This window comes from Enterococcus sp. 22-H-5-01, from assembly GCF_050310005.1.
Taxonomy (GTDB): domain Bacteria; phylum Bacillota; class Bacilli; order Lactobacillales; family Enterococcaceae; genus Enterococcus_A; species Enterococcus_A hailinensis.
In genome coordinates this window covers 115,343-172,192 of the sequence record NZ_CP189993.1, presented here as the reverse complement: position 1 = coordinate 172,192, position 56,850 = coordinate 115,343, and the positions used below count along the sequence as shown (strand labels likewise).

The 56,850-nt window shown below is 38.1% G+C and carries 65 protein-coding genes and 1 pseudogene (2 of these 66 only partly in view); 10 read left to right on the top strand and 56 right to left on the bottom strand.

The annotated features are described in order from the left end of the window. The 17 genes from ileS to ACQKTA_RS00830 all read right to left on the bottom strand — a co-directional run. Positions 1 to 864, bottom strand: the 5' end (the start) of a protein-coding gene (gene ileS, locus ACQKTA_RS00910; RefSeq protein WP_427813853.1) for an isoleucine--tRNA ligase. The gene continues 1,923 nt to the left of window position 1, outside the view; only the first 864 of its 2,787 coding nucleotides appear in the window; its start codon is at positions 862 to 864; the stop codon falls past the left edge of the window. 332 nt (positions 865 to 1,196) lie between these two features. Then, positions 1,197 to 1,901, bottom strand: coding sequence for a DivIVA domain-containing protein (locus ACQKTA_RS00905; RefSeq protein WP_332580572.1), 705 nt, complete (start codon positions 1,899 to 1,901; stop codon positions 1,197 to 1,199). Between the two features lie 20 nt (positions 1,902 to 1,921). Further along, positions 1,922 to 2,704 (bottom strand): RNA-binding protein, encoded by a 783-nt coding sequence (locus tag ACQKTA_RS00900; RefSeq protein ID WP_427813852.1) that lies wholly within the window; start codon positions 2,702 to 2,704, stop codon positions 1,922 to 1,924. A gap of 11 nt (positions 2,705 to 2,715) precedes the next feature. Continuing rightward, positions 2,716 to 2,991 carry a YggT family protein gene (locus tag ACQKTA_RS00895; RefSeq protein ID WP_407854774.1) on the bottom strand — a complete coding sequence of 92 codons (276 nt, stop codon included), beginning with the start codon at positions 2,989 to 2,991 and terminating at the stop codon, positions 2,716 to 2,718. 12 nt (positions 2,992 to 3,003) lie between these two features. After that, positions 3,004 to 3,666, bottom strand: coding sequence for a cell division protein SepF (locus ACQKTA_RS00890; RefSeq protein ID WP_427813851.1), 663 nt, complete (start codon positions 3,664 to 3,666; stop codon positions 3,004 to 3,006). A gap of 9 nt (positions 3,667 to 3,675) precedes the next feature. Further along, positions 3,676 to 4,353, bottom strand: a complete 678-nt coding sequence (locus tag ACQKTA_RS00885) for a YggS family pyridoxal phosphate-dependent enzyme (RefSeq protein ID WP_427813850.1) — start codon at positions 4,351 to 4,353, stop codon at positions 3,676 to 3,678. 14 nt (positions 4,354 to 4,367) lie between these two features. Further along, entirely contained in the window at positions 4,368 to 5,606 is a 1,239-nt protein-coding gene (ftsZ, locus tag ACQKTA_RS00880) for a cell division protein FtsZ (RefSeq protein ID WP_332580577.1), read from the bottom strand. A 21-nt stretch (positions 5,607 to 5,627) separates the two neighbouring features. Beyond that, positions 5,628 to 6,956: a cell division protein FtsA gene (gene ftsA, locus ACQKTA_RS00875; RefSeq protein WP_427813849.1), complete on the bottom strand. Its 1,329-nt coding sequence runs from the start codon at positions 6,954 to 6,956 to the stop codon at positions 5,628 to 5,630. 170 nt (positions 6,957 to 7,126) lie between these two features. Then, positions 7,127 to 8,257, bottom strand: a complete 1,131-nt coding sequence (locus ACQKTA_RS00870; RefSeq protein ID WP_427813848.1) for a cell division protein FtsQ/DivIB — start codon at positions 8,255 to 8,257, stop codon at positions 7,127 to 7,129. Positions 8,258 to 8,260: 3 nt separating this feature from the next. Continuing rightward, positions 8,261 to 9,352 carry an undecaprenyldiphospho-muramoylpentapeptide beta-N-acetylglucosaminyltransferase gene (gene murG / locus ACQKTA_RS00865; RefSeq protein WP_427813847.1) on the bottom strand — a complete coding sequence of 364 codons (1,092 nt, stop codon included), beginning with the start codon at positions 9,350 to 9,352 and terminating at the stop codon, positions 8,261 to 8,263. A 13-nt stretch (positions 9,353 to 9,365) separates the two neighbouring features. Then, complete coding sequence (murD, locus tag ACQKTA_RS00860) at positions 9,366 to 10,730, bottom strand: UDP-N-acetylmuramoyl-L-alanine--D-glutamate ligase (RefSeq protein WP_427813846.1); 1,365 nt, start codon at positions 10,728 to 10,730, stop codon at positions 9,366 to 9,368. A 14-nt stretch (positions 10,731 to 10,744) separates the two neighbouring features. After that, positions 10,745 to 11,707 (bottom strand): phospho-N-acetylmuramoyl-pentapeptide-transferase, encoded by a 963-nt coding sequence (gene mraY / locus ACQKTA_RS00855; RefSeq protein WP_407856635.1) that lies wholly within the window; start codon positions 11,705 to 11,707, stop codon positions 10,745 to 10,747. Positions 11,708 to 11,723: 16 nt separating this feature from the next. Continuing rightward, positions 11,724 to 13,925: a penicillin-binding transpeptidase domain-containing protein gene (locus ACQKTA_RS00850; protein ID WP_427813845.1), complete on the bottom strand. Its 2,202-nt coding sequence runs from the start codon at positions 13,923 to 13,925 to the stop codon at positions 11,724 to 11,726. Then, entirely contained in the window at positions 13,926 to 14,315 is a 390-nt protein-coding gene (ftsL, locus tag ACQKTA_RS00845; RefSeq protein WP_407854779.1) for a cell division protein FtsL, read from the bottom strand. Then, positions 14,315 to 15,274: a 16S rRNA (cytosine(1402)-N(4))-methyltransferase RsmH gene (rsmH, locus tag ACQKTA_RS00840; protein ID WP_407856632.1), complete on the bottom strand. Its 960-nt coding sequence runs from the start codon at positions 15,272 to 15,274 to the stop codon at positions 14,315 to 14,317. Before rsmH ends, ftsL begins: the two co-directional genes overlap by 1 nt. A 15-nt stretch (positions 15,275 to 15,289) precedes the next feature. Continuing rightward, positions 15,290 to 15,721, bottom strand: a complete 432-nt coding sequence (gene mraZ / locus ACQKTA_RS00835; protein WP_332580586.1) for a division/cell wall cluster transcriptional repressor MraZ — start codon at positions 15,719 to 15,721, stop codon at positions 15,290 to 15,292. Between the two features lie 166 nt (positions 15,722 to 15,887). After that, the gene (locus ACQKTA_RS00830; RefSeq protein WP_332580587.1) at positions 15,888 to 16,256 is read right to left on the bottom strand and encodes a DUF3397 domain-containing protein; all 369 of its coding nucleotides are present in this window, start codon (positions 16,254 to 16,256) and stop codon (positions 15,888 to 15,890) included. A 231-nt stretch (positions 16,257 to 16,487) separates the two neighbouring features. Here ACQKTA_RS00830 and ACQKTA_RS00825 point away from each other — a divergent pair, with 231 nt between their 5' ends. Continuing rightward, on the top strand, positions 16,488 to 16,604 hold the full coding sequence (locus ACQKTA_RS00825) for a DUF4044 domain-containing protein (RefSeq protein ID WP_332580588.1): 117 nt from the start codon (positions 16,488 to 16,490) through the stop codon (positions 16,602 to 16,604). A gap of 116 nt (positions 16,605 to 16,720) precedes the next feature. On the opposite strand, the gene recN is transcribed toward ACQKTA_RS00825, so the two are convergent. The 12 genes from recN to ACQKTA_RS00765 all read right to left on the bottom strand — a co-directional run bounded on the left by recN (position 16,721) and on the right by ACQKTA_RS00765 (position 27,126). Beyond that, on the bottom strand, positions 16,721 to 18,391 hold the full coding sequence (recN, locus tag ACQKTA_RS00820) for a DNA repair protein RecN (RefSeq protein WP_427813844.1): 1,671 nt from the start codon (positions 18,389 to 18,391) through the stop codon (positions 16,721 to 16,723). A gap of 70 nt (positions 18,392 to 18,461) precedes the next feature. Beyond that, a complete protein-coding gene (locus ACQKTA_RS00815) occupies positions 18,462 to 18,920 on the bottom strand; it encodes an arginine repressor (protein ID WP_332580590.1) in 459 nt (152 codons plus the stop codon). A 20-nt stretch (positions 18,921 to 18,940) separates the two neighbouring features. Next, complete coding sequence (locus tag ACQKTA_RS00810; RefSeq protein WP_332580591.1) at positions 18,941 to 19,756, bottom strand: TlyA family RNA methyltransferase; 816 nt, start codon at positions 19,754 to 19,756, stop codon at positions 18,941 to 18,943. Positions 19,757 to 19,819: 63 nt separating this feature from the next. Beyond that, a complete protein-coding gene (locus ACQKTA_RS00805) occupies positions 19,820 to 20,698 on the bottom strand; it encodes a polyprenyl synthetase family protein (protein ID WP_427813843.1) in 879 nt (292 codons plus the stop codon). Next, positions 20,699 to 20,923: an exodeoxyribonuclease VII small subunit gene (locus tag ACQKTA_RS00800; RefSeq protein ID WP_332580593.1), complete on the bottom strand. Its 225-nt coding sequence runs from the start codon at positions 20,921 to 20,923 to the stop codon at positions 20,699 to 20,701. Further along, a complete protein-coding gene (xseA, locus tag ACQKTA_RS00795) occupies positions 20,923 to 22,257 on the bottom strand; it encodes an exodeoxyribonuclease VII large subunit (RefSeq protein ID WP_427813842.1) in 1,335 nt (444 codons plus the stop codon). The genes ACQKTA_RS00800 and xseA overlap by 1 nt, the downstream gene beginning before the upstream one ends. 15 nt (positions 22,258 to 22,272) lie before the next feature. Beyond that, a complete protein-coding gene (locus ACQKTA_RS00790) occupies positions 22,273 to 23,130 on the bottom strand; it encodes a bifunctional methylenetetrahydrofolate dehydrogenase/methenyltetrahydrofolate cyclohydrolase (protein WP_427813841.1) in 858 nt (285 codons plus the stop codon). 59 nt (positions 23,131 to 23,189) lie between these two features. After that, positions 23,190 to 23,648, bottom strand: a complete 459-nt coding sequence (nusB, locus tag ACQKTA_RS00785; RefSeq protein ID WP_071856478.1) for a transcription antitermination factor NusB — start codon at positions 23,646 to 23,648, stop codon at positions 23,190 to 23,192. Beyond that, positions 23,641 to 24,066 (bottom strand): Asp23/Gls24 family envelope stress response protein, encoded by a 426-nt coding sequence (locus ACQKTA_RS00780; protein WP_427813840.1) that lies wholly within the window; start codon positions 24,064 to 24,066, stop codon positions 23,641 to 23,643. Before ACQKTA_RS00780 ends, nusB begins: the two co-directional genes overlap by 8 nt. A 278-nt stretch (positions 24,067 to 24,344) precedes the next feature. After that, the gene (efp, locus tag ACQKTA_RS00775; RefSeq protein WP_332580598.1) at positions 24,345 to 24,902 is read right to left on the bottom strand and encodes an elongation factor P; all 558 of its coding nucleotides are present in this window, start codon (positions 24,900 to 24,902) and stop codon (positions 24,345 to 24,347) included. Between the two features lie 169 nt (positions 24,903 to 25,071). Next, positions 25,072 to 26,136 (bottom strand): M24 family metallopeptidase, encoded by a 1,065-nt coding sequence (locus ACQKTA_RS00770; protein WP_427813839.1) that lies wholly within the window; start codon positions 26,134 to 26,136, stop codon positions 25,072 to 25,074. A 288-nt stretch (positions 26,137 to 26,424) separates the two neighbouring features. Continuing rightward, positions 26,425 to 27,126 carry a hypothetical protein gene (locus ACQKTA_RS00765; RefSeq protein ID WP_427814488.1) on the bottom strand — a complete coding sequence of 234 codons (702 nt, stop codon included), beginning with the start codon at positions 27,124 to 27,126 and terminating at the stop codon, positions 26,425 to 26,427. 180 nt (positions 27,127 to 27,306) lie between these two features. On the opposite strand from ACQKTA_RS00765, the gene ACQKTA_RS00760 reads away from it, so the two are divergent. Both ACQKTA_RS00760 and ACQKTA_RS00755 read left to right on the top strand, forming a co-directional pair. After that, on the top strand, positions 27,307 to 27,834 hold the full coding sequence (locus ACQKTA_RS00760) for a PadR family transcriptional regulator (protein ID WP_407854785.1): 528 nt from the start codon (positions 27,307 to 27,309) through the stop codon (positions 27,832 to 27,834). 126 nt (positions 27,835 to 27,960) lie between these two features. Beyond that, a pseudogene (locus ACQKTA_RS00755) lies at positions 27,961 to 29,139 on the top strand (MFS transporter); the annotation flags it as partial. Here ACQKTA_RS00755 and ACQKTA_RS00750 read toward each other — a convergent pair. Beyond that, positions 29,109 to 30,164, bottom strand: a complete 1,056-nt coding sequence (locus ACQKTA_RS00750) for an adhesive domain-containing protein (protein WP_427813838.1) — start codon at positions 30,162 to 30,164, stop codon at positions 29,109 to 29,111. The pseudogene ACQKTA_RS00755 and the gene ACQKTA_RS00750 overlap by 31 nt on opposite strands. Positions 30,165 to 30,535: 371 nt before the next feature. Between ACQKTA_RS00750 and ACQKTA_RS00745 the strand changes: the two genes are divergently transcribed. From ACQKTA_RS00745 to ACQKTA_RS00735, 3 genes are all read left to right on the top strand, one after another. Further along, the gene (locus tag ACQKTA_RS00745) at positions 30,536 to 30,922 is read left to right on the top strand and encodes an LPXTG cell wall anchor domain-containing protein (protein ID WP_427813837.1); all 387 of its coding nucleotides are present in this window, start codon (positions 30,536 to 30,538) and stop codon (positions 30,920 to 30,922) included. Then, positions 30,906 to 31,586, top strand: coding sequence for a WxL domain-containing protein (locus ACQKTA_RS00740; protein ID WP_427813836.1), 681 nt, complete (start codon positions 30,906 to 30,908; stop codon positions 31,584 to 31,586). The genes ACQKTA_RS00745 and ACQKTA_RS00740 overlap by 17 nt, the downstream gene beginning before the upstream one ends. A gap of 117 nt (positions 31,587 to 31,703) precedes the next feature. Then, on the top strand, positions 31,704 to 32,720 hold the full coding sequence (locus ACQKTA_RS00735; RefSeq protein WP_427813835.1) for a DUF916 and DUF3324 domain-containing protein: 1,017 nt from the start codon (positions 31,704 to 31,706) through the stop codon (positions 32,718 to 32,720). Between the two features lie 38 nt (positions 32,721 to 32,758). On the opposite strand, the gene ACQKTA_RS00730 is transcribed toward ACQKTA_RS00735, so the two are convergent. From ACQKTA_RS00730 to ACQKTA_RS00640, 19 genes are all read right to left on the bottom strand, one after another. Then, positions 32,759 to 33,133 carry a hypothetical protein gene (locus ACQKTA_RS00730; protein ID WP_427813834.1) on the bottom strand — a complete coding sequence of 125 codons (375 nt, stop codon included), beginning with the start codon at positions 33,131 to 33,133 and terminating at the stop codon, positions 32,759 to 32,761. Positions 33,134 to 33,264: 131 nt separating this feature from the next. Continuing rightward, positions 33,265 to 33,897 carry a hypothetical protein gene (locus ACQKTA_RS00725; RefSeq protein ID WP_427813833.1) on the bottom strand — a complete coding sequence of 211 codons (633 nt, stop codon included), beginning with the start codon at positions 33,895 to 33,897 and terminating at the stop codon, positions 33,265 to 33,267. Positions 33,898 to 34,226: 329 nt separating this feature from the next. Further along, positions 34,227 to 35,255 carry an amidohydrolase family protein gene (locus tag ACQKTA_RS00720; protein WP_427813832.1) on the bottom strand — a complete coding sequence of 343 codons (1,029 nt, stop codon included), beginning with the start codon at positions 35,253 to 35,255 and terminating at the stop codon, positions 34,227 to 34,229. A gap of 104 nt (positions 35,256 to 35,359) precedes the next feature. Next, on the bottom strand, positions 35,360 to 35,896 hold the full coding sequence (locus ACQKTA_RS00715) for a TetR/AcrR family transcriptional regulator (protein ID WP_427813831.1): 537 nt from the start codon (positions 35,894 to 35,896) through the stop codon (positions 35,360 to 35,362). Between the two features lie 144 nt (positions 35,897 to 36,040). After that, positions 36,041 to 36,268, bottom strand: coding sequence for a hypothetical protein (locus tag ACQKTA_RS00710; RefSeq protein WP_332580606.1), 228 nt, complete (start codon positions 36,266 to 36,268; stop codon positions 36,041 to 36,043). A 1-nt stretch (position 36,269) separates the two neighbouring features. Beyond that, complete coding sequence (locus tag ACQKTA_RS00705) at positions 36,270 to 36,461, bottom strand: hypothetical protein (protein WP_427813830.1); 192 nt, start codon at positions 36,459 to 36,461, stop codon at positions 36,270 to 36,272. 41 nt (positions 36,462 to 36,502) lie between these two features. Beyond that, positions 36,503 to 36,763 carry a SemiSWEET family transporter gene (locus ACQKTA_RS00700; protein WP_427813829.1) on the bottom strand — a complete coding sequence of 87 codons (261 nt, stop codon included), beginning with the start codon at positions 36,761 to 36,763 and terminating at the stop codon, positions 36,503 to 36,505. Positions 36,764 to 37,225: 462 nt separating this feature from the next. Next, complete coding sequence (locus ACQKTA_RS00695) at positions 37,226 to 37,813, bottom strand: hypothetical protein (RefSeq protein WP_427813828.1); 588 nt, start codon at positions 37,811 to 37,813, stop codon at positions 37,226 to 37,228. 132 nt (positions 37,814 to 37,945) lie between these two features. Continuing rightward, entirely contained in the window at positions 37,946 to 38,596 is a 651-nt protein-coding gene (locus ACQKTA_RS00690; protein ID WP_427813827.1) for a hypothetical protein, read from the bottom strand. Positions 38,597 to 39,054: 458 nt separating this feature from the next. Beyond that, the gene (locus ACQKTA_RS00685; protein WP_427813826.1) at positions 39,055 to 39,249 is read right to left on the bottom strand and encodes a DNA helicase UvrB; all 195 of its coding nucleotides are present in this window, start codon (positions 39,247 to 39,249) and stop codon (positions 39,055 to 39,057) included. Positions 39,250 to 39,377: 128 nt separating this feature from the next. Continuing rightward, positions 39,378 to 39,965 (bottom strand): hypothetical protein, encoded by a 588-nt coding sequence (locus ACQKTA_RS00680; protein ID WP_427813825.1) that lies wholly within the window; start codon positions 39,963 to 39,965, stop codon positions 39,378 to 39,380. A gap of 513 nt (positions 39,966 to 40,478) precedes the next feature. After that, positions 40,479 to 40,673, bottom strand: a complete 195-nt coding sequence (locus ACQKTA_RS00675) for a cold-shock protein (protein WP_427814487.1) — start codon at positions 40,671 to 40,673, stop codon at positions 40,479 to 40,481. Between the two features lie 623 nt (positions 40,674 to 41,296). Continuing rightward, a complete protein-coding gene (locus ACQKTA_RS00670; RefSeq protein WP_427813824.1) occupies positions 41,297 to 41,596 on the bottom strand; it encodes a hypothetical protein in 300 nt (99 codons plus the stop codon). A gap of 191 nt (positions 41,597 to 41,787) precedes the next feature. Then, positions 41,788 to 42,234 carry a hypothetical protein gene (locus tag ACQKTA_RS00665; RefSeq protein ID WP_427813823.1) on the bottom strand — a complete coding sequence of 149 codons (447 nt, stop codon included), beginning with the start codon at positions 42,232 to 42,234 and terminating at the stop codon, positions 41,788 to 41,790. A 408-nt stretch (positions 42,235 to 42,642) separates the two neighbouring features. Continuing rightward, entirely contained in the window at positions 42,643 to 43,893 is a 1,251-nt protein-coding gene (locus ACQKTA_RS00660) for a hypothetical protein (protein WP_136137602.1), read from the bottom strand. 343 nt (positions 43,894 to 44,236) lie between these two features. After that, positions 44,237 to 45,184, bottom strand: coding sequence for a DUF4767 domain-containing protein (locus tag ACQKTA_RS00655; RefSeq protein ID WP_332277449.1), 948 nt, complete (start codon positions 45,182 to 45,184; stop codon positions 44,237 to 44,239). Positions 45,185 to 45,188: 4 nt separating this feature from the next. Further along, positions 45,189 to 45,689 (bottom strand): hypothetical protein, encoded by a 501-nt coding sequence (locus ACQKTA_RS00650; protein WP_075492178.1) that lies wholly within the window; start codon positions 45,687 to 45,689, stop codon positions 45,189 to 45,191. Positions 45,690 to 45,701: 12 nt separating this feature from the next. Beyond that, positions 45,702 to 46,064: a zinc-ribbon domain-containing protein gene (locus tag ACQKTA_RS00645; RefSeq protein ID WP_332277447.1), complete on the bottom strand. Its 363-nt coding sequence runs from the start codon at positions 46,062 to 46,064 to the stop codon at positions 45,702 to 45,704. Continuing rightward, complete coding sequence (locus tag ACQKTA_RS00640) at positions 46,054 to 46,287, bottom strand: helix-turn-helix transcriptional regulator (protein ID WP_332277445.1); 234 nt, start codon at positions 46,285 to 46,287, stop codon at positions 46,054 to 46,056. Before ACQKTA_RS00640 ends, ACQKTA_RS00645 begins: the two co-directional genes overlap by 11 nt. A 134-nt stretch (positions 46,288 to 46,421) precedes the next feature. Between ACQKTA_RS00640 and ACQKTA_RS00635 the strand changes: the two genes are divergently transcribed. Further along, positions 46,422 to 46,745 (top strand): helix-turn-helix domain-containing protein, encoded by a 324-nt coding sequence (locus ACQKTA_RS00635; RefSeq protein ID WP_332277444.1) that lies wholly within the window; start codon positions 46,422 to 46,424, stop codon positions 46,743 to 46,745. Positions 46,746 to 46,759: 14 nt separating this feature from the next. Here ACQKTA_RS00635 and ACQKTA_RS00630 read toward each other — a convergent pair whose 3' ends face one another. After that, the gene (locus ACQKTA_RS00630) at positions 46,760 to 48,232 is read right to left on the bottom strand and encodes a TOTE conflict system archaeo-eukaryotic primase domain-containing protein (protein WP_427813822.1); all 1,473 of its coding nucleotides are present in this window, start codon (positions 48,230 to 48,232) and stop codon (positions 46,760 to 46,762) included. Positions 48,233 to 48,311: 79 nt separating this feature from the next. Continuing rightward, positions 48,312 to 48,602, bottom strand: coding sequence for a helix-turn-helix domain-containing protein (locus tag ACQKTA_RS00625; protein WP_172702565.1), 291 nt, complete (start codon positions 48,600 to 48,602; stop codon positions 48,312 to 48,314). Between the two features lie 184 nt (positions 48,603 to 48,786). On the opposite strand from ACQKTA_RS00625, the gene ACQKTA_RS00620 reads away from it, so the two are divergent. The 3 genes from ACQKTA_RS00620 (at position 48,787) to ACQKTA_RS00610 (ending at position 51,984) form a co-directional block, all read left to right on the top strand. After that, entirely contained in the window at positions 48,787 to 49,389 is a 603-nt protein-coding gene (locus tag ACQKTA_RS00620) for a helix-turn-helix domain-containing protein (RefSeq protein ID WP_270326548.1), read from the top strand. A 143-nt stretch (positions 49,390 to 49,532) separates the two neighbouring features. Then, positions 49,533 to 50,617, top strand: a protein-coding gene (locus tag ACQKTA_RS00615; protein WP_427813514.1) for an IS3 family transposase whose coding sequence is annotated in 2 segments (ribosomal slippage) — positions 49,533 to 49,770 and positions 49,770 to 50,617 — 1,086 coding nt in all. Because the reading frame shifts where the segments join, the coding sequence is not laid out codon by codon here. A gap of 224 nt (positions 50,618 to 50,841) precedes the next feature. Next, positions 50,842 to 51,984: a tyrosine-type recombinase/integrase gene (locus ACQKTA_RS00610; RefSeq protein ID WP_172702081.1), complete on the top strand. Its 1,143-nt coding sequence runs from the start codon at positions 50,842 to 50,844 to the stop codon at positions 51,982 to 51,984. 94 nt (positions 51,985 to 52,078) lie between these two features. Here ACQKTA_RS00610 and sufB read toward each other — a convergent pair whose 3' ends face one another. From sufB to sufC, 5 genes are all read right to left on the bottom strand, one after another. Beyond that, positions 52,079 to 53,473: a Fe-S cluster assembly protein SufB gene (sufB, locus tag ACQKTA_RS00605; protein ID WP_427813821.1), complete on the bottom strand. Its 1,395-nt coding sequence runs from the start codon at positions 53,471 to 53,473 to the stop codon at positions 52,079 to 52,081. Positions 53,474 to 53,657: 184 nt separating this feature from the next. After that, complete coding sequence (gene sufU, locus ACQKTA_RS00600) at positions 53,658 to 54,131, bottom strand: Fe-S cluster assembly sulfur transfer protein SufU (protein WP_427813820.1); 474 nt, start codon at positions 54,129 to 54,131, stop codon at positions 53,658 to 53,660. Further along, positions 54,118 to 55,353: a cysteine desulfurase gene (locus ACQKTA_RS00595; RefSeq protein ID WP_427813819.1), complete on the bottom strand. Its 1,236-nt coding sequence runs from the start codon at positions 55,351 to 55,353 to the stop codon at positions 54,118 to 54,120. The genes sufU and ACQKTA_RS00595 overlap by 14 nt, the downstream gene beginning before the upstream one ends. Continuing rightward, complete coding sequence (gene sufD, locus ACQKTA_RS00590) at positions 55,353 to 56,627, bottom strand: Fe-S cluster assembly protein SufD (protein WP_332580784.1); 1,275 nt, start codon at positions 56,625 to 56,627, stop codon at positions 55,353 to 55,355. Before sufD ends, ACQKTA_RS00595 begins: the two co-directional genes overlap by 1 nt. Before the next feature lie 13 nt (positions 56,628 to 56,640). After that, a protein-coding gene (gene sufC, locus ACQKTA_RS00585) for a Fe-S cluster assembly ATPase SufC (protein WP_427813818.1) crosses the window boundary here: on the bottom strand, positions 56,641 to 56,850 show its final stretch. It continues 561 nt past the right edge of the window; 210 of the gene's 771 nt are visible here — the last part of the coding sequence; the start codon falls outside the window, past its right edge; its stop codon occupies positions 56,641 to 56,643.

The window sequence follows — 56,850 nt, the reverse complement described above, 5'->3', positions numbered from 1 at the left end:
TCCAGCAATTTCTTTCAAGACTTGTGGCTCTGACCATTCTAATTCAGTTGCAACAGTGTCTAATAAATCTTTTGCTACTACAAATTTTCTACCATTTGCTTCTACCACTACATAAGTGTAAGCAGGATTGACAGAGATCCCTTGGTTTGCTGGCAATGTCCAAGGTGTCGTTGTCCAAATGATAAATGATGTATCTGTATCTAATAGACCCTTGCCATCTTTTACTTGGAAAGCGACATAGATCGATGGTGATTTCACATCTTTATATTCGATTTCAGCTTCAGCTAATGAAGATTCACTTGATGGCGACCAATAGATTGGTTTTAATCCTTTATAGATGTAGCCTTTTTCTGCCATTTTTCCGAAAACACGGATTTCAGCTGCTTCATAATCAGGAGTCAATGTCACGTATGGGTTATTCCATTCGCCAGCGATCCCTAAACGTTTGAAGTCTTCTCGTTGTTTATCGACTTGTGACAACGCATATTCTTCACACTTTTTACGGTATTCAGACATTGTCATTTCTTTACGTTTGATTCCTTTATTCGCTAATACTTGTTCGATCGGTAGTCCGTGTGTATCCCAACCAGGAACGTAAGGTGCACGGAAACCTGACATTGATTTTGAACGAACAATAATATCTTTACTGATTTTATTCAAAGCATGACCTAAATGGATGTTCCCATTTGCATATGGAGGGCCATCATGTAAAACGAAAGTTGGTTTGCCTTCGTTTAATTTTTGGCGTTTTTCATAAATTTTATTTTCTTCCCACTCTTTTTCCCATTGACCTTCACGATTAGGCAAGTTACCGCGCATCGGGAAACCAGTTTTCCCTAATTGAAGGGTTTCTTTTGTTTTCATTACCGATCGTCTCCTTTATTTCTTTTTCATTACTGCTTTAGACTGTTTTGATCATTCTTAAAAAGAGTTACGCTATTTTTACCAGGTAGTTTTGCAAAAAAACGACAAAAAAACAAGCGCATCCGCAAAGGGACGAGCTTGTCGTGGTACCACCCAAAATTTGAAACATGAAAGTTTCCTCTAATCATCTTTAACGCAATGATGCGTCAACTGCTACTGAATGTTCGCAATTGATCGATACTAGAGGATCTTTCTAATTAGAGGGTCTTGCCGAACTTTCACTCTCATCGGCTCGCTTAAAAGAATCTAATCAGCTTTTCTGTTCTAGCTGTTTACTCTTCGTCTGATTTAATCAATTCAGGAATATCAATCGTCAAACCCATATCTTCTTGTGGTTCGTCGATAATGATTGGTTCACTTGAGTCTACTGCATTCACAGTATCATTGTCAAGTTCGTTCGCTAAAACTTCTTGCAAGACTTCGTGGCTATCGCCAATGTATGTAGACATCGGTTTTAGGACTTCATCCCAATCCCCACTGCGTGCTTGATCTAATTGTGTTTCTAACAATAATAATAATTGTTGATGGAAAACACGAGTTGATTTCTTCAAATCATTTGTTTCTGTTGCTAATTGACGAGCTTTTTCAGTAGCATCGGTTAAGATTTCTTTCGCTTTGTCTTCAGCTGTTGTTGTTAACAGATGGGCTTTTTGCATCGCATTAGAAATCAATTCATCCGCACGGTTTTGAGCAGAAGTAACGATCACTTCTGATTCTTTGCTGGCAGAAGATTTTACTTTGTCGGCGGTATCTTGTGCAACAACGATTGATTGATTCAAAGCTTCTTTTAATTCGTTGAAATATTCTAGTTTTTCTTCTGAATGTTTCAATGCTTTTTCTAATTCACGATTTTTCGCGATACTGTCTTCATAATCGCGTACGATCATATCTAAGAAATCATCGACTTCATCTTGATTATATCCACGCATTTTAGTGGAGAAACTCTTATTTTGGATATCTAATGGAGTTAATGCCATTTTTTGTTCACCTCATAAATTTATTTTCGTAATACGCCTAAACGTAAACGAAATTTCTCTTTTTTTGTTTTTCCTTCTAATCCTTGGATCTGGATTCGACCAAAACCACGGACTGAAACGACATCTAATAAATCAAGGACATAATCAGGCCGCTCATTGACTGCCCAATTAACTTTGACTTTACTTGCTTCAACTAATTGTTTGGAGCGCTGACGTGAGATATTATAGACTGTCGAAATGATCGCATCTAAACGTAGCGATGTCGCAGTCATACTTTCTTCTTGCCAACTATCCTTTGGTACGATGATCTCTGTGTATGGCCGTTCTTCTAGATGAACCGTTACTCGACCGATTTTGGTGACTTGATTGATGATATAACTAGCAGAATCTTTGGCTAAAAAGATTTGCCAGCGGTCACCATCTGAGATGATATCTCCAAAGTAATCCCGTTTGATTCCGGCACTCATCAATGTACCTAAAATTTTCCCATGAGAAAGCTCCACGAATTTTTGTGGATACTTGACTTCGATCATGACTAATTCATAATCTTCGATCGTGGGCTCGTAATACTCTGGATAGATCATGCAGCGGCAACGTTCAGCATGTTCATAGCCGCCATAAAAAGAAAACTTCAGATCACTATTTTCTTGAACTAAGATTTCTAAAATATAGGCTTGTCGAGGATCTAAAAAATTCGTCAAATAAGGTGCGTACTGGCTTTCGACTTGTTCTAGCCAATCACCAACACTATCAACAAATGGATGCTCTTCGGGCCTAAAATGTTGATAGACATTTGCGTTCATGTGGCACCTCCTTAATAAATAAGACTAATCAGAATTTTTTGCAGAACCTCCAACGCAATATTTAAGGCTATGATCGCTGCCATGACAGAAAAATCGATACCGCCAAATTGGAGCGGTAAACGCCGAAATAAATCTAAAAATGGTTCACAGATCTTACCTAACAACTGACCAAGTTTTGATTGATACGCCCCAGGAAACCAAGACATCAATGCATAAACGACCAAAAGGATCGTATAGAAATAAACTAGTCGGCTCAATACATTAAATAGTGTAATTAGTAAACTCAATAAATTTCTCCTTTACATTCCTAACCCATAGATATCTTCATCAACCATCGTGCTCAATGAAGAATTGTTGATTTCATAATTTGTTGGTGTGCACAAAAACATTTCATTGCCAACCCGTTTGATATCTCCGTCGATCATGAATACGACACCGGTCAAAAAATCGACCATCCGACGCGCTTTCATTTCGTCTAAGGATTCAAAGTTGATCAACACAACTTCCCCTTGTCCAACTCGTTTTGCAATCGAGGTAGCTTCAGAGTATGACTTGGGTTCAATAACAGAAATACGATCTTTGTTTTTTGTTTCTGTCTTCGGTGTAAACCGTTGTGAACGATTATTGTTAGGCATTGCCACAACTTTTTCATTCTTAGTAACAGGTGTTGTTTCAACTTTTTGTTTGATCACATCAGACCGACGATTTGTCAGCTGAGGCTCAACAACGGATTGTGCTTGCCTTTGTGGCATCACTGGTTGTTGCTTTTGTGGCGCAACTTGTTTTTGATATGTAGGACGTACTTTCATCCGTTCTTTTTTAGCTGGCGCACTCTGTTTTGGGCGGCTGACCTGCTTCTTTTTTTGTGCAGGGGCTGCTGGTGCGGCAACTTCATGGTGGTACATATCATCATCATCAGCTAAACCAAAAAAATCAGTGATTTTCGCTAAATTAATTCCCATTAACTTTACCTAGCCTTTCTTGAATAGTGCTGTTCCAACCCGAACAAAAGTAGCACCTTCTTCAATTGCTAAACTGAAATCTTGGCTCATTCCCATGCTTAACTCCGTACATGGCGCGTATGGCAAGTTTAGTTCTTTCATTTGTACTTGAAGCTGTTTCAAATTTGCAAAAATAGCTCGGATATCCGCTTGCGTTGCTTCATAAGGCGCCATCGTCATCAAGCCTACGATGTTGAGCTTATCTAGCTCTGCTAATCCTTCGATAAACGTTTGTAGCTCAGCAGGGGCAATCCCTTGTTTGGATTCTTCACCTGAAACATTGACTTCAATAAAACAATTTATCTTGTGTTCTGCACGCTTTTGGATCTCTTGTGCTAAACGTAAACTGTCTAACGCATGAAAGTAATCAATTTCATTTATAATCAATTTTACCTTGCGACGCTGCAAATTGCCAATAAGATGCCATCTTACTTGTGGATAATCCGTCAGAGCTTGCTTCTTTTCTAGTAATTTATCTACTCGATTTTCTGCGATATCTCTGACACCCAATTTAATAAGTTCTTCTGCTGCATTGGAATCGACACTCTTGGTTACCGCAACCAACGTTACTTCCTCTGGTTTACGAGAAACAAGAGCACACGACTCCTGAATCTCTTGCTCGATTCTATGCAAGTTTTCAGCGATCATGTGCTCTCCCCCTTTTATTTTCTACGGCGAAAGAATGGTGGTGTATCTAATTCCTCATCTTTGTCAGTTTTAACTTCTTCACGATTAAAGGTTTCAAATTCTTTCTTTTCGATATTATCAAATTGTGTTTCTTCTACGCGAGGACGCACATTTTCTTCTTTACGAATATCCCATTCACCAAAAGCAGATTGGCTTTCAGTATTACGTGCAGGTTCGATATCTAAATTTTGTTTTTGTGGAACGGATTGGACTTGACTAGCTCGTTGTGTATTGCGAGTAGTCTTACGCTCCTTTTTTGTTGGGTCAATCCCTGTCGCGATAACTGTCACACGGATTTCGTCGCCCAATTCTTCATTGATTGATGTACCTAAGATGATGTTTACATCACCTGTTGCAGCATTTGCAACGATATCAGACGCATCTTGTGCTTCGAACAATGTCATGTCTAAGCCACCAGTGATGTTTAACAATACTTGTTCAGCACCATCGATAGAAGTTTCTAGCAATGGAGAAGAAATAGCTTTCTTCGTTGCTTCAACAACACGTTCTTCACCGCTGGCAACACCGATACCCATCAAGGCTGTTCCTTGATTAGCCATTACGGTTTTCACATCAGCGAAGTCCAAGTTTACGTAACCAGGAGCAGTGATCAAATCAGAGATACCTTGAACACCTTGACGTAAAACATTATCTGCTTCACGGAATGCTTCAAGCATTGGCGTCTTCTTGTCAACAACTTCTAGTAAACGGTTGTTTGAGATGATCAATAATGTATCAACGTTTTCTTTCAATAAAGCAATACCTTCTGCCGCGAAACGACCACGTTTTGGTCCTTCAAAGCTGAATGGACGTGTAACAACGCCGACTGTTAAAGCGCCTAAGTCTTTAGCGATTTTCGCTACGACCGGAGCAGCACCAGTACCAGTTCCGCCGCCCATGCCGGCAGTGATGAAGACCATATCTGCGCCTTCTAATGCATCACTGATAAATTGTTCGCTTTCTTCTGCTGATTTTTGACCAACTTCTGGTTGAGAACCAGCACCTAGACCACGCGTATATTTAGGGCCTAATTGAATAACTGTTTCGGCTTTTGAATTTTTTAATGCTTGCACATCAGTATTGGCAGCGATGAATTCCACGCCTTTAACGTTTTCTTCGATCATACGGTTGATGGCATTTCCGCCTCCGCCACCTACACCGATAACTTTAATAACTGCACCTTCGTTAATATTGTTATCTATTGAGAATTCCATATTTTGTATTCCTCCTACGAATTAGTCAAAAATATTAGAGAAGAAGTCTTTGATCTTCCCAGTAACTTTTTCTTCATTTTTTGGTTTTGGTTCTTCTTCATATTCAGTTGTTGCTTCATAATCATCGTATACCGGTGTTTTTGAAACAGAAGTCACTTGTTGTGGTGAAGAAGATAACGTAACTTTTTCGCCAGTTACTGCTGATTTGGCTAAGTGGTAAACATCACTTAGATCAGCAGAGTAGTTCACGATGCTGATCACATTTGTGAAGACCGGATTTCTTAGACCCATTTGATTTGGTACGTGTAATTTCACTGTCGTACCAAAAATTTCTTCTGCTAAATCAACAACGCCTGGTAAACTAGCTGCTCCACCAGTTAAAACGATTCCGCCTGGTAAGTCAAGCGCTTCGATATCATCTAGAGCATCTTTCGCTTTACGGAAGATTTGTTCTAAACGAGCTTCGATGATTTCTGATAAATAGCGTTCATCCACTTTGACTGGTTCTGACTTGCCGATCACATCGACTGGGAACTCTTCTTCTGCAGATGTACGACTAGGATACGCATCGCCATAATTGATTTTCAATGCTTCGGCATTATTGAATGATGTATTCAACACGATCGAGATGTCTTTTGTGACAAACTCGCCGCCTTCTTGATCTACATGTGTATATTTCAATTGTTGATCGTGCATCACAGCAGTGGTCGTTTGACCGCCACCCATGTCGATCACGATCGTGCCAAAATCTTTTTCGCCATCAGACAATGTTGATTCTGTTAGAGCTAATGAAGTGATCACTGTTTCTGCAACAGTCAGACCCGCTTTTTCAACACATTTTGTGATGTTGTGGATGATCGTCTTAGGTCCAGTAAATACCAAACCGAACATTTCTAGACGAACACCGATCATTCCGCGAGGATCTTTGATGCCTTCAAAGCCATCAACCGTAAATTCCTGCGGCAATAAAGCAACGATTTGTCTTTCAGGAGGAAATGAACGAACCATTGCGGCTGAAGCGACATTACGAACGTCATCATCCATGATCTCTTTTGAATCATTGTTGACAGCGATCATTCCTTGACAAGGCTCAACTTCTAATAAATTAGCAGGTAGTCCTACGCTGACACTTTTGATTTGAATCCCAGCTTTTTCCTCAGCTTGTCTTACTGCTCGTTGAATCGCGTTGACTGTTTTATCGATATCGACGATAATCCCACGATTGATTCCTTCTGATTTTGCGTTTCCAACACCAATGATATTCATTTGGCTGTCGATATATTCGGCAACAACAACTTTGATCGATGTTGTCCCGATATCAAGACCTACATACATTCCTGCTTTTGCCATGAATGGGATTCCCTCCTATTTTCAGATAAATGCTTTTTTTCAAGATTTCACGTTCTTCTTGATATCAAGCATGAAATATTATTTTTTGCAAGTAATTCACTGCCTCCAATTTTAACACATATTCCCTAGAATGAAAAAGAAGAATCAACACTTTCTTGCAATAAATTTAATCATTGTGCTTCGGTTGTTTCTGATTGATTTGTTGTACTTTGAGTCGTATCTGCTTCTGAAGAATTGTCCTCATAAGGATAGCTGTAAATTCCAGCTTCCATATCTACGACACCTTTTATTTCTTTTTCATTCATTTGTTCAACGACTTGTGGATAATAATTCATTTTTTTACCTAGATCATCGATGCTGACTAATACCTTGTTCCCATCGTTCATCAGGATTTCTAATAGCTCTTTGTTCTCACTAGTCGGTGCGTATTTGATTTGAGAGATTCCTTGCTTGACCTCTTCTGACAGTTTTTTGTACTGATCCAATACATGTAAGATCCGTTTGGAGCTGGTAAAACTTTCTAGAATTGGCAAACTGCCATCGCTTTTTTCAACCTCGATCGGGATCACTTTACCACTTGAAATGACCGGCGAATATTTACCATTGCTTTCTAAGTAAGCAACTTCCGCATATTCTTTGATCGTCACTGCAAAGTGATTAAAGCCGTCGATCCGCACAGTTGCGTCTTCAATCTGCAATTCTTGTTTCTTTAACTGCTTCACATTATCGTTGCGGCCAAAGAATTGACTCCATAGATTGCCGCCGATATTGAAATCAAGTTCTTGTTTGATCGTTTCAGTTGCGACATGTTCATTTCCCTTGATCGTGACCGCCCCTAAATCAGCTAACGGTGAAATATAATACAGTAAAAACAGTGCAGGGATCGCAAACAAACCAATCAAGATTGATGAGCGGCGAACCAACAAACGGTTGCGCTCATGACGGATATTAGGCAAACGATCCAAAAATGATCCGTTTCTAGGTCCACTTGGCAGCTTAACTTCTTCTGATGGTATTTCTTCAGGTTCTGGATCTTCAGAAGCCGTATTTTTTTCTTTTATAGCGGCTACATTCTCTGATTCTTTTTCAGGTTCTGTCGGAAGATCATCAGCAGCTGCTTCAGCCTCTTCAGATTCTGAAAGTGACTCTTCCGGTTGCGCTTCTTTGTTCTCAAGTGCTTTTTGTTTCATATACTCCATATTAGCTAATTGCCAAGGCGTAAGTATTTCAGGTTCTGCCGGTTTTTGGCTTTCATTTGGTTCTTCTGGAAATTCTTTGCGACTAATGATCTTCACCCCCAAAAGTTATTTAACAATATCATTAACTAATGACCACAGACGTTCAGCTGCATCAGGAATGCCTTCTTGGCGTGATGCTTTAGCCATCGCTTCACGTTTTTCTGCATCATTCATGATCGCATCGACGGCAGCTACTAAGTTTTCACCTGTGAGCTCTGCGTCAGCTATCATTTCGACTGCTCCAGCGTTGACTAGACTTTGAGCATTTTTCGTTTGATGATCGTTCGTCACATAGGGACTCGGGATCAAAATTGCTGGTAGTCCTAAAGCTGTAAACTCCGCAATCGAAGTAGCACCCGCACGCCCAATCAATAGATTAACATTCGCCATAACGTCCGTCATGTTTTTTATGTACGGTTGCAGGGACAAATTAGGACTTATTTTATCGATATCAAATTTTTCTGTGATTTCATTGAAATAACGATCACCAGAAGCGTATAAGACTTGATAGTCTTTTTGCGCAAATTTAGGTAACGCTTGAATCACTGCTTGATTGATTTTGAGCGCACCTTGGCTCCCGCCGAAGATCAAGACAGTCGGAACTTCTGATTTCAGTCCATATTCTGCCAGAACATCAGATTTTCCGCTGGCAACAACTTCTTGAGCACGAGGATTCCCGACTAAAACCGTTTTCTCAGCAGCAAAGTACTGTGCAGCATCGGGAAAACAAATCGCTACTCGATCAGCAAAACGGCTCAAGAATTTATTTGTGATTCCAGGGACACTATTTTGTTCATGTACGATCGTCGGGATCTTCATTCTCGTCGCCGCATAAACCACCGATCCAGAAACATAACCGCCTGTTCCGATCACGACATCGGGTTTGAATTCTCGTAAAATTTCTTTTGAACGTTTGATACTTTCAATGAATAACTTGACTGTCTTCACATTGTCTAAAGAAAGACTGCGTTTGAAGCCTTGGATTTTAATTGTTTTAAACGAAATGCCTGTTTCAGGCACGATCTTATTTTCCAAACCGCGATGTGTCCCAACATATAGGAACTCAGAGTCCGGTTGGATTTTTTGTACGTAGCGGATAAATGCTAAGGCTGGATAGATGTGTCCGCCCGTGCCGCCGCCTGTAACGAGTATTCTCATTTTATTATTTTCCCTACTTTTCTAATTGCTTGACTGCTTGCATGAATTTATCTCCACGGATCTCAAAGTTCGGGTATTGATCCCAACTTGCATTGGCGGGAGAAAGTAAAATACTATCGCCTGCTTCACTTTGTTCATAGGCTAATGGTACTGCTGTTTCAACATTTGACGTTAAAATGATCGTTTCAATACCGGCACGTTCAGCAGTCTCAGCCAGCTTATCTTTGGTTTCGCCGAAAAGAATAATTGCTTTAATTCCTTCTAATGAAGGGATCAATTCATCAAAGCCATTGCCGCGATCCAAACCGCCCGCTAATAAGATCAATTTGTCATTGTCAAAACCACTCAACGCCATTTCAGTTGCTAAACTGTTTGTCGCTTTAGAGTCATTATAAAACTTGCGGCCTTCGATCGTATCGACATATTGTGTCCGATGAGGCACGCCATGGAATGTACTCAATGCTTGGCGGATCGCTTCGGTTGAAACACCTTTTAATTTGGCTACGACGATCGCAGCCAAAGCATTTTCAATATTATGTGCACCTGGCACACCTAACTCATCAGCGGCCATGATTTTTTCTTCTTTATAATAAAGGTTGCCGTCTAACAAGTACGCCCCGTCAGCAACTTTTTCTTTTGTCGAAAAAGGAACGACTTGTGCGCCCGTATTTTTGCTCATGGCTTGTAATTCTTCGGAATTCCAATTTAAAACTAAATAATTTTCTTCTGTCATATTTTCTTGGATCGACCATTTGGCAGCCACATAATTTTTACGGGTCTTATGATAATCCAAATGTGCTTCGTAGATATTCGTGATTACTGCGATCTGAGGTTTGAAAGCTTCGACGCCCATCAATTGGAAACTCGACAATTCCATCACGATATCATCTTCTGCTTGCGCTTTTGAAGCAACAACACTCGCAGGAAAACCGATATTTCCGGCAAGATGCGCTTTACCTGCTTGACGTTCTTGATTCAATAATAGACCGATCATGGTCGTTGTTGTCGTTTTGCCATTCGTTCCGGTAATACCAACGATTGGGCATTCAGCGACTTGGTAAGCCAACTCCACTTCGGTCAAGATTGGGATATGTAATTCTTCTGCTTTAGCCACCAAAGGATTGTCATACGGAATCCCAGGATTTTTGACCATCAAAGAAAAATCTTCATCGAGTAATTCGATTGGATGGCTACCGGTGATCACACGGATCCCTTGTTCCAATAAGCCTTGTGCTTCAGGATTTTCTTCAAAAGGTTTTCCGTCGTTTACCGTAATAAGTGCGCCTAAGTCATTTAATAACTCAGCCGCACTATATCCGCTTTTCGCTAATCCTAATACTAATACTTTTTCATTTTCATATGTTTTGATCTGTTTCATCTTCTAGTCATCTCCTACAATACGATCAATAAAACAATAATAGAGGCGATTAAGCCAACTAACCAAAAAACGGTATCTACTTTCCATTCAGACCAACCAGACATCTCAAAATGATGATGCAATGGCGACATCTTGAAAACACGTTTACCTGTCATTTTAAATGAAGTTACTTGAATAATCACACTTGCTGTTTCAAAAATATAGACCAAGCCGACTAATAGCAATGTCCATTCTTGATGAAGGACGATCGATACAGCCGCTAACAACCCGCCTAATGCTAAAGAACCGACATCACCCATAAAGATTTTAGCTGGTTTTTTATTGTAAGGGAAGAAGCCGACAAGTCCGCCCATAACTGCTAGACAGACGATCAACACTTCATATTGTTGTTGCTTCCATGCGATGATCGCATAGGTTGCAAAAGAGATCGTTCCCAGTCCGGAAACTAAACCATCGATACCATCAGTCAAATTGACTGCGTTAGAGAAACCGACCAACCAAAAGATCACGAATAAGCCATAGAAGATGCTCAAAGGCAATTCCATTCCAAAGAAATTCAATGTGTTTGGATAACCTTCCATGTGATATACGACATAAAAGATGATTGCAACAACGACTTGAGCAATGAATTTTTGACGCGAAGTCAAGCCTTCATTTTGTTTTTTCGCTAGCTTGATGAAATCATCTAAGAAACCGATGATTCCATACAGCAACAAGACGAAAACTAAAATCAATAACGACGTTGACATTTGATGTGTCCAAACACTATACCAAAGTGATGTGATCACCGCAGCTGCTAAAAAGCTCAAGCCACCCATTGTTGGTGTCCCTGCTTTTGAATTGTGCCACTTCGGTCCTTCATCACGAATCTCTTGTCCTTGTTTCTTCATTCTAAAATAGCCAATGACAAATGGCATACTTACGACAGTAATTGCAAAACTACTGGCAAAAGCGATAAATAATTGTGCCGGTTCCATTTTTTTCTCTCCAGTCCTAACCTAAGGTGATTTTCAATTTTTTCTTCCCTATTTCTGCATAAGGAGCAATACTTTGTTTCGTACAATAGCCGTCACCCTTGAACGTGACATCGATATCCAATAGATTGGTCAATTTTAAGATATCGGCTTTTGACCACCCGCGAACATCCGGCATTTCTTTCGTACCGTCAGTCATCAAGATCAAATGTTCGTTAGCCATGACTTTCTCGCCTGGTTTCGCAGATTGTTTGACGACTTTGTCGCCATCACCGACTACGACAGCAGTCAAGCCACGTTTATTCGCATCAGCAGCTGCTTTGGCCGTCGAAAGATTGCGATAATCTTCGACGGTTACTTTAGTGTTGCTCTCAGTATCGGTCGAATCCGTTTCACTACTTGTGCTATCACTTTGGAAATCCATCGCCCGAGTCAATAATGGGTTGGCGATTTCACCTAGGATCCCTGCTGAGTAATGTTGCGGTTGTTTCATTGTTAAATACAAAATATATTCAGGATCCTCAGAAGGAACCATCAACGCGATCGAATAAATATAATTCGTGTCCCCAGTCAAATACGCCCCATTTTCAGCGATTTGGGCGGTCCCGGTTTTGGCCGAAATATGATACCCCGGTACACTGTACTGGTCATAAGCCGAACCATAATTTTCACTTTCAATCGTACCACGCATATACTCCCGTACTTTTTGTGCCGTTTCAGCTGTGATCGGCTCACCGACGACTTCTGGTTCCGTGACGATTTCTTTATTCGTGTTAGGGTTGGATACTTTAGAAATATAATGCGGCTGCAACATTTTTCCGTCATTCGCTACAGCTGTAAAGCCGCGCATCATTTGGAAATTAGTTACCCCGATCGCTTGACCATAAGAACTCATCGCTTGGTCGACGATATTGGAGGTTGGTAATGATCCGGAAGCTTCTCCGGGCAATCCAGAGTAGGTACTCTTACCAAAGCCGAAGCGATTGACATATTCAGGCCATTTATCTCCCAGTTTTTCTTCTAATTTCACCATACCGACGTTACTAGACCATGATAAAGCTTGACGCATCGTTAAGACACCTTTTTTACCAAAGTCCCAGTCATTGATCGTCGCATCTCCGACTTGGATTTTACCAGAGACATAACTTTCATTTTCATTAAAAACGCCCTCGTTGACTGCGGCTGACGTCGTGAAGACTTTCATTGTTGAACCTGGTTCGTACGTATCTTCAACTAAGAAGTTTCGCCAAGCATCCGATTCGCCCAAGCCTTCTTTTGTTTCAGGATTAAAGGTTGGCCGTTGAGACATCGCCAAGATATCCCCGGTTTTGGCTTGCATCAATGTTGCCGTCAATTCAGCTGGTTCAGCTTCAGAATTGACTTTGTCCATTAAGGTTTCAAGATAACTTTGCAACCCTGAATCTAAGGTCGTATAAATATCTTCCCCATCAACGGCTTTTTTCTCTTCAGCAACACTTCCTGGGATTGGACGTTGATTTTTGTCTTTTTGGTAAACGACTTTCCCGTCTGTTCCTTTCAAGACATCATCATAAGCTGCTTCGACACCCATCATTCCGACAAGCTCTTCGTTTTTATCTGATTGCGTATAACCAATAAAATGCGAAGCAAAATTGCCATTTGGATACATACGAGAAGTATGCTCTTTGAAGTACAGTCCTTTGATTTTAGCTTTTTTCATCGCTTCATCGATATTTTGTTTCGTATCTTCAGAAATATTTTGGCCTTTATTGCCAAACTCTACTTGATAATATTTACTTGTACCGTCACTGTTAAGCCCCCCTTTTAGGGTTTTAAGTGCCGTTTTCTTTTTGATACCTAAATATTGATTTAAAATAGAAGCTAATTCATTAAAATGTTTTTCTTGCGCATATAGTTTCGTATCACCAGAAACAAAACTTTCTGATAGCACCGCATAGATAGAGTATGAGGTCGAATCTTCAGCGATCACTTCGCCGTTACGATCATAGATCGTACCGCGTTTAGCTTTGACGACTTCTCCACCTTTATACAATTCTTGCGTTTTTTCTTTTAACGAAGTGCCTGCTACCTGTCCGCCCGCCACGACATAGATCATTCGGACGGCAAACAAAAAGAACAACCCAATACTCGTAGCAAACAAAATAACGCCTACTTTTTTGCGATTGTTCATCGGAGTCAAATTCATTTTACGGATTTTTCTTTTTAGCTTTTTAAAGCTCATTTACTTCACTTTCCTTAAATTAGCGTCATTGATCGAAAGCCCCGCTTTTTCAGCAACTTCCTTCAAACGATCAGAACGAGACAACTCGCTTTTTTCTTGTTGCAGTTGAGTGGCTGTTTTTCCTTTTGCATCAATGTCCGTTTGGATACTCGTAATTTCATTTTGCGTTTTGCTGATGGCATTACGATAATTGACCATCGTAATCGACAGTACCAGCACCATTACCAAAAAGGCAGCGACTGCCAATTTTTCGACTTTTGAAATACGTTTTAGTCGATCTCCTGGAGAAACGAAGACTTCAAAAGAATCCGGTGTTTGTTGGATTTCTTCTAATTTAGGATCAAATTTAGGATCAAATTGATAATTTTGCTCGTTCTTTAGTTCTGCCATTAATCTGATCCTTTCTTCACTTTCTCGGCGATCCGTAATTTCGCGCTGCGAGCACGATTATTTGCTTCTAATTCTTCTTCGGAAGCTGTGATTGGCTTACGATTGACTAATTTCAAAATGGGCTGGAATTCTTCAGGTACGATCGGTAAGCCTGGCGGCATATCCTTCGGCGTACTGAATTCCTTGAACATTGTTTTGACGATCCGATCTTCCAATGAATGGAACGTGATCACACTGACTCTGCCGCCGACTGAAATCAGCTCGATGGCTTGTTCTAATGAGCTTTCGATCGCACCTAATTCATCGTTGACAGCGATTCGGATCGCTTGGAAAACACGTTTTGCCGGATGACCACCTTTGCGACGGGCCGGAGCCGGGATCGCTTCTTTGATGATTTCTACTAATTCACCAGTTGTTTCAATTGGCTTGTCTGCTCGATGACGTTCGATCAAACGAGCGATTTGTTTAGAGAATTTTTCTTCCCCATAACGGAAGAAGATCTTTACTAGGTCATGATAAGAATAATCATTGACGACTTGGTACGCACTTAAAGGTGCTGATTGATCCATACGCATATCCAGCGGTGCATCTTGATGATAACTAAACCCACGCTCAGCTTCATCGAGTTGGGGTGATGAAACACCCAAATCATATAAAATCCCATCGACCTCAGTCACACCTAATTGATTCAAGGCATGCTTAAGTTCTCTAAAATTTGCTTTAACAAATGTTACTTGCCCTTTGGCAACATAATCTGCTAAACGAATCTTTGCATTATCGATTGCTTTTTGATCTTGATCAAAAGCATATAAGTGTCCTTCTGTCTCCAACTGGCTCAACAAGTATTCACTGTGTCCAGCGCCGCCTAATGTACAATCAACATAAATTCCGTTTGGTTTGATTGCTAGACCATCAACTGTCTCGTGGAGCAAAACAGTTGTATGTTGAAAGTCTGTCATGATTAATCCTCTTCTCTAAAATCCAAAATCGATCATTGTCTCTGCAATGTCATCAAAGCTTGCTTCTGTTTCTTTCGTAAAGTCATTCCAGCGGACTTGATCCCAGATCTCGATCCGGTTGGCCACACCGATAATGACACATTCTTTTTCTAAAGATGCGTGGGTGCGTAACGATGCAGGGATATTGATCCGTCCTTGCTTATCGATCTCACACTCAGTAGCAGCGGAATAAAAGAAACGAACAAAGGCACGCGCATCCTTCTTAGAAAGCGGCATCTCATTCAACTTGGTTTCTAATTGATTCCATTCAGTTAAAGGGTATCCAAACAAGCAGCCATCCATACCGCGGGTAACCACAAACTTTTCACCTAGTTGTTCACGTAATTTTGATGGCACGATCAAACGCCCTTTTGCGTCGATATTGTGCTGGAACTCGCCCATGAACATCTAGACTACACCCCTTCCCCACTACATGAGTTTAGTCTACCACAATCACCCACAATCTACCACACTTTGTAAAAAACAAAAATAACACTTTATTGACCTTTACTAACCATATTGTAATTTCAGTCACTATAAAAGTAATTCGCAGTTTTTAAAAAGTTTTTATTGTTTAAAAAAAGCTTAAAATACTAACGATTATCAACAGAAAATACATCAAGATCGACAATAAGAATGTCATACGCCAGAACATCTTGAAAAAGCGTCCGTACATGATTTCACGATAACGATATGCTTGAAAAACAACAACACCGATACCTAATAATAAAATCGTTAACAAAAAATAAGGTAAAATAGAAAACGTGCTGAAACTTTTTGAGATCTCGTGCATCCCAACGATCAAAAACGGCACGGTGATATCGGGGGTTTTTATGTTGAAGCGTTGTTTCAATTTAAATAAATTGACGATATAATCAGATGCAAAAAAAACGATGACTGGAAAAATGTACCATAAAATTAAAATAGGTGAAAAAGTTGCCAAAAGAAACAGTCCTTCCTCTTCAAATTACTACTGTTCACTATACTGTATTCGCATTACATTCGTGTTGCATTTCATTTAAAAATATATAGGATTTAGCAAGTTTTAACAATTGAAATTTGCAGATTAGCCAAAAAAAATTGTTTAGTATTTTTAAAAGTTTTTCGCTCTAATTTGCGGAGTGCAGAAAAATAGAGTATGATAAACTTGAAATTTTTTGAGGATGGTGACACCATGAGTGAGAAAAAATCCACGAGTACTTTTTCTAAAGTAACGAAGATCGTTATTTGGACGATGTTGATATTGACCATCGGTTCATTGATCTTAAGCAGCATCATCAGTATTATGTAATCAACGAGGTTGAAATCCGGTCTATGCGTTCTCAGCAAACGCAGCTGACTTTTCAGCACCTTTTTTCGTAAAAAAAGAATCTGAGACAAAAGTATTAGCTACTTTTGTTCCAGATTCTATTTTTTTGCTAATTGTAAGAGTTCTTTAGCGTGTTGGACCGTCAGTTCGGTGATCTCTGTCCCTGCCAACATCCGTGCAATTTCTTTTGTACGTTCACCTTCAGACAATTCTTCGACCTTAGTGGTCGTCCGACCATCGCTCACTTCTTTACGGATAAAGAGTTGATGATCTGCTTTGGCTGCTACTTGCGGTAGATGGGTGATACATAGGGCTTGTGAATTTTCACCGATTTGATAGATCTTATCTGCGATTGCTTGGGCTACCCGACCGCTGACACCTGTATCGACCTCATCAAAAACGATACTAGTCAAATCTTGTGTTTTTGAAAAAATCGTCTTCAAGGCCAACATCACTCGAGAGATCTCCCCGCCCGAAGCTACTTTTACTAAGGGTTTCAACGGCTCTCCAGGATTCGTAGTGATATAGAATTCGACTTCATCGATTCCGTCGGCCGAAAAACGAATCGGTTTGAACGTGACCTCAAAACGGGCGTTTTCCATATAGAGATCTTTTAATTCATGTTGGATCGCTGTCTCTAGTTTTTTAGCCATTGCCATTCTGGCTGCTTGCAGCTTTTCAGCTAGCTGTTGCAAAACGGCTGCTTTTTCCGCTAATTCTTTTTCTAACTTTTCTAATTTATCGCCTGAAAAATCAGAATCTAACAATTCTTGGCTGATCTGATCGTAATACCGCAAGATTTTTTCGATTGAATCACCGTACTTGCGTTTCAACTGATGGATCAATTCTAGCCGTTCATTGACTTGATCCAAACGTTCTTCATCCAATTCAAGCAAATCTAATTGCCGGCCGATTTCACTGACTGCATCTTGCAATAAATAATAAGCGCTATGAACATTATCTGAAATCGTCTCAAAATCTTTATCTAAAGAAGCGATCGTCTGAAGTTCTTGGCTAGCAGAACCAATCGCATCTAAGGCACTCGTCTCTTCATTCGTCATCGCTTGATAACTGTAAGAAAAACTATCAACGATTTTTTGATAATTCGTCAATTTGTCCCGTTCCTCGATCAAACGATCTTCTTCGCCGAGCATAAGTTCAGCATTACCGATTTCCTCTTGTTGAAATTTCAGCATATCGATACGTTGGACAAATGTTTGTTCATTTTGTTTGAACTTTTTCACTTGGTTCGCCAATGTTTGATAGGACTGGTAAGCTAGCTTATAAGTATTTTTGACCGTTTGAAATTTTGCATCGCCAAAGCTATCCAATAACCGTAGATGTGATTCCGGATGCATCAATTCTTGATGGTCGTTTTGTCCTTGGATATCGACCAAGTATTGACCGATTCGACGTAAATTCGCTAACGTGACGATTCGTCCATTGACCCGCGAAACGCTTTTTCCAGATAGATTCAAATCTCTTTGGACGATCAAGCCAGCTTCATCGACTTCGATCCCTAACTCTTCTAATAATACTTTGAATTCAGCTTGTTCTGGTTGATCGAACAAACCTTCCACGAGACATTTTTCACTGCCTTGACGGATGTATTCCATGGAAGAACGTGCGCCTGCAAGGAGACTGACCGCATCGATAATAATCGATTTGCCGGCACCTGTTTCTCCCGTCAAAGCAGTCATCCCATCAGTAAAACCTAAATGCAAGGAAGAAATGATCGCAAAATTTTTGATGGTCAGTTCTTGTAACATGTTTCGTTCCCCTTATCTTACTAATGTATTTGCTGACTGAAATGCCGGATAATACTGTTATTCCAGCAAGCTAATTATTTTGACTTTTCGCCAAGATCTCATGATGGATCCAGACCGCATCCTCTTGTGTTCGTGCGATCATCAATACGCCGTCGTCATCATTCATAGTGGTGAACAAGACTTTAAAAAATTGTTTTTCTAATAGATTTGCACACGCCGAAGCGTTCCCCGGCAGTGTCTTTACAGAGATGAACTTCTCCATTTGATCAACCGAGATCACGGCATCTTTTAATAAATCGCCTAATTTTTCATTCACATCTTCTGGTTCTTTACGCGGCATACTGTAACGATAGCCACCGTTTTGTGCCGGTACTTTGATTAACTTCATCTCTTTGATATCGCGCGAGATCGTTGCTTGTGTGACGATCACACCTTGTTGCGCCAAAATCTCAACAAAATCTTCTTGTTTTTTTACATCGAACTCACTCAGTAATTGTGTGATCAGTTGATGCCGGTCTTTTTTTCTCATCCCTTGTTCTCCTTTACTCGCTACTTGTCTAAACGTTGATGAGCTTGCGCGACTACATCTTCTAAATCGATCGTTGGATTCAATTGACCTGTTTCAGGCACCTTTTTAAGATGAGCAAGAAACTCGATATTTCCTTCGCCACCGGTTATCGGTGAGAATGTCAATTCTTGGACGTCAAATCCATGAGCAGTCGCAAAATCAGTGATTTCTTTTAAAACCATCAAATGGGTCTTCGGATCTTTGATGATCCCTTTTTTCCCAACGTATTCTTTACCTGCTTCGAACTGCGGTTTGATCAATGCGACAACATCGCCATCATCCGTCAAGATCTCATGTAACGGCGGTAAAATCAATTTCAAGGAAATAAATGACACATCGATCGTCGCAAAGTTTGGTTGGCCATGTTCAAAGTCTGCTAATTTTGAATAGCGGAAATTTGTCCGTTCCATTACGATGACCCGTTCGTCTTGTCGTAATTTCCAAGCCAATTGATTGTAGCCAACATCTAGGGCATAACTTAGTGTTGCACCATTTTGTAAAGCGACATCGGTAAAACCGCCGGTGGAAGATCCAATATCTAATAAGATTTTTTGATCGATCGAAACATCAAAATCTTTCAACGCTTTTTCTAACTTCAAACCGCCGCGAGATACATAAGCCAAACTTTGACCTTTGATTTGTAAAACCGTTTCGATCGAGATTTTTTCACCTGGTTTGTCTAAACGTTCATTCTTGGCATCGTAAACTAGCCCAGCCATCACAGCTCGTTTGGCTTTTTCTCGTGTTTCGAATAATCCTTGATTAAACGCTAAAACATCGACACGTTCTTTTTTCATCGTCTTCTCCTAATCGATAGATTCAATTCTATCTGACTCTTTTTCTTCCAGCATCATGAATGATCATAACGTAAATAATGCTAATAATTCTTGAAATACTTGCGGTTGGAATTCAGCTACTTCAGTCAATTGTTCGACCGTTGCTTCGGCTTGCGCCAATTCTTTCTCCAACGCTTCTTTGGCACCATCCAGGCTCAGTAAAGCTGGATACGTACTTTTTTCTGATTTTTCGTCTTGACCAACTTGTTTGCCTAAGTCTTCGGTCGTTCCGACAACGTCTAATAAATCATCGCGAATTTGAAAAGCCAAGCCAATATGTCCGCCTAACTTTTCCAATAAGTTAAGGACATATTCTGGTTGTTGCGCTAAAATGCCTCCAGCCACAAACGCATAGGTCAATAAAGCCCCTGTTTTGCCTCGGTGGATAGCTTTTAATTCTTCCAACGATACTTGCTGATGTTCGGCAGCCATATCACCAGCTTGTCCTGCGACCATTCCGCCGATCCCAGCTGCTTTAGCTAATAGTTGAATCAATAAAACATTTTCCGTTGGCTCCAAAGTCGTTTCACTGATCAATTGAAAAGCCCCGGTCAACAAGCCATCGCCAGCTAAAATCGCTAACGCTTCGCCAAAAATTTTATGATTTGTTGGCTTGCCGCGTCGTAGATCATCATCATCCATCGCCGGTAGATCGTCATGGATCAGTGAATATGTATGGATCATCTCCAAGGCCCCTGCCGTTTGATAAACAGGTGCGTTCAATGCTTTTTGAAAGGCTCTGACTGTCGCTAACACGATCAACGGACGAATCCGCTTGCCGCCAGCTTCGATTGAATACAGCATACTCTTTTGCAAGTCTTCATGTGTAGTATATTGTATGATGAAATCGATCATCTCTTGTTCGACTTTTGGCAATTCTTGAGCTGAAAGCTGCTGCAACATCTAGGCTTCCTCCTCACCAGCGAACGGTACTTCTTCGTCTTCACTCATCATCTTCGTCAAGGTCTTTTCAGCTTTAGTCAAAGTATCTTGGCACTGTTTGCTCAAGACCATGCCCTTTTGAAAAGCATCCAAAGCTTCTTCTAACGGGACATCGCCACGTTCTAATTGGGTCACGATCGCTTCTAATTGAGCAATCGATTCTTCAAAGGTCGTCTTATTTTCCATTATTCTTTCACCTCGTCAATTTCTAAAATGGCTGCTTTCACGGTCCCATCCACAAAATGGATCGTTACATCCGCTTCTTTCAAATCTTTGACCGTCCGGATCACTTGATCCTCTTGGGTCGTATAAGTAAAGCCGCGTCCCATCGTTTTCAGCGGACTCAATAGATCCAAAGAAGTGATGGCTTGTTGAACTCTACGCTGTTGCATCTCTAGATAGGCTTGCATTTGTTGTTGCAAACGTTCTTGCAGATACGTCTGTTGCTGTTGTGCTTGTTTGACCCGGCTGACAGGATTCGCTTGGGCCAATCGGGTATGATACTGCGCCAATTCACGCTCCCGTTGATTGACTAAAACAGTCATATTTTGCTGCAAGCGTTGCGTCAAACGATCTAATTGCACACTTTGTGCTTCATACAAGCGATTCGGCTGCCTAAAAATATAGGATTTTTGCAAGCGTTCAAAACGTTCTTTTTTACGTTGTAATTGATGCAAGAAAGCCTGTTCCAATCGTGCTTGTTTTTCTTTGATCCGTAAAATTTCTTCTGATAAGACCGGAACGGCCAATTCAGCCGCCGCCGTTGGTGTAGCTGCTCGCATATCCGCAACTAAGTCGGCGATCGTCGTGTCTGTCTCATGGCCGACAGATGAAATGATCGGAAGCGGTGATGCTGCGATCGCTCGTGCAACCACTTCTTCATTGAAGGGCCATAGATCCTCGATCGAACCGCCACCCCGGCCAATAATCATTGTGTCAAAGTCCATCGTTTCAGCTTTTTTGATATTTTTAACGATATCAGCGGCTGCTTTATCCCCTTGAACTAAGGTCGGAAACAACACCAATTGCGCAATCGGGTAACGACGTTTGACCGTCGTAATGATATCTCGGATCACGGCACCGCTGGGACTCGTGATCACCGCAATTCTTTTTGGATAGCGAGGCAAAGCTTTTTTCGGTTGCGAGAACAGGCCTTCTTTTTCCAGCTTTTCACGCAACTCAGCTAACGCTTGATACAAAGCGCCGACGCCATCAGGTTCCATGTGATCGATATAGATTTGATACATCCCGCTAGCTTCGTATAACGCCACGCGGCCAACGACCAACACTTTCATCCCTTCTTTAGGGGTGAATTTTAATTTTTGAAATGCTCCTTTGAACATGATCGCATTGATTTTAGAACGTTCATCTTTCAAACTAAAATATTGATGATTGTTGGGACGCATCCGAAAGTTGGAGATTTCTCCGGTCAAATAGACCCGCTCCAAATACGGGTCTACATCGAATTTTCGTTTGATATATTTATTCAATGCACTGACTGTTAAGTACTCTTGTGTCATCTGAACACCTCTTTGCTATTCGTGATCCAGTACTTGTCGTTCACAACATTCGACCGTTTGCTGCATCAGCATCGTGATCGTCATTGGACCGACACCGCCAGGAACTGGCGTGATATAACTTGCGATCGGTTCAACCTCGTCGAATTTCACATCGCCGATCAATTTGCCTTCATCATTGCGATTCATTCCGACATCGATCACGACTGCACCTGGTTTGACAAATTCTTTTGTTACAAAATGCCCTCTGCCAATCGCCACGACTAAAATATCCGCTTCCCTTGCCACAGCTGGCAAGTCAACTGTTCTTGAATGGGTCATCGTAACGGTTGCATCTGCCGCTAAAAGCAACATTCCCATTGGTTTGCCAACGATATTGCTTCGACCGATCACTACGGCTTTTTTACCCGCTAGCGGAATATCATAGGCTTCAAACATTTTCATGATGCCATACGGCGTACACGGAATCGTTTGCGGCATCCCGGCGAAAAGACGACCGATATTCATTGGATGGAAACCATCGACATCTTTGGCTGGATCGATTGCTAATAAGATATTGTCTTCATTGATATGATCTGGTAATGGTAATTGGACTAAAATACCGTGAAATTCTGTTGATTGATTAAAAAATTCGATTTCTTTGATCAATTCGGCTTCTGTGATCGTTGCTGGATAGCGTTTGACTTCAGAATGGATACCGATTTTTTTAGCCACACGTTCTTTATTGCGAACGTAGATCTGGCTGGCGGGGTTCTCACCGACTAATAACACGACTAATCCTGGATGGATGCCTCGTTTTGCTAGTTCTTCAATTCGAGTAGCCGTTTTTTGCTGCAATTTTTCTGCTAATTCTTTACCATTAATAAGTTGTGCCACGTTCAAGCCCCGCTTCTTTTTTATATAGTTGAAAATAAAGCTGGGAAAAATAGCTAAAATTAGCTATTTGCCCCAGCTTCATCGATCTCTTTCATTACATTCGATAAGATCCCATTGACGAACTTTCTTGATTGGTCATCACTAAAAGTTTTCGCTAATTCGATTGCTTCATTCAAAACAACGCGATTGGGTACTTGTTGATTGTATAACATTTCGTAGATACCTAAACGCAATAAGATCAAATCCATTTTTGCGATCCGTTTGATCGACCAGTTCGAACGCAAATGGTTTTGGATGATTTCATCTAATTCCGCTTGATGTTCGACAACGCCGCCGACTAATTCATCTAGATAGACTGGAACAAACTCTTCTTCGTCTTCACTGACAAACTCTTGTTGATCAATGCTCAACGCATGGTTGATCGCATCTTTTTTTGTTAATTCTTGGTTGAAATCTAACGGGAATAAAGCTTGTAATGCTTTTTCGCGGATTTCATGACGTGATAATTCTTTACTCATTATTTTCCTCTTCATCATTAAATAGTTCTTGTATGGTCGGTTGCTCTAATTTTTCAGCGACTACACCAACAACATGGATATTTACTTCGCTCAATGCGACGTCTGTCATGAATAAAACTTGTTGTTTGACACGTTCTTGCATTGCCATGGCTACTTTCGGCACCGAAATACCATAGTCAAAGTAAGAATAGATATCGACTTTCAAGCCGTCTTCATCATTTTTAAGATATACACCTTTACCGTGAGCAGCTTTTCCTAGCAATTTGCTAACGTTGCTTGCTAACGTTCCGCGCATTCCATAGACACCGTCAACTTTTGAAGCTGCGATCCCGATAATAACTTCGATCACTTCTGGTGCAATGATAATCTCGCCAAGTTCAGGAGTCGCACCTAAAACCAAATTATTTTCATCTGCCATCTTATTCTCTCCTTATTCCTTCAAGTGTAATTATTTTTTCTTACCGAAAAAATAAGTCTGATAGTCATGCCGTATATCATCCAACTATACTTCGCCAGCTATAACGTACTTGCTTCAATTGATTCTAGTGCTTGCTCATTATACCCTGTAAAAAGTTGGACTGACATCCTTATTCCTTCAAGTGTAATTATTTTTTCTTACTGAAAAAATAAGTCTGGTATTCTTAACGCATTATGTTGGATTGACACAACACGGATTATAACATGAACCGAGGTTCTTTATGCGCGTGAAACGTAACTTCCGTCTTGAGTACTTACGATCAATTTATCGCCTTGGTTAACGAAAAACGGTACGTTAACGGTGATTCCTGTTTCCATCACTGCTGGTTTAGAACCGCCAGAAGAAGTATCGCCTTTGATATTCGGATCGGTTTCAGCTACTTCTAAAACCACTGTGTTTGGCAGATCGACGCCTAATACTTCTGAACCATACATGATCACGGTCAATTCTGTATTTTCTAACACATAACGCATCTCATCTGCCACTTGTTCTTTCGGCATTTCGATTTGTTCGTAGCTGTTCATGTCCATATAGACGTAGTTGTCGCCTTCATCATACAGATATTGCATTTTTTTATTATCGATTTGCGCTTTCGCCACTTTTTCACCAGCGCGGAACGTTTTTTCTTGAACCGCTCCAGTACGCAAATTTTTCAGTTTTGAACGTACGAAGGCTGCACCTTTTCCTGGTTTTACATGTTGGAACTCAACGACACGCCAGATGCCGCCATCAAATTCAATTGTTAAACCAGTTTTAAAATCGTTTACTGAAATCATGATACTTCCTCCTCTATTACTTTAAAAGGATCTATTTAAAATAGATGCTGCCGCCATAATTTTTCCACTTATTCTTCATATAAAATAAGTCAGACTTATGCCAATCTTTACAGATTTGGTTCTAGTTTATCATTTCTTCTTTACTTACGCTACCACTACTCTGCGTGAACTATAAAATGATGAGTTCCTTTGGCGATTGGGTTAAAATTCGATTGCCTTCTGCTAAAATCAGCAGATCATCTTCGATTCGAACGCCGCCAAGTCCAGCGATGTAGATTCCTGGTTCATCCGTGATCACATTTCCGATCATCAGCTCAGCTTCATTACTGCGGCTGATATTCGGACCTTCATGGATTTCCATTCCGATACCATGGCCAGTCGAATGACCAAAGGCTTCTCCGTAACCGGCTTGTGTAATAAAATCGCGGGCGATCGCATCAAGTTGAGCGCCAGTCACGCCAGCTTTCGCTGCATCAATCACTTTTTGCTGTGCTCCTAAGACGATTTGATAAATATCCTTCAATTCTTGTCCTGGATCACCAATGGCAAAGGTCCGCGTGATGTCAGAAACATACCCTTGATAAACACAACCAAAGTCTAATGTCACCATATCCCCTTGTTCGATCATTTTTTCGCTAGCCACACCATGCGGCAACGCTGAACGAGCACCACTAGCAACGATCGTTTCAAACGAAGTACCTGAAGCACCTAACGAACGCATAAAGAAATCCAATTGGTTTGCTACTTCGATTTCGGTGATCCCAGGTCGAATCATTTTTAATACATGTTGGAATCCTTCGTCTGCGATCGCGCAAGCTTTTTCAATGATGGCGATCTCAGCATCATCCTTTTGTTCCCGTAGTGATTCGATCAATCCGCTGGCAGGTGCCAACTCGGCATCGATCACTTCTTCAAATACAGAATACTCAGCCACGGTTAAAAACGCATCCTCAAAACCAAATACACTAATCTGCTGTGATTCGACTAAGCGAATGATTTCGCCAACGATATCTCCCTGATGCTGTAAGATCGTCAGACCTTGCGTTTGGTTATTAGCTTGTTCCATGTAACGGAAATCCGTAATAAAATATGCCTGTTCTTGTGTAATGAACGCTACTCCGGCTGTTCCAGTAAAATTCGTCAAGTAACGTAAATTCGCTGGACTAGTCACCAAGTAGCCGTCGATCATATCTTCTGTCATTAATGCACGTAATTTTTCAATTCGTCTTATCATTCTTATCACCCACTGTTTATTATAGCAAAGACTTGGAAAAAGCAGAACGAACAAGACTAGAAAAATCCTATTCACAGCAAAAAAATAGAAGCCGAATCCTCGACTTCTTAAAAAACAAACCACTTTCAAATGCTAATAACAAATGTCAAGCTAGATAAAACAGTTTCATCAAAAAGTTTCGCAATTGTGAAACGTAGATAAACCTTGATATAACAACGTTTATCTAATTGAAAGCGGGTAAATTATTTTTTAAAACCGTTTTCTTAGGTATCCCTGTTAATAACTTTCTTACTTTTGTAGATCTGAACGTAATTTTATTTCATTTTTAGTCCAGTCAACGCTTACTAAATGATACGGCACACTCTCGCTTACTGTGAACGTCTGATTGGCAGGCACATTGATTTTATTCATTCGTGCATTTCCTTTAGCCAGATAACCAGTCCCCATCTTCAGCATGTCTTTCAAATTCAAGTTGCTGCCTGCATATTCTTTGACTGTGCCAAAATTATTTGTAATAGAAGATAAGCGCGGTTTGACTGTTTTTCGTTTCATCAAACGGATGATATCTTCTTGCCGTTCAAAGACATCTAGTTGCCCATCTTCATCGATCTGATAGCTGATATAGGCATCCACCTCAGCTAGCGACAGACGATGCTCGCCTTTGGTAAAATACTGCTTATTTTTTTGGGCAACGAAATCTTTATAGATCGTAACAGCAAACTTACCATCTGCTTCTAACCCCGCCTCTTTGATTGCCAATAAACTATCGGCTTTTTTCAACACTAGATATTTTTTTACTTCTATAGAAAAAGCAACCGAAAAATAAGCCAAAAATTTTTCGATCGGCACTTGCGTATAAAGTTCTCCTAGCGTCACATTTTTGATCTTTATTTCAGGAGAAACCCGCAGTAAAGTATTTACACCACTGGTCAAGTCGTAAACAAAAAAGCTGGAGTTTTTTTGATCATCAAATACGAATAGTACTTTCATCCTCATCTTCTCCTCTCCTTCCTATCATAACGTATCATCAAGACAGAAACATCCGGCAAAAGACTGAGCCGATAAATAGTTCTCCCAAAATAAAAACAGTGATACAATAGGTGGGCAGATATTTAGAAAACATACTTTCTTAGCAAGTCTACTTAGTTAAAATCAAGAAAGGATCTTAGAATGAATACGATTAGTTACGTTGTCTTGGCGATGCTGGTTCGTTCGCCGCTGACTGGTTACGAATTAAAACGCTTTTTGAATCTATTTTGGGAAGCGCACCACAGCCAGATTTATCCAACTTTAAAAGAATTACGCAAACAGGAATTGATCGAGATCGTCGATATTCCTGATGGCAAAAGAAAAATCTATGACATCACGCCAGCGGGAAAAAAAATCGTCAAAGAATGGGTCTTCTCTCCTAGCCACGCCCCTTCGCAAAAAGATGAATTTTTAGCCAAAGTCTTTACGATGTCCGCGCTTGATCGCGATACGGCTAAATTTTTAATCATGGAAAGACAACAATACTTTCATGAACAATTAAATGAATACTCTGGTGTCCTAAAAACACTTGATGCGCTATCGGATATTGAACGACGAAAAAATTTCGGCCGCGAATTGATCTTAGAACGGAAAATTCGCTTATGTAAAGAAGAGCTTGAATGGTGCACCTGGGCTGAAGAGAAAATCGAGCAATATTTTGCAGAATAATTAGTTTGAAGTAAGTCTTTTGAGGCTTGCTTCTTTTTTTCTGAAATTTTTATGTAAAAAATTTTATGTAAATATTGACATAAAATAGTTTTATCAGTAGACTATAGAACGGAAAGTGGTGACATAATGGAAAATTTAAATGAAAACTCAGTTACAGAAAAAGAAAATGGCAAGGCCGCTTACGTTGTCGCCTTTGCCTGCATGATCGCCTTTATGGGGATCGGTTTAGTGGATCCAATTTTAAATTCGATCGCTAAATCATTACAAGCAACACCGGCACAAACAACTTTATTATTTACAAGCTATATGATGGTTACTGGTATTGTTATGTTGTTTACTGGTTTTGTGTCAAGTCGTATCGGAACAAAGAAAACGTTGATGTTAGGTCTAGTAATTATTATTTTATTTGCTCTATTTGCTGGTTTATCAAACACGATCAGCGCTTTGATTTATTTCCGCGCAGGCTGGGGTCTTGGAAATGCGTTGTTTATCTCAACTGCTCTTTCAGCGATCGTCAGTGTTTTAGTAGGACAAACAGAAAAATCAATTATGCTTTATGAAGCAGCAATGGGTCTTGGGATGTCAATTGGACCGCTAGTTGGCGGCTCACTTGGTTCAATCTCTTGGCACTTACCTTTTGCAGGCGTGTCCGTTTTGATGTTTATTTCATTCTTATCAATCTTTATCATGTTCAAAGAACCAAAAGGCAAAACAGAAAAAGTTGCGTTCTTCGCTGGAGCGAAAGCGTTGAAAAACCATAAATTGCGTTCTGTTGGATTGATCGCCTTACTTTATAATTTTGGCTTCTTTACACTATTAGCTTACGCACCATTCTTGATGCCGAACTTCTCAGAAATGTAAATCGGTTTGACTTTCTTTGGTTGGGGTATTTTATTAGCGATCTCATCGATCTTCTTAGCAACACGTTTTGAACGTGCGATCGGTACTTTTTATACCTTGATGATCGGCTTTGTCGGTTTTGTGATCTGTCTAGTATTAATGGGGATCAATGCTGATCAACCAACTTTAGTTGCCGCTGCGTTGATCGTTGCTGGTTTCTTCCAAGGGATCATCAATACATTGATGACAACCATCGCAATGGAAATTCCTGGAATCAAACGCAACATCGCATCATCTACTTATAGTTTCGTTCGTTTCTTCGGTGGTTCATTAGCTCCGTTTGTAGCCGGTCTGATCGGCGCCAAATTTGGCGGCAATTATACCTTCTATTTTGCAAGTGCGATGGTCTTCATCGGTATCATTTTAGTAATTGTTCACTCACAATACTTTGATACAAAAGAAGAAATAGAATTCAATTGCCATGATTTGGCGACTGACCTCGTATCATCTATCCGAATCATTCCCGTTTGTAAGCCATTCGTGCTATTTCCATTTACATAAGCAAGCCAATTCTCATCTGCAACAGTTTGAATAGTATGGGTACCAAAATTAAGATTCGCAGGCAACTGACTACCATTTAAAACAACTGATCCTGCTGAAAAATAAATGGCAGTATTATTTCCAAAGCTACTCAATATATCAACTGTGATCGCATCACTTTGAGTAATTCCTCCTCGGATATTTGCCGTATAATCCTGTGCAAGACCTGTTGGACTAGATACTAATGTCGGCATCGTTATATTTGTTGTTCCTAAAATCGAAGCTGCAACTAGGTTTTTGCTAGTCGTAGAAGTTGTATCATTTAGTGCTGAAATCAAAGTATTTATACTTGTTAGCAAGTTAGATATAGTATCTCCAAGAAGTATGATTTTATTCAATTCATTTTTTACATTCTCAAGTCTAGTAATCAACGCTTTAGTTAAAATCGGTAATAATCCTTGACTGATATCTGCAACAAGTAATGTAGATAGAGGTTGTTGAGTTGTTATAGTCATTGTTTGGGTTCCAAAATCTTCATTTTGCAATGCATTAATTGCATTACTAAGGTTGGTCAAAAGAATTCCCGTTACTGATCCAAGTACACTATTTAGACTTGTCAACAACCCTCCGATCGGCAAGTCTGCTTTTAAAATAGTTACTTTTGCTGTTACTGTAGTTTGGGGATTTGAGGGTAATGTCACTTTTCCTGATAGCTCGGCGGGTATTGAAATATACGCATATTTTGTTCCCGTTTTTATTAATCCTACTCCAGTAGTACTTCCATCAATCGTAAAAGTTACAGGCTGTTTATCGACATTCAAATATGGAGCTGTCTGGGTCGTGTTACTGTTATTTTTAACATCTGTCTTAGCAAATAGATCAACAGAAACAGCACTAACGATACTATTTGTGGTAGCCAATGAAAGGACTATTGCAACTAGAATAATCATAATATTTCGTATAAAAAATCTCCACTTTATACTCATTTCATCTCCTCATTTCTCCCATGTGACAAACTCTGTCATTTTTTTCTAAAAAAAATAAATAACTGATTCCATTACTTTTCTATTGTTTTTATCTTGTATTTCATTTATCAAACAACACTTATCCATTATATATAGGAGCATTCCTTATAATCATTAAACATGGTGATTAATAAAATGAGAATTTTTATGCTTGAGTGTAAAGACACATGAGCATCTTTCTATTAAATTTTTCTTACAGGAAATATACTCTAGCCATACAGTTACAACCCTTTTCTGCGCAGGAAAGAAATTTCATTTGTTCCTCCATACTTCATTAAGACGGAAGGATGAGACACTTGAAAAAGAAAATGTTTATTTTAGTTATCGTATTATCACTCTTTAGTGTCTTTGTTATTCCAAATGAAGCAGCCGTTACAAATGGAAATGTCCAATATTACTATGAAGACAGTTCTGATAGGAGTGAATCTTCTTCGAGCAATAACAGCTCAAGTTCTAACGGAACAACTGAAAAAAATTCAGTCGATTTAGAACAAAAAAATAGGACACCTGTTTCAGCAAAAACTGATCATTCTATTAAAAAAACAGGTATCTTAAGGTATCTGCAAACAAATGATCAAAAGAATATTATTTTGACACTTATTGGGTTTTTAATTATTGTGATCGTTCTATTGCAATGGCAGATCGTTAAAAATAGGAGGAATAAAAATGAAAAATCAAGCTAAATTACTAATCGCTGGTTTGTTTATTGGAGGAATATTTGCAATCTCAACTACCGCACACTCAGCAGAGACTACAACGGGAAATGTGCAGTATTCTGCTGGAAGTCTGCTGCTTGATCCACAAATCCAAGATGACCAAGGTGTTTTACAGCCTTCTTTACCTACTAACCTAAATTTTGGTAGTCATCCAATTCAATCTTTGAAAGATGAGACTTGGATAGCTACTAATGACGGCACTCAAGATGCAGCTAATGCAACTACAGGAGTAATTCGTGTTAGAGATAACCGAGGCACAAATGCCGGTTGGTTTCTTAAAGTAAGACAAGCGAAGCAATTTACTGAGTATTGTGAGGACAATTCGACAAATAATCTCTCAACATTAACAGGTGCTAAATTATCATTTTCTGTTGGTAATGGTACAAATAATATAAATTCAGGTTTTAAGGGAACTAATCTTAATAGTTTCGAGTTTGAAGACCAAGAGACTGACATTATTGTTTTAGCAGCAGATGCCGGTCAGGGGGCCGGTGAAACTAGTTTACCGATCACTAAATTTGAATTAACAGTTCCAGCTGAAGCAAATAGACAAAACGTTCGATATGTGTCTACTTTAAACTGGACACTTTCTGATACGCCAACTTCTAATTCTACGGGTAATCCAGTTTAACCTTTTCTGTTATAGCATATAACATGCAAGCGCTTATCTGTTGTGGTACGCTTAATGGAGAAGGACTGAGAGAGATCTCTCCTGCAATGCGAAAATACAGATAAAGGAGATAGCCTTATGCGTAAGAACCGTTTAAGAACAACAATTCGGGGACTCTTCCTCGTGTTCGCTTTTTCTTTCTTTCCAACGCTTGTTCATGGTGATTCATTGGATAGTTTTGATGCGGTGATCCACCCATCTGACCATCAAATAAATCAAGAACAATCCTATTTCAATCTAAAGTATCAGCCAGATGAATCAGAACGACTGACAGTTACTTTGACTAACCGGACGGATCAAACGATCAAATTGAAGACCTCTTTCAATCGGACGATCACCAATAGTTTAGGTGTAATCGAATATTCTGGTACCAATAAAGACGATAGCAACTTTGGGTTGAATATTACCGATTACGTCAAACTGAATACAGATTTAGTCGAACTTGCTGGTAATGAATCAAAAGACATCTACTTAGACGTGAAGATGCCGGCTAAAGCATTCGACGGTGTACTAGCTGGCGGCTTATATATCGAAGAAGTTTCGGAAGGAAAAATCGAAGGTAATATCCGAAATGTTTTTTCACGTGAGATCGCAGTCTTATTAAGAAATAGTACCGACAAAGTCACACCTGATTTGAAGATCACAAAAGCAGAAGCATCACAGGTAAATGGGCGAAATGCCATTATTACAACGATCGATAATGAAAAAGCTACTTATGTTTCAGATGTTACGATCGATTATCAAGTCGTCAAAGATGACAAAACAATCGTCAAAAATAAAAAAGAAAAGCTGGCGATCGCTCCTAGTTCACGTTTTCCATATATGATTTCGATGGACGAAAATGAGTTCTCCGCTGGCAAATATACGGTCAAGATGGCGATCACTTCTGGCGATCAAAAATGGACAGGCAGCCCAAGTTTTACGATCAATCAAAAGAAAGCAACGGACTATAGTGACAAGGATGTCACGATTGAAAAGAGAGAGACAAACCCTTGGTTATTGATCGGCGGTATCATCATTGTTCTTCTAATTGCGATCGTTGTTTTCATGTATATGCGCTATCGGAAATTGAAGAAAAAATTGAATGAAAAATAAACCGAAAAAGTAGATTCTAGTCTCTAGGATCTGCTTTTTTAGCTTGTGTTCCAATAAATTCCTTGTTTGGCAAACAAATACCTTTTGATCTGCGCGACGATTTCTATTGCTCTTACCTGCTTGATCACTCCTATTTCCTGCACTTGTCTCAGCTCTTGTTCCGGCACCTCGGTGATCAACTCTGGTTCTTCATCCCTCAGATCAAAAATCGGTGTCTCGATCGTTTGGACCAATGTTGCTGAAAGGACTTTATCGAATAATCGCTCGCCGTTCTTTTCAAATAAGCCCAGCGTCGTCATTTGCTCTAACAATCGTTGGTATTCGTTGGCCGGTTTTGTTGGATCAACGTTTTTGAACTGCCATTTATGAATTTTTCCTGCACTAGTTTGAAACAATACCATTAAACAAAACATCGAACGGCCTCCTTTTTTATCCATTGACTGCTGGTCACTTATACTAACGATCAAGCAAAAGAAAATGTTCAATCGACTTGCTAGATGGATACAAAAAAGGTGCGGCAACTTATGCCTACACCTTTTATCGATTATTCCTGAACGACTTCGCAAGGAATTGATTCAGTTAGATATTCTGGTTCTTGTGAAAATAAACTTGGTATTTTACCTTCGATGATGGCTTGGCGATCTTTTAATTCAGTGATCTTAGCAGTGATCAGCGTGACGATTTGCGTCAATGTCTCGACTGTATCGACTTCACGTTCTATGATCGCGCGACAAAGCAGATTGATTTTATGTGTTTGCTCAAATAATTCTAAATACCGTTCTCTATATTTGTCTTCAACTCGCATCGATTGCCAATCCGTTTGATGATAATGGGAACCAAATAAAGAAAAATCTAGCCGATAGACTGCCAAGATAAATAATTCTCGGACCCGCGGACTTTCCTTTAGTAATCTCCCTAGTTCTGTCGATCCGCTCGTGATCTCATTTCCTAATTCTGTTAAGATCATGTAATTTTGATCGTATTCATTTTTTAGTTTATCGAATAATAATTGAGTCTGTTTGATTTCTTTACGTCGTTCTTGATAACGTAAAAATTGAAAGACCAATAATGCGGACAAAACCGAAAAGAAACATCCGAAAAAGGCTGTCGATGCATTCACATATGTTTTGATGATATCAATGTGGTCACTAAAAAATTGACGATTGAAATAAATCAAAAAAATACTGACGAACGCAAAAATTTCTCCGATAATAAAATAGCCACCGCTACGACTGCTAGTTTTTGTTTTTCTGTACTCATACTCACCTATCCATTCGCTTTGAATGCTCTCCTTTATTTGAATTCATGACAGCTGCTTTACACAAATACTTTTTTACACTTTAAATTAACATTAAAAATTATTTATAAATCAATTTATGTTCAATAACATTTATTATTGTATCATTTATTCAAGTTTTAATAAAGACTCTCTAAACATTTTGGGTATTATTTGCCAAAAAAAAAATAAAAAACCACGATCAGAACAAACTAATCGTGGTCTATAACTTATTTTAATTTCAATAGTTTTTCGATATTGCCGTGAGCAATTTTTTCTTTATCTTCTTCTGGGATCGGCGTATTCATCAGAAACGTTTTTGCATCCCCTTTAACATAAGGATAGTCTTGCGCCCAGATCACGTGATCGGCGCCCATTTCGGCTAAAACCAATTGCATTTGCGGCCAAGTGTACATTCCACTTGGTGTAATCCACACATTCTTTTTATAATAATAAGAAACCGGATGTTCCAATGGATTTCCAACAACTGGTGAGACAGCCTCGTCCAAACGTTCTAAGAAATAAGGAACAAATTCACCCCAGTGTCCAGAGATCAATTTCAAATTCGGTAATTTATCAAATAATCCCGCTAAAATCAAACGAACCACATGGTAGCCAGCTTCCATATGCCAACCCCAGCCAGGCGTAGCCATGATCGCATTGAAGCCGATTGGTGCCATATTACTATAGTATTCTTTCCGAATCGTTTCACTTGGCATCGATGGATGAATTGATAGCGGCACATCCAAAGCTGCAGCCATTTCAAAAATTGGGAAGTAACGTTCTTCATCAAGAAAATGTCCTTGAGATGTCCCCAATAATAATGCCCCACTTAGTCCAAGTTCGGTTACGCTGCGTTTCAATTCTTGGGCGGCCGCTTCTGGATCAGAAACAGGCAATGTCGCAAAACCTAAGAAACGATCTGGATGTGCTTTGACAGCCGCAGCAATGTCATTATTGATCTGTTTCGTTAAAGGAATCGATTGTGCTGGCGGTAATAAGTCCGGATTCGTATTCGCATCGCCATACGATAAAACTTGGACGTCGATCCCATTTTGGTCCATATATTGAATTCGTTTTTCACTTAAATCTTGCATTTCCGCCGGATTCGTCGCATACGCTACTAACCCTTCTTCAAATGAACGACCAAATTCCTGTAATGCTTTTGGGTCTTCGATCGGTTGTTTTTGTAAGTATTCCATGATCGCTTGGTTCGCATAAGCGGTACTCATATGTTCTTCGATTGCGATTAATTTCATGCTTGTCACTCCAGTCTATGTTTTACTCTCGGTTAAGAGCTTGACTAAAGTATACGGCCGATTCTAACTAAGTTATGGACAGCTTTTAGACATTTGTCACATAACTAAAAAATTTTATTCATTTGATTCGTCAGATCCAATAATAGCTCCGTCGCCTGCTCATCATTCCAACGCTTTTCTAATACATAACTCCGTAAAAACATATAAATAGCGGCCGCGTAGACATTGCAGATCTGTTCGATATCGATCAGGTGAATCCCATTTTGCTCCGCGATTTTTTGATTAAAACGCGCCAATCGTTCAATAAATTCATACCGTAGATCCGACCATTCCAATAATTGAAACACTGCTTCCCGCTCATTCCAAATTTTCAATAATTGATTGACCATTTTACGGGCTGTTAGATTTTGCCGATGAAAATCTTTTAAAAATTCCGCTAAATGACGATCAATGACTTGGATGATCACTTGTTTTGGCGAATCATAGTGCCGATAAAATGTTTGATGAGATATGCCTGCCACCTCAGCAAGTCTTCGTACATTGACCGTTTCAAAGTCTACTTTTTGCTGACACAGTACGAGTAAAGCTTGATAGATTTTCTCTTCCGTTCGTTTGAATCGTACATCACCCATCATTTTCATTACTGCTCCTTTTTTAACTCTCTTCTACTGCTCTTTATTCTATTAAAACACCCATAAATACCTGCGTCAATTTCCTCTGAAATACAAAAAAGCTAAAGATCTAGATGTAGATCCTCAGCCTTTGTTCACTATTCGAGTAATCAGTTACTCGATCACTTCTTTTACTTTAAATTCTTTGGTCCTATCTGACGGTGCTTCTTGATCATTGACCTCGAATAAAATGTGGTCGCCATTTGTTTCATCTTCCACGATGACCAATTTACCTAAAGGACCACGATTGTCTTTGACGATCTGCGCCTCTTTGATCAATTCTTTCGGGTCACGTTTTGCTGCAATCGCATTTCCTAGATTAAAGAATACTGTTTCTTCCATCCTATTCATCTCCCTTGTCATGCTTGCGTTTGAATAATGGTTCATCCTTACCACTATAATAATCCTTATTGAACTCATCGTCGATATGCATGCCTAGCGCCGTACCGAACCAAGCACCAAATCCTAAAATCCCCATCACGATCGAAAATGGAATATAAAAAAGTTTTCTCTGATACCATTTTTCCTTTTTCATCTTCCTCACTCCTTTTTAATAAAAAGTGCATTGACAATTAATCAAATCGCAGTCAAAAAAGTAATGATTCCAAAAATGATACCTGGAAAATTCGCAGTCGCCAAAGGAATATCTCGCGGCTTCTTCCCTAGCCCATAGACCACCCACAACGTACAGTTGATCGCTGCGACCAACGGCTGAATCGGATTCCCCTTAGAGCCAGCCAAATTATCCATGATTTGAGGAATATAGGAAACATACATCATGATCGACATGGTCGTTGCCGCCCAACTCAGATACTTTATGAATCTACTATTTTCCATTTACTTATTCCCCCTTCATTACATAGGATAAGTAATCGAACAAAATAACTATCCTATATAACTATTATAACAAAAATGAATAAACTAAATGTATTTCATATACAAAAACTATGAAACAATAGAATTAATATTGCTGAATAAAATAAAAAAGCTAGCACCTATACTAAATAAGGTACTAACTTTAAAAATATTTATCCCACTGACCCTTCCATTTAAGATAAGGGTATTTCATAGTTTAGAGTAGATACGTTTATCATTGCTATTAAAGCATTTTTACACTAATAGCATATTGATGAAAACACATAGTTTCACTTACACTCACAGACCTTTTCACAGACCACCAACGCCAATTACATTGAAATAGAAAATACTATCAATTGCATAGGATTATCAATAAATATCGTTTTTTCTACTAAATGGTATTTAATATAGCATTCAAATTTATAATCTAACATGGGGCTTTTAGTTGTCATTTCTTATATACTCTAATGTCATTTTATTTGTAGGTTCAGTTCTTTTTGTCCAAAGTAAAGAAAATAAATTAGATTCAGGAACAATAAGATCTATTTCATTTTTTTTAATTATTTTTCTATGAACGTATTCCTCTAAAAGATATAAACTAGCCAAAGCATTTAATACATTTTCTAAATTTGCTTGTTTATAATTTATAGATCTTCCGTGTTTGACTTCATTGTATCTTCTCCACCAATAGGGTGTTACCTCAGGCCATTTTTCACCTAATGGTTGCAACATTATGGTTTTTGCAAAATTAATTACTCTTACTCTATTGTCTAATTCCATTAATTTTTCTGATTTAATCTTAGATTTATAATGATGCATTTTTTTAGGGCTATTACTTTCAAAGTCGCAAAGTTCTTTAAATAAAATTTCACATTCTGAACCAATTGCTAATAGTAATTTTTGATATTCTATAGAAAAAGTTTTGAAGTTGGCAATATCTAACGTTACAAATTCCGTAGTATTACTAAAATCATGTTCCAAATGTAAATAATATTGCCAATAAAAATTTAAATATTGTTTTTTATCCATAAAAATCACCTCATTTGTTATTGCATCAAAACTACTACCATAGAGCTGGTGATACATCATATCTCGTCTTATATTGACAAAGTTGCTACTACTAGTTTAAATATAAAAAAACTCTCATTAAGTTCGAGAGGTTTATTCCCAACTGTTTTTAAAAACATTAGTCAACCTAAAACTTAGAAATTTTTCTAAAATGCTACAAATATACTTCTTCTCTTTATTTGAAAGATACCAGGTTAGAAAAACTACTCCTGAAAAGATCAATAATGTAGTTATAGTTAATATATTTCCGTGATTTTGAATATGACTAGCAATAAATGTTAAGATTACACCAACAGCCAATAGAATTATGCTCGATAATCCTATTGGATCTTTGTAAAATTTTATTCTTGTATATGCGTATAAGGCTTCTTTTTCTTCTAAACTACTAATATTTTTATATACATTATCATATAAGCTTAGATTATCTAATTTCATCTTGCTATCAGACTCTAATATAGAGAAAATTAATTCTTCTGGAAAACCATAACTACGATTTCTCCACCCTGTAATTTGTTTAATACGCTTGTTAAACTTTCTTACTCTTACCGTGTACACTGCATACAAAAGAATATATGATGACAATAAAAAAATAATATACACCAAAATAGTAAAGAAATTAATGATTTTACTATCAAATACTTTATTGGCCATTGAAAATATTAGTGTATAAGTTAATGTTATGAAAAAAATTACCATGGTTCTAAAAAATAATTTATCTTTCCTTATACTTTCAAAATCTTTCATGGCCTCTTTACTTAAACTCTTTAAAAAATTTACCAAAATACCTCGACCTTTCACTTACTTGATTGACTCAAATTAGTATACCAAAATACACTTTAAAAAGCAGACAACCCTAACTGCAAATTTTCATAAGATGTTTTAGCAGTATAGTTCGTTAAATAATGGACCATCTTCGCCTATTGCTAAGTTCTGTCTTACTTGCTAAAATAATATCAATCAATGTATTCTATATAGCTTAGACCTCTGCGGAAACAGGGGTCTATTTTGTTGTGGTCAATTGGATTGACTAGAAAATACCTAGTAATCGTGTTTATATGGTCAAACAAAATCTATATTTGTCGACTTCTTTTGGGTCTATACTAATTTTTTTACCAATTTGGTATATAGTAATTTCCTCATATACCATCAGCTCAAAACAAGTATAATAAAAAAAGTCCATTAAATAATGGGCTTTCTTACTCTTATTTCTTTTCTTTATCAGTTATTCTCTTATCTTGCTTCAAAGTACCGCCATAAAAGGCTATTACTACCGCACACTCAGCAATTATAAATTCCCCTGCAGACCAATGGAAAAAGATTGTCATCCCCAAAATGATTATTATAGCTATGGCAAGTATGGCATCTTTTGTTCCAAAATCTATCCAGAATGTTGGCATTATGTTTTCCTTCTCTCTAAATTTTTTCAGTATAATTATATCAAAAATACTCTCCTAGTGCTTACCAAATCATGCAACATTTTTTTCTTAATCTCTCTAATCTACTGAATAATTAATATTATTCACTACTACACCCTCACATCTAAATAAAAGCTACTTGTTTCAGGTTCTTCTTTGGTTAGATTGAATCCTATCGCCAAACCTCTGCCTTCTTCGCTCTCATTTGTAAATACTTTTGCTTGTGACTTATCCTGAGTGAAAATAATCTCTTCTTTAACTTGGTCAAACATACCAATCTCATACCGCTTTAAGTACAGACTATTCATTCGTAACACATAGCTTGGTAGTTCTTGCCTAACGCTAGCTTCTATTTCATCAGCGTATTGCTTTAACTCCATTCTAAGACGGTTCTCCGCACGAATACGAGCTTCTCGATACTCTTTTATATTAATACCCCTACGATCAGCCAGTATGCTATCTGTAATTGGCAATCGCCCCATGTAACCATCATGCTCAGGCACATATTGTGTCTTATGTTCGCCTTTTAGATACTTCTCTGCTAACAGTGACACATCTTCTTTATCTAATGCAGCTAACGTTTTAAAGAATACTTTAGCCAAGTTCTTTTCTCGCTCAGTTAGTTCATTCCGATACTCCATAAATCCCGCCCATAAGGTTAAATAATACTTAGGCCTTATTGATACTCGAAAAGTCATTACAACACCTCCGCTAGTAACTCAATATCGAGAAACAAATCGTCTTTTAATTCAATGAGTTCTTCTAGTGTCTCATAACCATATCTAAATGCTACTGCGGTTTCTATTTCTCTGATTTCATCTAACGCACGATCGTTCAGACTTCTATTGCCTAGTCCTTGTATAAGGCTCTCACGTTCGGTTACAGACAGACTTGCTAAGAACTGATTGAAAACTTCTGACGAAAACACCAGCGTATTATACGCCTATAAATTAGCCTACAAGCCTCCTCTAAACAATCAGATACAAGAGAATCAATTCTAGGCGCTTGTACATGGATAGAAAGTTCATCATAAGCTAAATGAGTTGCCGATGTTCGCTGATACAACTCTTTTTGAATGTGTCGCTTTCTTTGCTCCAAACGTTCAAGGTAATTAGATATGTTCAGGTAACGTTCTAAGTTATACTCGCTATCCATGTAAAGCCTCCTTATCTAAATAAAAGGTAGCGGAAAAATCCACTACCTCTTTTTGTCTATTCCACAATGACATTCGTGGCGATTTCACCTTTATTGTTTTCGCCGATTGTATAGCTCACCGTTTGACCTTCTTCTAACTGTTTCTGGTCAATAAGACCTGAAGAATGAACAAAGTAATCTTGTCCGCTTTCGTCTGCAATAAATCCATATCCTTTTTGGCTATCAAACCATTTCACTGTCCCTTTTTGCATCATCAATTCCCTCTTTCTATTTATTTTCCAGTTGTTCGAAGAAATCATTGGATATGACCCATAAATAAATCTAATCACAGACCTTTTCACAGACCCCGCTTAAAATTGGACAAAACAAAAAAGCTAGAAGCCTTATACATCAAGGTTTCTAGCTCATGTTATAGGGTTACCCCACACTGCCTTCCATATAGGAAACGGCTTCTCAACCAGTGTCATTAACTATCAAACCAAGTTTTTAAGAGTTCTTATAGTAGTTTAGAGACTCAATATTTATCATTGATTGTCAAATTAAGATGGTCAAAATCTGGTCAATTTTGTATATGTTATTGGGAGCAATTTAAAAAGCTGTTTTGTTAAAAAATTCAGCTTTTTTATTCGCAATTTTCTTCAATAAAATCAGTTACATTTTTCTTGGTATTTTCAATGTTTATTTATAATAGTAACCATTACCTGAACAAAAATGTAACATGCTCTTCTCAAGCTTTCAGAAGTCTCATATCATTGTCAGGCAGAAATGTTTTCCCAATTTATACATAAGTATTTATATATTTGCCAATTTAAGGCATATTATTGAAACAAAGAAGAGAAACATTAAAGCCTCTCTCCTCACAATTAAATTTCGTTTAAATTGCATTTGTAGATATCATAGAAGCCAACACACTTAAACTTCTAAATTCTCTATTAGTATTAGAAGCAAGTATAAAACTTGGAAAGTCTGGGTCATACACATACAGAGCTAAATTTTCTATATCTATCTTATGAGTCTGACACATAGTGTTTATATATAGACTATCAGGATTTGTCCTTATATATTTTCCCAACATTTCAACATATTCAAAAAGTTGTTCTTTAGATAGTCCACGTATAGAATTACTAAAAAAAGCTTGTGGTAGATAAATAGTCGCTTTAACATTTTCAAACACAACTTGTATAGAAGCAGATGATTGTTCTTTGTTAAGAACTACATTTTTAATTAAGCCAACAGTCGACAGATTCTTATTGGAATCTCTCTCTGATATTTGGTGAAGAAGAACCGATATAAACGCTGGTTCTCTTGTTTTTGTACCATTTTGATCTAATTCTTCTTTACTTACTATACTATTGGGATCATACTTTATTCTAACCCCTGTCTTGACATCTTTGGAGTTAGGATCATCTGAATCCTTTTTAGACCTAGTAGTCTTTTCTTATCTGACTTGGCTACTTTTTTTTCCTCTGGAGGATTTAAAAAATCTCTTAGCTTTTTACCCATGTTTTTATTTCTACGAGAAATACCATCATCTGATATATTTCCATTAATCTCAATATATACAGTTTCAGGTACAACCCTAATTGAGTCATCAGCATAATTACACTCTTCATTATGTTCAAAACCTTGTGGTTTTTTCAAGTAACCGCCTTCACGAGTTCTAACATAAATTAATTTCGCATCACAATTTTCATCTGGACAAAACAAGTGGTTCACGAAATCATCATAATTATTTTGATGCGGAATCCTTTTGACTTCGATAAATCTAGATTCACCATCCTTTGAATACAAAGCTTGACTAAATTTTACCATTACATCATTCCCTATCTATAATATTTTATAGAAAAGGTCGAAATTAATTCTAGTTTTGGATACTCTAAGCAAAAAAGCTTTACATTTTCAAAAACATTTGATAAAATTCTAAGAGTTAACATTTTAGTTAGGTAATTGATTTTTGTGTTGTGTCTGCAACTAGTTTAACTAATATCAACCACGGGGATAGACTGCAATCTATGCCCTTTTTTTCTATTACTTGATAATATCACAATGTATTTATACAGTCAAATCTATAACACTATATATTGTGTCTCATTCTTTTATATAGATTGTAAACAAACTATATATTGAATACGAAAAACTAATTGTAGAACGCTACCAAATCCTCTGAACATAAAAATTAAAGATCATCCAACCCCTACATATAGTATGTAAAAAAATGTACTAAGATTTCAATTGATCTATTATCCCTTCTATATTCACTATTTTCCATTCTCCTCCCTCTATCAGCCTGTTTTCAACTTCTCCTTGTTTTTCATATATCATCCTAAAATCTAATTCTTTATTTTTGCATACACTATCAAGTCTATAAACCATAGAAATATATACATGAGTCACTGACGCACCTTTATCATCTATTTTAGTTATAGAATAACTATCCAATCTGATATCCTCATATTCTTTTCTAAATAGTCCAGCTTTTTCTTTCACTGAAACTTTTCCAAATATATTCTCAAAGTACAAACTAACTGGTGTACCAAAGTTTCCTTTTCTAATGCATTCTAAAAATTTAATAGCATTTGCTTCTGGTGTCCCATCTTTAATAGTAAAGTGCTCATAACCATTTTCAAATTTTCTTGGTTGCCATTCTTCAAGTAGCTTATCCATTTTTCGTAACTTCTTTTTGTGATCAGTGTATTTCCTAGCTATATCAAAAAAACTTGTTTCTTTACTTTTCTTTTTCTCTTCTAGATACTCTTCTCTTCTTTTTTCTTCACTTTCTAAAGACTGAATCCAGTCATTCACATAAAATAAAATGGCAAATGTCTTAATAGCAACTATCTTATTATTATATTTCAATTCCCTACCATGTAGTATACCGTTTCTATAAGGTAAATAAATCGGTTCGATATTAGTTTTTGTTCTATTTTTCTTTAAAATATCTACAAGAGAATTTAGTCCTGTAGAATGACCTGCAATACTATCCCATACGTCTAAGTCTGTCGCATCAGCAAATAACCCTGTTGGTTTAATGTCATTAACTATACCATCAACCAACATTAACACAATTGGGATACAGCTATGATATCTTTCTTCAAAATAGTCTTTTTTAGCCAAATTTAGTAACTCAGCTCTTTCTTTGAATATAGGTCTATAAGATAATATGTTAATTAGCCATTCTAGTTTTCCTTCATAATAATTCATAAGAAGGCTTTCCCCATCTATTCCCTGTTCCACACATTCTTTCATTACTTTAACATCTAAAGAATCATGCGCAATCCATCCTCTAGAAGAAAATATTTCATTAAACTTATCTGGTAATTCTTTAATTTCTAATATCCTTTTTTCTAGCAAATCAAAATCTTCATCAATTTTAATACCAAACAATGAGGAAATACTGCTTAGAAGTTTAGCTCCTTGTATACTTTCTTCTAAATCACGTATAGTTTCATTTTTAGCTATCTTATCTCCCATTCAATCACCTCGTTTCTTATTATATCATCCTTCTTTAGCCAATGATAACCAATAGAAGCTATATGAAACATTTGTAGGTCTGTTTCATCTGCAATAACTCCCACAAGTATGTAGTACTTTTTAAGGATTTTCAGCTAAAAACTATTTTTCGTTTCATTTGCATATGAAACATAGAAACCCTTGTATATCAATACTTATAAAGATGTATTTCATTTCGTTTCATGTATGAAAATTTATTAACCTTTTGCAAATTGCAAAAAAAGAGTACCCCAAGTGAGCCATGTAGCTCATTTAAAGGGTACCCTTAGTACGGTCAAATAACAACGGGGTGGGGTTCTCTATCCTATTCAATTCCTTGTATGATTCTGCCAAAGATATGATTAGCTTGAGTTGGTTGTCCATCAATTAGGGTAAGGGTGTACTCCGTTTCCAGTGGCTCTTTTAAGCTTACTGTTATCCCTTCTCCAACCTTCTGCTGAACAGATAGGCTAATTGCTTTCAGATGTTCAATTGCTTCTGATATAGCTTGCTTATCATTTGGAATAGACTCATCAACATAATAAGTAATCCTTGTACCATTGCCATCATTTTCGGTCGTTAGATAACCTTTATAAGGTAATTGACCATAGTTGCTGATAAAGTAGCTGAGTTGTTCATCTTTGGTAAAATTTGATTTAGCATCATCAAAAGTTACACTACTATTCACAATATTACTAAAACCATCTCTAAGCTCTTTATTCTCTGTTTCTTTAAAGTATAAGTAATTATTCGGATTCCCTTGATTCTGACTAGTTATTAACACTTTGGGTACTCCTGAATTAATGGTAAAAAAGTAAACGTGCTTCGATAAATAATCTTGTGCCTCTGCATCCGAATAAACCGCTACTAAAGAGTAACCTGATTCTTCCTCACCACTTTCTGACCAGTTTAAAACTATTGGCGTGTTACCAATAACCGCCTGCCACTTATTGTTATTTAGAACCGAGTCAGGGAGTTGTAAACCGTATAAATCAACATTATTATTCGGACTGTATTGTTTATACGTCTGATTCATGGTTTGTCCCCAAGTATTCATGAAGTCATTAAGCTTTTTATTCTTATCAGCATTCCATAACATTTCATCAACTATCTTATCTTCTGTTGAAGAATTACTGACAGAGCTCTCTTTTACAGAACTAAGTCTATTAGTAGTTTCACTATAGGTAGATGAGGTAGGTTGTTCTTCTTTATTTTGACAGGACGCCATCAAAATAGTGGGTAGTAGAGCTAATAACACCAATGCTTTTTTCATTTTGTTACTCCCTATCAAATTTATCTGGATTTTTTTCTATATAATCATTGTAAAGCACCGTTGTCATAGAAACAATCGTTTGCCCTGCTTGAATTTTTTCGATATCTTGCTCCACTATCCCTGTTCTTATTTTATCTATGCCCTCATAAAGAGTTTCATGAGAATCCTTAATCTCTTTAGGTAAAGTACTTGTAGGTCTGATGTTTTTCAATTTTTTCATTTGTTTACCTAAATAGTCTGCTGTATCCTGCATATCTTCATCAGAATAGACATCTGTCTGCTTGATTTTCACGTCACTATCAACTACTATATTCACAACTTCTTGTACGTATTCTTTTTCTGATAGCCCCTCCGAACTAAATAACATTGAAAAACAACCTAATAATAGCAAGCCCCCCACTATCAGTATTTTTCTTCTATCCTTTGGGTGATGGTGCGTTTTGAGAAGCTTTCTTATTGCAATTGCGAAAAAAATAAGACCTATCCCACCTAATATTTTTGTCATCACTTGACCTCCTCAGTATCCAGATGATAAGCCCAGAAGTGTTCCTAGAATACCACCTGCTACACCTGCAATCATTAAAATAGTTCCATGCTTTTCATCATGCTCTCTATACAAATACCCCATAATAACTCCAATAGCACCAAATAGTACAGGAATAAATAGGAGTGAGATGACAACTGAAACCCAACCAGCAATCTTATACAGATTTCCACTTTGCTTTCCCCTATTAATCTGGTCTTTAACTTCACTAAGAGATTTTTCTATCTTAGGGCTTATTTGTTCTGTGTATAACTCCATATTTTCCTGAGATGTACCACAAGATGCGCAAAACTTTGCTGATTCCTCCATTTGACTTCCACAATTTCTACAGTACATTTGTTTTTTCCTCCCTATTTATATTAAAAACATCATAAAAGAGCTCATCCATATCAACTTCTAACACTTGCGATAATAGTTTCATTTGGTAAGGTTTAGGTACTGTCCTACCAGTTTCCCATGAGCTAATTGACTGCTGAGTGACACACATTTTCTCAGCTATTTCAATTTGAGAATACCCTTTTGCTTCTCTGTACAAACTAAGTCTTCTTTTCTCTTTCATAATCTTCTTCCTCCTCACAAACATTATATACATCATTTTGTAGTATTTCAACAATTATATGTGATTAAACATCATTTTTAACAGGAATAAACAACAGTTCGTTGTATAGTATAAGTATCGGAGGGATAGTCTAAATGAAGCAATATGCTAAAACCATACGAGAAAACAGAAAAAAATTAGGTTGGACTCAAAAACAACTTGCTCAGAAAATCCATGCCTCTCAGCAGGCTATTGCTCGTTGGGAAAACGAAGTTACTGAACCTAGAACTGAAAATTTACAAGCACTCTCAGAGGCTCTGGGAGTCCCTCTAAGCCATTTTATTGACAGGCAAACAGAGATAGTAGATGACGATTTCAACGCTTTGTATCGCTCCTTATCATCCGAAGATAAGGTTAAAACCTTAGAATATATGAGGTTATTAAAGAGGCACGAAATGGAACGCAGTGAGTTCAAATAGAAACACCCCTCCAATTAGGAAGGATGCTTTTTGTTCTCTATATTAAACTGGTAAATAAACCTATCACCAGTAGTTTCAATTTTAGTTAACTCTTCTTTACTATATAGGTCATTCATTACCTTCACTAGATTAAGAGGCTCATCAGAATTGTACGTAATCCCCTTGTCCTCAACAGTATTCAGTTCTCCTAAAGTCATCTTATAGTAGTTAGGAAGCCAATTTCCTCCCTTAAATACTCTGGAAGATATCACTTTAACAAAGCCCATTTTCTCTAGTGATCTGATGTTCTTAGCACTTCTTCCAGTATTACTATCATTACCCATGTCAGCTAAAGTTGCGTGAGTACAATAAAATACTCCATCACTGCCACTATATTTTTTCGAATGACACAGTAAACTAAAGAGAAGATATCTTAGATTTTTTCTTTGAATAGATAAGATAACATCTAACTCTTGTCTGTAAAAAGTAACATTACTAGACTTCATGCTAAACGAATAATCACCATCATAAACTGTCTCAATTACACGCTGTGTTTCACCTTTCAATTCTCGCAAGTTCCATCTCTGATCTAAGAATTTTCTTGTCTCAGAGTTTTCAAACGTATTTTGGATTACATTGAAGACCATTTGGTATGTAGCCTCTATGTCATTTCCCTGATACTTTAAGATGCGAGATGCGTGAAACGTAAAATAATTTCTACTACTTGGTTCTGACAAGCATCCATCTTCAAGAATTTTTTTTACGTAAGTATAAACACTTTGGTTATTTTGCTCCTTAGCACTGATATTTTTACGATTTACGTTCTTTTTCTTCTCAGTTGTTAACCGATGTTTAGTCATAGCTGAACAATCTTTCAAGACATTTTCTTTGAACTCATTCAAAGACTGGGGTTCTATAGACAAAAAATAATCAATAGGCAATGGTTCTAACGTCCGATTGTCAACATAGTAACAAAATTCTTCTGTTTTCAAATGAATACCCAAAGGTAATTTGACTCCAAGTCCAGTAGTGGGTCTTCTTTCAATGCGATGAATTGTTTCTCCCATCTGGGAAAGGACTTCATAATAGAAGTTTTCAAGTTCTTGTTCTCGAATAAATCCATCAAAATAAAGATCAACATGATAGCCCTTTAATCCTGAATACCAAACATGAATGTCTTTCATAGGAATGCCATAATAAGAATGGAGTGTGTCTATCAATTCTATAGTTGTCCACCTTCTATCTCCCTCATCTATAATATCGACATCAAAACACATAAATTTAGTCAAGCCACCAGAACCTAATTTTATTCCTAATGTGTATTCTCCATTTAAATGTTTTCTAACTCTCCATTCGTTTAACTGAACCTTTTTATCAGTAGTTGTCCGAAATTCAACATCTTCTCCTTCTCTCACTTGGAAAAGATATTCCTTTCTATAACTAATTAACAGTCTATCCATTTGCTTTACTACTTTATCCTCTATCTGCTTTCTATATTTAGTTTCCATACTTATCCTCCTATAATTTTTAATAGTTTTGTTTTAATTTATCTTACTAGTAATAAATAAAGATACTTGTAAGACATAGTCAACATTGCCTACTAAGCATAAATTCATCTAAATCTGATTTTTTTATACGCTTAGTGCCTTCTATTATTGTTATAGGTAAATCATACTCGTTGATGTATTTAGCTAGAGTATTTCTGGATACTGACAGATAGTCACAAGCATCTTTCATAGTTAAATAACCTGAGAAATGATTGTTAGGATTAGATAAAGTAGCTAACAGACTTTTTAATTCTATAAGCTCTCTATTTAAAACTTCTTGGATTGTTCTCTCAAGCAGACTATCCAGAGTAATTTCTTCTATACTATTCATGGAATGTCCTCCCTTCTATCGTTTGATCATAGTTATCACCGCCTCTCTTAATTGATATACGTAGTATAGCATATACTCACAAAACAAACAACACTCAATTGTGATTTTTTTAAACAAATATTTATTTAGGTATTTACAAAATCACAAATAAGTGATATTATATTTTTAGAAAGAGGTGATGGCTATGGAAGAAAATAGTAACTTGAAGGTTGGATTTGCTCTTAAGCGTATTAGACAGATGAAATCTATTGAAGGAAAAAAATATACTCAAGCGATGATGGCTAAAGACTTAGGAGTCGGACAGTCATATATCGGAGGTCTTGAAAACAACACACGAACTCCATCATTCAAGACTTTGATAAAGATTTCAGATGCTTTGGGTATCAGTCTCCGAAATTTAATTGATCTATGTGAATACCAACGTCTTACAGAACTATATTGCCAACCAAGTAAAGATGGAACGCACGACCTATTATCTTCAGAAGAATTATCCAACATAGGTACACCTGAAGCATTTGCCTTTAGAGATGTTAGTAAATCTTTCGATTACGAAAATCTTAATTTTAAATTAGGAGAATTTTTAGATAATGTTGATGTTAAAAAGAAGATTTATGAAGGAGAAAACGTTCCTTATATAGATTCAACTAATTTATCAGATATCATATCTAAGGGAATTAATAAACAAAAGAACATTTTCTTTAATAATCAAAAATTGACCGATGGACAGATACTAGGTCTTAATCAATATTTAGAAGCAATTACAAATCAGAATAATGGAGGTGTATAAGATGGAGCGATACTAAGCGTAACATCTTAAAATAAACAGAAACAAAATCTTAGATTTACTCCTACTATTGCTCCCAATAGAGGCTCCTATAATATGATTACGGACAAGTTGTTCGCTATAATCTATTAAAGGAGTTTTTTATTATGCAAACAAAAAATTCAGCTACAAGATATTCACAAGAATTTAGAGAATCCATGATATCTCTGAGTCAGACCGGGCGGTCTGCTAACTCATTGTCTAGAGAATATAACGTGAGCGTCTCAACAATTAGCAAATGGATTCGCCAAGCAGATCCCAATGATAGGGGTATTCTTTCAATAAGAGAACGTGAGTTAGTAAAAGAAAACAAACGATTGAGAGAGGAACTCGACATTTTAAAGCGAGCAGCGGTGCTTCTGGCAAAAAATTAAAGAAGCAAGGGAGAGAGGTCATTTTAAGAATCATTCAGTGTAACTTAGATGCAGGACACCGCATTACCCGAATTTTACAGGTTTTGAATATTTCTAGATCAACTTACTACGATTTTTTGAAGTGGAAGCCGAGCAAATCAGAGCAGAGACGTCAATTTCTTAAGCAACAAGTATTAGATTGTTGGTTAAAACACCCCATGTACGGCTATCCTCGAATAACAAAATACTTTAAAGAAAAGTTAAATCTCTCAATTAGTCGCTATCTTAGTTATCGTCTCATGCGGGAATTAGGAATCAAATCACGAATGGTTCGGAAAATGAAGAAACCGAAAAGCTATACCGAAATCGCTCAGCGGCCTAACTTGATAAAGAAATTAAGAAATAAATCTAGTGTCTTGTTAACAGATATTACCTATATTCCTGTGAAACGTAAATGGGTCTACTTAGCCAGTCTTTATAATCCTGAAACCCGACGGGTTGAAGCACATAAAATAGGAGCTAACATGACAAAAGAGCTCGCTATCAGCGTGATTGATCAACAAATTTTAAAATCATTAGGGACAAAAATAATTCATAGCGATATGGGAAGTCAATACACAAGTGATTTATTCGAAAATAGTTTAATACAGCTAAATATCAAACATTCTTATTCCCGTAAAGGATGTCCTGGAGACAATGCAAGAATTGAGAGCTTTCATTCTATTTTAAAGAGAGAATATGTAAATTTTCAAAGCTTCCAATCACTGGATGAAGCAATCGTGGGAATTGACAGCTATATCCGTTGGTACAATAATGACCGTATTTCATTGGTTTCCTAGCTTATGCCCGTACCGTTTTTAAAATTTATCTAAAAACGGTTATTTAGGCTACTCTTTTTCAGGAAAACTCCAAATAAAATTATAAAAAATAGGTTAAAACGGGGATTTTTGTTTGAATAAAGAAGTATCGTAAATTATTTTGAAAAGTATTCGCCTTTTTGTGTGCGGATTCTTGACATAGGAGCCAGACTATATCTATTGACCGATATCTAGGAGGAAAGAAAATGGCAAAAATATCAAAGTACAAAAAGAATAACGGTCAAGTAGCATGGATGTTCAAAGGACATGTAGCCACTGATCCACGAACTGGAGAAAAAGTAAATACCACACGTAGAGGCTTTAAAACTAGGCAAGATGCAAAAAAATCACTTGATGAACTAGCATACGAGATAAAGTACGGGGTCAAGAAGAAAGCTTCTGATATGACTTTCGAGGACTTGTATGAAGAATGGATAACCCATCAACGATCAAGTGTTAAACCTTCGACAGTAGCTATATCTGTTAGGTTTGCTAAAAATCAAATACTACCTGAGTTTGGTAAGTTGAAGTTAACGGATATTTCTGTCCCATACTGCCAGAAAGTCTTAAGCAAATGGCATGCAAAATATAAGATGTGGGATTCTATTCGAAAACAGACTGGACAGATTTTAGCCTATGGCGTTTCTATGGAATATATTGATAGTAACCCTATGAGAAAAACAATGCGTCCTAAGCATAGAGAGTATGAGGAAAAACGAAAGTTCTATACTAAGGATGAATTGAATACCTTGCTAAATGCATTCAAGGACTTTGGAAACACTAAGCAATATGCTTTCTTCAGATTACTAGCATATACTGGGATGAGAAAAAGCGAAGTTCTTGCATTACAGTGGAAAGATATTGATATGTTTAATAAAGAACTGTATGTTAACAAAACAGTTGCGATTGATGAACATAAGAATATCATAATCCAAACGCCTAAAACCAAAGCCTCAAGAAGAACGATTTCTCTTGATAAAGGGACTTTAGCAATCTTAAACGACTGGAAGATGCAACAAAGAGCTGAATATCTTAAACTAGGCTATAATACGAGCTCAGAAGAGCAATATGTTTTTACAACACTTAAAAACACTCTATACATTCCAAATACTGTGAATGATTGGTTAAGATATATTTTGAAAAAGTATAACTTACCTCGTATTACGCCTCATGGATTCAGACATACCCATGCTAGTTTGTTATTAGAGGCTGGAGAATCTGTTAAGGTAGTTCAACAACGATTAGGGCATGAAAATAGTAAAGTAACATTAGACATCTATGCACACATTACAAACAACGCACCTAAGAAAACTGGTCAAGAGTTTGCTGATATGATGGCTCATCAGTAAAAAAGCTGGTCAAAAGCTGGTCATTTCTACTATCAAGGCAAAATAAAAAAGCTAGAATCCTTATATATCAAGGGTTCTAGCTCATATAATAGGTTTATCCCACACTGCCTTCCATTTCGTACTGGATCAAGCGGTTTAATTCGACTGCGTATTCCATTGGTAATTCTTTGGTGAATGGTTCGACGAAGCCCATGACGATCATTTCAGTCGCTTCTTGTTCAGAAATACCGCGACTCATTAGATAGTACAATTGTTCTTCGGAGATTTTTGAGACTTTCGCTTCATGCTCCAGCGAAACATTCCCATTTAAGATTTCATTGTATGGAATCGTATCAGAACTCGATTGATCATCCATGATGATCGTATCGCACTCGATATGGCTGAATGAACCGGCACTATCGCGACCGAAACGAACAGTTCCACGGTAATCCACGGCACCGCCATCTTTGGCGATCGATTTTGAGACGATCGTGCTAGAGGTATTCGGTGCATTATGAATCATCCGGGCGCCATTATCTAAGACGATGTTCTTACCAGCAACAGCAATCGATAACATCGTTCCGCGGGCACCGCGACCTTCCATATAAACACTTGGATATTTCATCGTAACTTTTGATCCTAAGTTGCCGTCGACCCATTCCATCGTTGCGTTTTCTTGGGCTTGTCCACGTTTTGTTTCCAAACTGTAAACATTGTTCGACCAGTTTTGGATCGTTGTATAACGGCAATAGCCATCTTTTTTCACGAAAACTTCTACGACTGCCGCATGCAGACTATCTGAAGAATACGTTGGTGCCGTACAGCCTTCAACATAGTTGATGCTGGCGCCTTCGTCCACGATGATCAATGTCCGTTCAAACTGACCGGTATTGGCTGAGTTGATACGGAAGTATGATTGAATCGGAATATCTGTCTTCACGCCTTTTGGTACATAGATGAACGTTCCACCTGACCAAGCGGCTGAATTAAGGGCAGCCAATTTATTATCTGACGGCGGTACTAACGTTCCGAAATATTCTTTGAACAATTCTGGGTATTCTTTCAAGGCTGAATCGGTATCGGTAAAGACGATTCCTAATTTTTTGAATTCATCTTTCATGTTGTGGTAAACCACTTCTGATTCATATTGAGCTGAAGCACCAGCTAAGTATGCTCGTTCTGCTTCAGGGATTCCCAAACGCTCGAAGGTCGTTTTGATTTCTTCTGGAACATCATCCCAATCACGTGCTAATTTGTCACTTGATCGAATGAAATAGTTGATTTTATCGTAATCCAAACCAGATAAATCAGGACCATAATCAGGCATCTCTAATTTACGGAATGTTTCTAAGGATTTCAAACGGAAATCCAACATCCATTCTGGTTCTCCTTTTGCGCGGGAGATTTCGCGGATGACTTCTTCCGATAGACCTTCACCAGTCGTAAAGACGGGTTCAACATCATCATGGAAGCCAAATTGATATTCTTCGATTTCTGGTACACTACTCATAGTATCCCGCTCCTTATTCATATTTAAGTATTCATTTTTCTAAAGAACGAAAAATGAGTTTGATTTTCATGCCGTATATCACTCTGCTAAACATCTTTAGTTTCTAGAAAACTGTCAAAAGCAGAGCTGACATCCTTATTCATATTTAAGTATTCATTTTTCTAAAGAACGAAAAATGTTTTATTTAATCTTTATGCAATTGTCCTTCGCGAGCTTTTCCTTCTTCATCTGTCAAAGCTTTTCCTAAGGCTTTCCAAGCCAAAGTCGAGCATTTGATTCGTGCTGGGAATTTTGCCACGCCACTAAGCATCGCTGCATCGCCTAATTCGTTCTCGTCCGCTTCAGGAATCTCATTGCCTTGGACCATTTGAGCAAAAATCACCGCTAAGTGTTCTGCATCTGAAACAGGTTTGTCGATCACTGCATCCGTCATCATTGATGCACTAGCAGTTGAGATCGAACAACCGCTGCCAGTAAAAGCGATGTCTTTAATGATGCCCTCTTCAACGATCAATTCAAGTTCGATCACATCGCCGCACGTCGGATTATTCATCTCGATCGTTTTAGTCGATTCATCTAATTTGCCATGATGATGAGGATGAGCTGAGTGATCCAAGATTACTTGTCGGTATAAGTTGTCTAATCTAGTTAGCGCCATCTTTGAAAAACTCCTTTGTCGCTTGGATTGCTTGGACTAAACGGTCCGCATCGGCTTTCGTATTATAGAAATAGAAGCTGGCCCGTGCTGTCGCAGGTACATCTAAATAATTCATTAATGGTTGCGCACAATGGTGGCCAGCTCTTACCGCTACACCTTCCATATCTAGTGCTGTCGCAACATCATGCGGATGAATGCCATCTAAATTAAAAGCGATCACTCCTGTATGATGTTCAGGATCTTGCGGTCCATAGATCGTTACGCCGCCGATTGCTTGTAATTTTGGCAAGACATAAGCAACTAATTCTTGTTCGTACTGATGGATCGTATCCATCCCGATTTCATTCAAATAATCGATCGCACCACCTAAGGCGATTGCACCGGCGATATTTGGTGTGCCGGCTTCAAATTTCCAAGGCAGTTCTTTCCAAGTACTTTCATATAGACGAACAAAATCAATCATTTCACCGCCGAATTCGACTGGTTCCATCTGTTCTAACAATGAACGTTTGCCATATAATACACCGATTCCGGTTGGTCCGCACATTTTATGCCCGCTAAAGGCAAAGAAATCTGCGTCTAACGCTTGTACATCCACTTGCATATGCGGTGTTGCTTGAGCTCCATCGACGATCATGACTGCACCATTGCTATGAGCAAGAGCGGCCAATTCTTTAATTGGATTAATCACACCTAAGACATTTGAGACGTACGCTAAAGAGACGATCGCTGTCTTTTCATTAATAATTGTTTTGGCTTCGTCCAGATCGATAAAGCCTTCCGCTGTCAACGGCAGGTAACGCAGTGTTGCACCACTTCGTTGCGCTAATTGTTGCCATGGAATAATGTTTGAATGGTGTTCCATATAAGAGATGACGATTTCATCTCCAGCTTTAATAAACGCATCGCCATAGCTGCGTGCCAACCAGTTCAAGCCCGTCGTTGTACCGCGAGTAAAAAGAACTTCTGCGGTTTCTTTGGCATTAATGAACGCGCGAACTTTCTCACGACTATTTTCGTAGTCTGCAGTTGCACGTTCAGCAAGTGTATGGACACCGCGATGAACATTCGCATTATCTGTTTCGTAGTAATGACGTAAAACGTCCAATACTTGTTTCGGTTTTTGAGTAGTTGCCGCATTGTCCAAATAGACTAACGGTTCGTCATTGACTTCTTGAAAAAGAATCGGAAAATCATTTCTGATCGTAGCAAAATCTTTCATTAGTTCAACTTCCCTTCGATCCGATCAATCAATTGTTCTTGTGTAGCTTTCACTGGGATCGCTGTGATCACTGGCCCTAAGAACCCACGGATCACCAAACGTTCAGCTGCTGCTTTTTCTAAACCACGGCTCATCAAGTAGAATAGTTCTTCTGGATCGACCCGACCAACACTGGCCGCGTGACCGGCAGTCACTTCATTTTCATCGATCAAAAGAATTGGATTGGCATCGCCGCGAGATTTTTCAGACAACATCAAGACACGACTTTCTTGTTGTGCATCTGCACCTTTTGCACCTTTTAAGATGTGGCCGATCCCGTTGAATGTTAAAGTTGATTTTTCAAGGATAACACCATGTTGCAAGATGTGACCGATCGTGTGGGGCGCTTTGTTCGTTACCCGTGTATCGATTCCTTGGATTTGTTTTCCTGTGCTGATCGCCACGATTTTCACTTCTGAATGTGAACCTTCACCGACTAGATCTGAATCAAAGTCTGCGATCACATTGCCATCATTCATGATCCCGATCGCCCAATCGATCATTGAGTCGCGCATCAAATAACCACGTCGATTCATATAAGTCGCCACATTGGCACCTAAAGCATCGATCGCTGAGAATTTTACACGTGCTCCTGGTTTAGCGATCACTTCGACGACCACGTTTCCAGAAAGTTTTTTGGCTTCTGCGCCTTGAGATTCAAAACGTTCTAAATAAGAAAATTCACTGTTGGCTTCCGCTACGATCAAAACATGTTTGAAGAAGTGAGCGTCATCGTTGCCGTTGTGTAAGAATAGACTTTCGATCGGTTCTTCGATCACAACATTTTTAGGTACATATAAGAACACACCGTTATTCATGAAAGCAGCATGTAAAGCGGTCATCGTATTTTCTTCGACCGGTACAGCTTTTTGCATATAATATTCTTGTACCAATTCAGGATATTCTTGAAGTGCCGTCACTAAATCAGTGAAGATCACTCCTTGTTCAACCAATTTTGGCGAGATTTGTTCAAAAATCGTTGTTTCACCAGCTTGGACAATGATCGGATTGTCTTTCATTTCATCAAAACTTGGGATCGTTCCGCCGATTTCTTGATGTTCTGGTTTCACGTTGTACAAATTCCAACGAGCGAATTTGACTTTTTCGATTACAGGCAATGGCAATTCGTCGATTTTATTCAACGCATTGACACGTAAGTCGGTCATCCATTGAGGTTCGGCCCATTCAGCAGAGTATGCTTTGACGGCCTCAAGATATTCTGTCCATTTTTTCATCTATCTTGCCCTCCTAAACTTCTTCTTTGTATTCGATACCTAATTCAGCAGAGATCCCTGCGTAACCTTCAGCTTCTAAACGGCGTGCAAGATCCGCATCTCCAGTTAAGACCACACGGCCTTCCATCATGATATGTACCACATCTGGTACGATGTAGTTCAATAGACGTTGGTAGTGAGTAATGATCAATGCGCCAAATTTTTCACCGCGCATTTCGTTGAT

Bases quoted from the DNA above. Each gene is read 5' to 3' on its own strand.
- ACQKTA_RS00905 (WP_332580572.1), bottom strand. From the start codon at position 1,901: ATGGCATTAACTCCATTAGATATCCAAAATAAGAGTTTCTCCACTAAA.
- ACQKTA_RS00900 (WP_427813852.1), bottom strand. From the start codon at position 2,704: ATGAACGCAAATGTCTATCAACATTTTAGGCCCGAAGAGCATCCATTT.
- ACQKTA_RS00890 (WP_427813851.1), bottom strand. From the start codon at position 3,666: ATGGGAATTAATTTAGCGAAAATCACTGATTTTTTTGGTTTAGCTGAT.
- ACQKTA_RS00885 (WP_427813850.1), bottom strand. From the start codon at position 4,353: ATGATCGCTGAAAACTTGCATAGAATCGAGCAAGAGATTCAGGAGTCG.
- ftsZ (WP_332580577.1), bottom strand. From the start codon at position 5,606: ATGGAATTCTCAATAGATAACAATATTAACGAAGGTGCAGTTATTAAA.
- ftsA (WP_427813849.1), bottom strand. From the start codon at position 6,956: ATGGCAAAAGCAGGAATGTATGTAGGTCTTGATATCGGGACAACATCG.
- murG (WP_427813847.1), bottom strand. From the start codon at position 9,352: ATGAGAATACTCGTTACAGGCGGCGGCACGGGCGGACACATCTATCCA.
- murD (WP_427813846.1), bottom strand. From the start codon at position 10,730: ATGAAACAGATCAAAACATATGAAAATGAAAAAGTATTAGTATTAGGA.
- mraY (WP_407856635.1), bottom strand. From the start codon at position 11,707: ATGGAACCGGCACAATTATTTATCGCTTTTGCCAGTAGTTTTGCAATT.
- ACQKTA_RS00850 (WP_427813845.1), bottom strand. From the start codon at position 13,925: ATGAGCTTTAAAAAGCTAAAAAGAAAAATCCGTAAAATGAATTTGACT.
- ftsL (WP_407854779.1), bottom strand. From the start codon at position 14,315: ATGGCAGAACTAAAGAACGAGCAAAATTATCAATTTGATCCTAAATTT.
- rsmH (WP_407856632.1), bottom strand. From the start codon at position 15,274: ATGACAGACTTTCAACATACAACTGTTTTGCTCCACGAGACAGTTGAT.
- mraZ (WP_332580586.1), bottom strand. From the start codon at position 15,721: ATGTTCATGGGCGAGTTCCAGCACAATATCGACGCAAAAGGGCGTTTG.
- ACQKTA_RS00825 (WP_332580588.1), top strand. From the start codon at position 16,488: ATGAGTGAGAAAAAATCCACGAGTACTTTTTCTAAAGTAACGAAGATC.
- recN (WP_427813844.1), bottom strand. From the start codon at position 18,391: ATGTTACAAGAACTGACCATCAAAAATTTTGCGATCATTTCTTCCTTG.
- ACQKTA_RS00815 (WP_332580590.1), bottom strand. From the start codon at position 18,920: ATGAGAAAAAAAGACCGGCATCAACTGATCACACAATTACTGAGTGAG.
- ACQKTA_RS00810 (WP_332580591.1), bottom strand. From the start codon at position 19,756: ATGAAAAAAGAACGTGTCGATGTTTTAGCGTTTAATCAAGGATTATTC.
- ACQKTA_RS00805 (WP_427813843.1), bottom strand. From the start codon at position 20,698: ATGTTGCAGCAGCTTTCAGCTCAAGAATTGCCAAAAGTCGAACAAGAG.
- ACQKTA_RS00800 (WP_332580593.1), bottom strand. From the start codon at position 20,923: ATGGAAAATAAGACGACCTTTGAAGAATCGATTGCTCAATTAGAAGCG.
- xseA (WP_427813842.1), bottom strand. From the start codon at position 22,257: ATGACACAAGAGTACTTAACAGTCAGTGCATTGAATAAATATATCAAA.
- nusB (WP_071856478.1), bottom strand. From the start codon at position 23,648: ATGAGTAAAGAATTATCACGTCATGAAATCCGCGAAAAAGCATTACAA.
- ACQKTA_RS00780 (WP_427813840.1), bottom strand. From the start codon at position 24,066: ATGGCAGATGAAAATAATTTGGTTTTAGGTGCGACTCCTGAACTTGGC.
- efp (WP_332580598.1), bottom strand. From the start codon at position 24,902: ATGATTTCAGTAAACGATTTTAAAACTGGTTTAACAATTGAATTTGAT.
- ACQKTA_RS00770 (WP_427813839.1), bottom strand. From the start codon at position 26,136: ATGATAAGACGAATTGAAAAATTACGTGCATTAATGACAGAAGATATG.
- ACQKTA_RS00765 (WP_427814488.1), bottom strand. From the start codon at position 27,126: ATGAAAGTACTATTCGTATTTGATGATCAAAAAAACTCCAGCTTTTTT.
- ACQKTA_RS00760 (WP_407854785.1), top strand. From the start codon at position 27,307: ATGAATACGATTAGTTACGTTGTCTTGGCGATGCTGGTTCGTTCGCCG.
- ACQKTA_RS00750 (WP_427813838.1), bottom strand. From the start codon at position 30,164: ATGATTATTCTAGTTGCAATAGTCCTTTCATTGGCTACCACAAATAGT.
- ACQKTA_RS00740 (WP_427813836.1), top strand. From the start codon at position 30,906: ATGAAAAATCAAGCTAAATTACTAATCGCTGGTTTGTTTATTGGAGGA.
- ACQKTA_RS00735 (WP_427813835.1), top strand. From the start codon at position 31,704: ATGCGTAAGAACCGTTTAAGAACAACAATTCGGGGACTCTTCCTCGTG.
- ACQKTA_RS00730 (WP_427813834.1), bottom strand. From the start codon at position 33,133: ATGTTTTGTTTAATGGTATTGTTTCAAACTAGTGCAGGAAAAATTCAT.
- ACQKTA_RS00720 (WP_427813832.1), bottom strand. From the start codon at position 35,255: ATGAAATTAATCGCAATCGAAGAACATATGAGTACCGCTTATGCGAAC.
- ACQKTA_RS00715 (WP_427813831.1), bottom strand. From the start codon at position 35,896: ATGAAAATGATGGGTGATGTACGATTCAAACGAACGGAAGAGAAAATC.
- ACQKTA_RS00710 (WP_332580606.1), bottom strand. From the start codon at position 36,268: ATGGAAGAAACAGTATTCTTTAATCTAGGAAATGCGATTGCAGCAAAA.
- ACQKTA_RS00705 (WP_427813830.1), bottom strand. From the start codon at position 36,461: ATGAAAAAGGAAAAATGGTATCAGAGAAAACTTTTTTATATTCCATTT.
- ACQKTA_RS00700 (WP_427813829.1), bottom strand. From the start codon at position 36,763: ATGGAAAATAGTAGATTCATAAAGTATCTGAGTTGGGCGGCAACGACC.
- ACQKTA_RS00695 (WP_427813828.1), bottom strand. From the start codon at position 37,813: ATGGATAAAAAACAATATTTAAATTTTTATTGGCAATATTATTTACAT.
- ACQKTA_RS00690 (WP_427813827.1), bottom strand. From the start codon at position 38,596: ATGAAAGATTTTGAAAGTATAAGGAAAGATAAATTATTTTTTAGAACC.
- ACQKTA_RS00685 (WP_427813826.1), bottom strand. From the start codon at position 39,249: ATGCCAACATTCTGGATAGATTTTGGAACAAAAGATGCCATACTTGCC.
- ACQKTA_RS00680 (WP_427813825.1), bottom strand. From the start codon at position 39,965: ATGACTTTTCGAGTATCAATAAGGCCTAAGTATTATTTAACCTTATGG.
- ACQKTA_RS00675 (WP_427814487.1), bottom strand. From the start codon at position 40,673: ATGCAAAAAGGGACAGTGAAATGGTTTGATAGCCAAAAAGGATATGGA.
- ACQKTA_RS00665 (WP_427813823.1), bottom strand. From the start codon at position 42,234: ATGGTAAAATTTAGTCAAGCTTTGTATTCAAAGGATGGTGAATCTAGA.
- ACQKTA_RS00660 (WP_136137602.1), bottom strand. From the start codon at position 43,893: ATGGGAGATAAGATAGCTAAAAATGAAACTATACGTGATTTAGAAGAA.
- ACQKTA_RS00655 (WP_332277449.1), bottom strand. From the start codon at position 45,184: ATGAAAAAAGCATTGGTGTTATTAGCTCTACTACCCACTATTTTGATG.
- ACQKTA_RS00650 (WP_075492178.1), bottom strand. From the start codon at position 45,689: ATGACAAAAATATTAGGTGGGATAGGTCTTATTTTTTTCGCAATTGCA.
- ACQKTA_RS00645 (WP_332277447.1), bottom strand. From the start codon at position 46,064: ATGTACTGTAGAAATTGTGGAAGTCAAATGGAGGAATCAGCAAAGTTT.
- ACQKTA_RS00640 (WP_332277445.1), bottom strand. From the start codon at position 46,287: ATGAAAGAGAAAAGAAGACTTAGTTTGTACAGAGAAGCAAAAGGGTAT.
- ACQKTA_RS00635 (WP_332277444.1), top strand. From the start codon at position 46,422: ATGAAGCAATATGCTAAAACCATACGAGAAAACAGAAAAAAATTAGGT.
- ACQKTA_RS00630 (WP_427813822.1), bottom strand. From the start codon at position 48,232: ATGGAAACTAAATATAGAAAGCAGATAGAGGATAAAGTAGTAAAGCAA.
- ACQKTA_RS00625 (WP_172702565.1), bottom strand. From the start codon at position 48,602: ATGAATAGTATAGAAGAAATTACTCTGGATAGTCTGCTTGAGAGAACA.
- ACQKTA_RS00620 (WP_270326548.1), top strand. From the start codon at position 48,787: ATGGAAGAAAATAGTAACTTGAAGGTTGGATTTGCTCTTAAGCGTATT.
- ACQKTA_RS00610 (WP_172702081.1), top strand. From the start codon at position 50,842: ATGGCAAAAATATCAAAGTACAAAAAGAATAACGGTCAAGTAGCATGG.
- sufB (WP_427813821.1), bottom strand. From the start codon at position 53,473: ATGAGTAGTGTACCAGAAATCGAAGAATATCAATTTGGCTTCCATGAT.
- sufU (WP_427813820.1), bottom strand. From the start codon at position 54,131: ATGGCGCTAACTAGATTAGACAACTTATACCGACAAGTAATCTTGGAT.
- ACQKTA_RS00595 (WP_427813819.1), bottom strand. From the start codon at position 55,353: ATGAAAGATTTTGCTACGATCAGAAATGATTTTCCGATTCTTTTTCAA.
- sufD (WP_332580784.1), bottom strand. From the start codon at position 56,627: ATGAAAAAATGGACAGAATATCTTGAGGCCGTCAAAGCATACTCTGCT.